This is a genomic window from Enterobacter hormaechei subsp. hoffmannii, from assembly GCF_001729745.1.
Classification (GTDB): Bacteria; Pseudomonadota; Gammaproteobacteria; order Enterobacterales; family Enterobacteriaceae; genus Enterobacter; species Enterobacter intestinihominis.
The window spans coordinates 4,471,717-4,529,387 of record NZ_CP017186.1; the positions used below are offsets into that span (position 1 = coordinate 4,471,717).

Below are 57,671 nucleotides of genomic sequence, written 5' to 3' on the forward strand. Positions count from 1 at the left end.
TTTGGTAAGGGCACGCAGCAGGAGCTGCTGGCGGCCTCGCAGAAGCTGCACGAGAACATCGCCATGCCGTGGGTGATCCTCTCCTCCGGCGTGGACGATAAGTTATTCCCGCGCGCGGTGAGCGTGGCGATGCAGGCGGGGGCATCGGGCTTTTTAGCCGGTCGCGCCGTCTGGTCCTCTGTGATTGGCCTGCCGGACACCGAGTTGATGCTGCGTGATATTTCCGTACCAAAACTTCAGCGTCTGGGTGAGATCGTCGACGAAATGATGGCTCGCCGTTAAGAAAGGATCCGAACATGAAATGGTTTAATACCCTGAGCCATAACCGCTGGCTCGAACAAGAGACCGACCGCATTCTTGATTTCGGTAAAAACGCCGCCGTACCGACCGGCTTTGGCTGGCTGGGCAATAACGGGCAGGTGCGTAGCGATATGGGCACCCATCTGTGGATCACCGCCCGCATGCTGCACGTTTACGCGGTGGCGGCGAACATGGGACGTCCTGGTGCGTACGCCCTGGTTGAGCACGGCATTAATGCCCTGAACGGTCCGCTGCGCGACAAACAGCACGGCGGCTGGTACGCCTGCGTAAACGATGAAGGCGTAATTGATGCCTCCAAGCAGGGCTATCAGCATTTCTTCGTCCTGCTGGGCGCGGCGAGCGCCGTCACCACTGGCCATCCGCAGGCACGCAAGTTGCTGGACGACGCCATCGAGGTGATTGAGCGCTACTTCTGGAGCGAACAGGAGCAGATGTGCCTGGAGTCCTGGGATGAAGCCTTCAGCAAAACGGAAGATTACCGCGGCGGTAACGCCAACATGCACGCCGTGGAAGCCTTCCTGATCGTTTATGACGTGACCCACGACCGTAAATGGCTCGACCGCGCCCTGCGCATCGCCTCGGTGATTATTCACGACGTGGCGCGCAAAGGGGAGTACCGCGTTAACGAGCATTTCGACACCAACTGGAACCCGATCCGCGACTACAACATCGATAACCCCGCCCACCGCTTCCGCGCCTACGGCGGCACGCCGGGTCACTGGATTGAGTGGGGTCGCCTGATGCTGCACCTGCGCGCCGCCCTGGAAGCGCGCTTTGAAACCCCGCCGGAATGGCTGCTGGAAGATGCGAAAGGCCTGTTCCACGCCACCATCCGGGACGCCTGGGCACCCGACGGGGCCGATGGATTTGTCTACTCCGTGGGCTGGGACGGCAAGCCAATCGTCCGCGAACGCGTGCGCTGGCCAATCGTCGAAGCGATGGGTACGGCTTACGCGCTCTACACCGTCACCGGTGAGGCGCAGTACGAAGCCTGGTATCAGAAGTGGTGGGATTACTGCATCAAGTACCTGATGGATTACGAAAACGGTTCATGGTGGCAGGAGCTGGACACCAATAACGAAGTGACCACCAAAGTCTGGGACGGCAAGCAGGATATTTACCATCTGCTGCACTGCCTGGTGATCCCCCGCCTGCCGCTGGCGCCGGGCTTAGCGCCTGCCGTAGCCGCCGGATTACTGGATAGCCTGGCCAAATAATAAAGACGGAGTTTTTATGCGTACCCTACACAATATTGACCTGAAAAATAACGAAAGTGGTTTTACCCTGCGCTGGCAGGACCGTCTGATTTTATCCCACTCTGCGGATGCCCCTTGCCTGTGGATCGGCGCAGGTGAGGCGGATATCGAGATGTTTCGCGGCAACTTCAGCATCAAAGACAAGCTCAACGAAAAGATTGCCCTGACGAACGCGACCGTTACGCAGCAAAGCGCGGGCTGGGCAATCCGCTTTACCCGCGGCGACGCGGTGAGCGCGACACTGCTGGTGGGCGTAGATGCTGAAGGCCGTCTGGAGCTGAAGCTGAAAAATGACGCCGCCAGCCATAACCGCATCTGGCTGCGGCTGGCAGCTCAGCCTGACGATCATATTTACGGCTGCGGCGAGCAGTTCTCGTATTTCGATCTGCGCGGCAAGCCGTTTCCGCTGTGGACCAGCGAGCAGGGCGTGGGCCGCAATAAGCAGACCTATGTCACCTGGCAGGCCGACTGCAAAGAGAACGCGGGCGGCGATTACTACTGGACCTTCTTCCCGCAGCCTACCTTCGTGAGCACCCAGAAGTACTACTGCCACGTGGATAACAGCTGTTATATGAACTTCGACTTCAGCGCGCCGGACTTCCACGAGCTGGCGTTCTGGGAAGATAACGCCACGCTGCGCTTCGAATGCGCAGAAACCTACGTCGATCTGCTGGAAAAACTGACCGGCCTGCTGGGGCGTCAGCCTGAACTGCCGGACTGGGTTTACGACGGCGTGACGCTGGGTATTCAGGGTGGCACCGAGGTGTGTCAGCAGAAGCTCGACGCCATGCGCGAGGGCGGCGTGAAGGTGAACGGCATCTGGGCGCAGGACTGGTCCGGCATCCGGATGACCTCCTTCGGCAAACGCGTGATGTGGAACTGGAAGTGGAACAGCGCGCTCTATCCGCAGCTTGATGAGCGGATTGCGCAGTGGAAACAGGAGAGCGTGCAGTTCCTCTCCTATATCAACCCGTACGTCGCCAGCGATAAAGATCTCTGCGAAGAGGCGGCGAAACGCGGCTATCTGACCAAAGATGCCGATGGCGAGGATTACCACGTTGAGTTCGGCGAATTCTACGCGGGCGTTATCGACCTGACCAACCCGGCAGCCTACGGCTGGTACAAAGAGGTCATCAAAAAGAACCTGATCGAACTGGGCTGCGGCGGCTGGATGGCCGATTTCGGGGAATATCTGCCGACCGATACCTTCCTGCACAACGGCGTTAGCGCGGAGATCATGCATAACGCCTGGCCTGCCCTGTGGGCGAAATGTAACTACGAAGCACTGGAGGAGACCGGCAAGCTCGGGGAGATCCTGTTCTTCATGCGCGCGGGCTACACCGGCAGCCAGAAGCACTCGGTGATGATGTGGGCGGGGGATCAGAACGTCGACTGGAGCCTGGACGACGGTCTGGCGTCCGTCGTACCGGCGGCGCTGTCTCTGGCGATGACCGGGCACGGGCTGCACCACAGCGACATTGGCGGCTATACGACGCTGTTCGAGATGAAGCGCAGCAAAGAGCTGCTGCTGCGCTGGTGCGATTTCAGCGCCTTTACGCCGATGATGCGTACCCACGAGGGCAATCGCCCTGGCGACAACTGGCAGTTCGACGGCGACGCCGAAACCATCGCGCACTTCGCGCGCATGACCACCGTGTTCACCACCCTGAAGCCGTATATCAAAGCTGCGGTTGCGCAGAACGCGAAAAGCGGCCTGCCGGTGATGCGTCCGCTGTTTCTGCACTACGAGGACGACGCACGCGCCTACACGCTGAAATACCAGTACCTGTTTGGCCGCGATCTGCTGGTGGCGCCGGTTCATGAAGAGGGACGCCGCGACTGGTCGCTCTATCTGCCGCAGGACAGCTGGGTCAATGCGTGGACGGGGGAAACCTGCCAGGGCGGTGACGTGACCGTTGATGCCCCGCTCGGCAAACCGCCGGTCTTCTATCGCCAGCAAAGCGAATGGGCAGATCTGTTTAGCACCTTACGTCATATCTGATAAGGCTCGCCCGCGGGGAAACCTGCGGGCAGACGGAGAACAATAATGAGTCAACATACTTCTGACCCGGCAACCCTGCGCCTGCCGTTTAAAGAAAAACTCGCCTACGGGATGGGCGATCTCGGCTCTAACATCCTGCTGGATATCGGCACGCTGTATCTGCTGAAGTTCTACACCGACGTGCTGGGACTGCCCGGTACATACGGGGGGATTATCTTCCTGATTGCGAAGTTTTTTACCGCCTTCACCGATATGGGCACCGGGATCATGCTCGACTCCCGGCGCAAGATTGGCCCGAAAGGGAAATTCCGCCCGTTCGTGCTGTATGCAGCCTTCCCTGTGACGCTGCTGGCGATTGCCAACTTCGTCGGCACACCGTTTGAGATGACCGGCAAAACGGTGATGGCAACGGTGCTGTTCATGCTGTACGGCCTGTTCTTCAGCATGATGAACTGCTCTTACGGCGCGATGGTGCCCGCCATTACCAAAAACCCGGACGAGCGAGCCTCGCTGGCGGCCTGGCGTCAGGGCGGCGCCACGCTCGGCCTGCTGCTCTGTACGGTGGGCTTTGTACCGGTGATGAACCTCATTGAGGGCAATGACCAGCTTGGCTACATCTTTGCCGCCACCCTCTTCTCGCTGTTCGGGTTGTTCTTTATGTGGTGGTGCTATAAGGGCGTAACCGAGCGTTACGTTGAGACGCAACCTGCTAACCCGGCGCAGAAACCGGGGCTGTTGCCGTCGTTTCGCGCCATCGCCGGGAACCGTCCGCTGTTTATCCTGTGCATCGCTAACCTGTGCACGCTGGGTGCCTTTAACGTCAAACTCGCCATTCAGGTCTACTACACGCAGTACGTGCTGAACGACCCGATCCTGCTGTCGTACATGGGCTTCTTCAGCATGGGCTGTATTTTTATCGGCGTCTTTATGATGCCTGGCGCGGTGCGGCGCTTTGGTAAGAAAAAGGTCTATATCAGCGGGCTGGCAATTTGGGTGGCAGGCGATCTGCTTAACTACTTCTTCGGCGGCGGCTCGGTGAGCTTTGTGGCGTTCTCCTGTCTGGCGTTCTTCGGTTCCGCGTTCGTGAACAGCCTGAACTGGGCGCTGGTCTCCGATACCGTGGAGTACGGCGAGTGGCGCACCGGCGTACGCTCCGAGGGGACGGTCTATACCGGCTTTACCTTCTTCCGCAAGGTATCGCAGGCGCTGGCGGGCTTCTTCCCGGGGATCATGCTTACGCAGATTGGCTATGTGCCCAACGTGGTGCAATCCGCCGGCACGGTTGAAGGGCTGCGGCAGCTGATATTTATCTACCCGAGCCTGCTGGCGGTCATCACCATCGTGGCGATGGGCTGCTTCTACAACCTCAACGAGAAGATGTATGTGCGCATCGTGGAAGAAATTGAGCTGCGCAAACGTACGGCATAAATGACGTGATTGAGCGCCCTGCGGGGCGCTTTGAGGATCGACCATGACACACAATACTGATCCGTTAACCCTGAAATTGAGCCTGCGAGAGAAGTGCGCCTACGGGATGGGCGATTTTGGCTCGAACCTGATGCTCTGTATTGGCACGCTGTATCTGCTGAAGTTTTACACGGACGAGCTGGGCATGCCCGCGTTCTACGGCGGCATCATTTTTCTGGTCGCCAAGTTCTTTACCGCGTTTACCGACATGCTGACCGGGGTGCTGCTGGACTCCCGGCGTAATATCGGCGCGCGGGGGAAATTCCGGCCATTCATTCTCTACGCCTCCGTCCCGGTGGCGCTGGTGGCCACGGCGCAGTTTATGGCCAACGACTTTAGCCTGACGGTGAAAACGGCCCTCGCCACCGTGCTCTTCATGATGTTTGGCCTCTGCTACAGCCTGATGAACTGCGCCTACGGTGCAATGGTTCCGGCCATCACCAAAAACCCGAACGAGCGCGCGCAGCTTGCGGCGTGGCGTCAGGGCGGCGCAACGGTAGGACTGTTGCTCTGCACCGTCGGCTTTATGCCGATTCAGGCGCTGTTCGTCAGCCAGCCCTCACTCGGCTATCTGGTGGCCGCGCTGGTGTTCGTCACCGGGGGGCTGTTCTGCATGTGGTGGTGCTACAGCGGGGTGAAAGAGCGCTACGTCGAGCTTACGCCCGATCACCATAAGCCCGGCATTCTGAAATCATTCTGCGCAATTTTCCGCAATCCGCCGCTGCTGGTGCTGTGCATCGCCAACCTCTGTACCCTCGCCGCGTTTAACATCAAGCTGGCGATCCAGGTCTATTACACCCAGTACGTGCTGAACGATCTGCATCTCCTGTCGTGGATGGGCTTTTTCAGTATGGGCTGCATTCTGATTGGCGTGTTTCTGGTGCCCGGTGCGGTAAAGCGCTTTGGCAAGAAACCGGTCTATCTGGGCGGGCTGGCGCTGTGGGCGGTGGGCGACGTGCTGAATTTCTTCTGGGGGACCAGCTCCCTGCTGTTTGTGCTCTTTTCCTGCATGGCCTTCTTCGGCACGGCGTTTGTGAACAGCCTGAACTGGGCGCTGGTGCCGGATACGGTTGATTACGGCGAGTGGAAAACCGGGATTCGCGCCGAAGGGTCGGTGTATACCGGCTATACCTTCTCGCGCAAAATCTCCGCGGCGCTCGCCGGTTTTCTGCCCGGCATCATGCTGACCCAGATTGGCTACGTTCCCCATGCCGTGCAGAGCGCGGGCACGCTGCTGGGTTTGCGTCAGCTGATTTTCCTCTGGCCGTGCGGCCTGGCGATCGTTGCTGCCGTGACCATGGGGCTGTTTTATAAACTCAACGAAGCGCGCTTCGCCTTTATTATCGAGGAGATTGGAAAACGGAAAAAACAGACAGCAAATACCCCTGAGATAACCACCAACAATAAAGCGTCAGCAGTCACTTTATAACTATAAATCCGGCCAATATGTCCTTCCTGTTAATCAGGAGGGAGGCCTTTCTGTACCTGATACATGGACAAATTATGAATAGAATCATCACCGTACTGATCGTGTCGTCTGTGTCCTGCCCGGTTTTTGCCGGGGCCTATGTCGAAACGCGCGAAGCGTACAATACGGCCTCTGAGCTGCACGAGGTGATCCTGCGTGCGGGCTATAACTTCGATATGGGCGCGGGGCTGATGTTCACCAACGCTTATAACGTGGGGAAATGGGACGAACTGAAGCACAGCTATAACGAAATCGAGGGTTGGTATCCGCTCTTCAAACCGACCGACAAACTCACCTTCCAGCCCGGCGGCTTGATCAATGACAGCAGCGCAGGATCGGGTGGAGCACTCTATTTAGATACTAACTATAAATTTACGGACTGGTTCAATCTGACGTTCCGCTATCGCTATAACCATAACAATTACGATACGCCGGACTATAACGGGCAGATGGATAAAAACGACACGCACGAATTCGCCAACTACTGGAATTTCAAAGTGACGGATGCGTTTTTCTACACCTTTGAGCCGCACTTTTTCCAGCGGGTGAATGATTACCACAGCAAAAATGGCAAAGATCATCACTGGGAAATTACCAACAAGTTCAGCTATAAGATCGACAGAAACTGGCTGCCGTATCTTGAGCTACAGTGGCTGGACCGATGGAATGATTACAACCGCGAGCAGTACCGGATTCGGTTAGGGTTACGTTATTCCTTCTAATAAAAAAGCCGCTGATCGCTCAGCGGCTTTTCGTTGCCGGGTGGCGCTTGCGCTTTACCCGGCCTACGGCATAACCGAATTACTCTTCTTTCGCACCGCGCATAGCACGTTTACGATCGTTCTCGGTCAGGTGACGTTTACGGATACGAATTGACTGAGGCGTCACTTCTACCAGTTCGTCATCATCGATGAATTCCAGAGCCTGCTCCAGCGTCATCTTGATCGGTGGAACCAGAACCGTTGCTTCGTCAGTACCGGACGCACGCATGTTGGTCAGTTTCTTACCGGTCAGGCAGTTTACCGTCAGGTCGTTAGAACGGCTGTGAATACCGATGATCTGGCCTTCGTAAACTTCAGCACCGTGACCCAGGAACAGCTTACCGCGATCCTGCAGACCGAACAGCGCAAACGCAACCGCTTTACCCTGACCGTTGGAGATCAGTACGCCGTTGTTACGCTGGCCCACTTCGCCCGGACGGATGTCGTCATAGTGGCTGAAGGTGGAGTACAGCAGACCCGTACCGGAAGTCATGGTCATGAACTCAGAACGGAAGCCGATCAGGCCACGGCTTGGGATCACGTAGTCGAGACGTACGCGGCCTTTGCCATCTGGATTCATGTTTTTCAGGTCGCCTTTACGCTCACCCAGTGCCTGCATGACAGAACCCTGGTGCTGCTCTTCAACGTCCAGCGTTACGTTTTCGAATGGCTCTTGTTTACGGCCATCGATTTCGCGGAAGATAACTTTCGGACGGGATACCGCCATCTCGAAACCTTCACGACGCATGTTCTCAATCAGAACAGACAGGTGCAGCTCACCACGACCGGAAACGCGGAATGCATCAGCGTCTTCGGTTTCTTCAACGCGCAGCGCAACGTTATGCACCAGCTCTTTGTTCAGGCGGTCAAGGATCTGACGAGAGGTAACGAACTTACCTTCTTTACCACAGAACGGAGAGGTGTTGACGTTGAAGAACATGGATACGGTTGGTTCATCAACGGACAGGGCTGGCAGCGCTTCGACGTTCTGCGGATCGCAGATGGTATCGGAGATGTTCAGTTCACCCAGACCGGTAATAGCGATGATGTCGCCCGCTTCAGCGATGTCGCTCTCGATACGCTCAAGACCCAGGTGAGTCAGAACTTTACCGACTTTACCGTTACGGGTTTTGCCTTCGCTATCGATGATAGTGACCTGCTGGTTAGGCTTCACTTTACCGCGCTTGATACGACCAATGCCGATTACGCCAACATAGTTGTTGTAGTCGAGCTGGGAGATCTGCATTTGCAGGGTGCCTTCCAGGTCAACGTTTGGCGCAGGAACGCGGTCAACAATCGTCTGGTACAGCGGAGTCATGTCTTCCGCCATGTCTTCGTGATCCAGACCGGCGATACCGTTCAGCGCAGACGCATAAACGATAGGGAAGTCCAGCTGTTCGTCGGTCGCGTCGAGGTTAACGAACAGGTCGAAGACCTGGTCAACAACCCAGTCAGGACGCGCGCCAGGACGGTCAACCTTGTTGATCACAACGATAGGTTTCAGGCCGTGGGCAAATGCTTTTTTGGTCACGAAGCGCGTTTGCGGCATAGGGCCATCAAATGCGTCAACCACCAGCAGCACGGAATCCACCATGGACATCACGCGCTCAACTTCACCACCGAAGTCGGCGTGCCCTGGGGTATCAACGATGTTGATACGGTAGTCATTCCATTTGATAGCGGTGTTTTTGGCGAGGATGGTAATCCCACGCTCTTTCTCCAAATCGTTGGAGTCCATCACACGCTCTTGAGTTTCGGCACGAGCATCAAACGTACCGGACTGCTGTAGCAGCTTATCAACCAGGGTAGTTTTACCATGGTCGACGTGCGCGATGATGGCGATATTACGCAATTTTTCGATCACAACTTTGCCTCAGGCATTTAGAAATAGCGCGTTATTGTACACGGATTAATCGCACTACAAAACAGGATCACAAACATCCCCCGCAAACAAGTATTGCAGAGATGCTTTGTGATCGCTTTCACGGAGCGGTAAAAGGGCACTTTAACGTAAATTGCACCAATATGGTGCTCAATGTTCACACTGAAGCACTATAATGGTGCAACGAATCCAATGTGGTGCAGCCCTTCTGCACTATGGTGCGCATGATAACGCCTTTTTGGGGTGTTTTAAAAGTTGGCACAGATTTCGCTTTACAGAAATACAGTAAAAATATGGCAGCCCAGCCGATTTGAAGACCTCGTTACCACGACGACAATGACCAATCTGGAGAGTTAAGTATGTCCGCTGAACACGTTTTGACGATGCTGAACGAACATGAAGTGAAGTTTGTTGATCTGCGCTTCACCGATACCAAAGGTAAAGAACAGCACGTCACGATCCCTGCTCATCAGGTGAACGCCGAATTCTTTGAAGAAGGCAAAATGTTTGACGGCTCCTCCATTGGCGGCTGGAAAGGCATTAACGAATCCGACATGGTTCTGATGCCAGATGCAACCACTGCGCTCATTGACCCGTTCTACGAAGAACCTACGCTGATCATCCGCTGCGATATCCTGGAACCTGGCACGCTGCAAGGCTATGACCGTGACCCACGCTCCATCGCAAAACGCGCTGAAGAGTACCTGCGTTCTACCGGTATCGCAGACACCGTTCTGTTCGGGCCAGAGCCAGAGTTCTTCCTGTTCGATGACATCCGTTTTGGTGCTTCCATTTCTGGTTCCCACGTCGCTATCGATGACATCGAAGGCGCATGGAACTCTTCCACCAAATACGAAGGTGGTAACAAAGGTCACCGTCCGGGAGTGAAAGGCGGTTACTTCCCGGTTCCTCCGGTCGATTCTTCACAGGACATCCGTTCTACCATGTGTCTGATCATGGAAGAGATGGGCCTGGTTGTTGAAGCGCACCACCACGAAGTGGCAACGGCTGGCCAGAACGAGATCGCTACCCGCTTCAACACCATGACCAAAAAAGCGGATGAGATTCAGATCTACAAATACGTTGTACACAACGTTGCGCACCGTTTCGGTAAAACCGCGACCTTCATGCCAAAACCCATGTTTGGCGACAACGGTTCCGGCATGCACTGCCACATGTCCCTGTCCAAGAACGGCACCAACCTGTTCTCTGGCGACAAGTACGCGGGTCTGTCCGAGCAGGCGCTGCACTACATCGGTGGTGTTATCAAACACGCTAAAGCGATCAACGCCCTGGCGAACCCAACCACTAACTCCTACAAGCGTCTGGTCCCTGGCTACGAAGCACCAGTAATGCTGGCGTACTCTGCCCGTAACCGTTCTGCTTCTATCCGTATCCCGGTGGTTGCGTCTCCGAAAGCGCGTCGTATCGAAGTGCGCTTCCCGGACCCGGCGGCTAACCCATACCTGTGCTTCGCAGCACTGCTGATGGCCGGTCTGGACGGTATCAAGAACAAGATCCACCCGGGCGAAGCCATGGACAAAAACCTGTACGACCTGCCGCCAGAAGAAGCGAAAGAGATCCCACAGGTTGCCGGCTCTCTGGAAGAAGCCCTCCAGGCGCTGGACGCAGACCGCGAGTTCCTGACCGCTGGCGGCGTGTTCACCGATGAAGCTATCGACGCTTACATCGCGCTGCGTACCGAAGAAAACGACCGCGTTCGCATGACGCCGCACCCGGTTGAGTTCGAACTGTACTACAGCGTTTAATTGATTTGTTTTACCCGGCGCATACGCGTCGGGAGTCGTTGCCGTGGAAACTTTAGCCCATCTTCGGATGGGCTTTTTTCTCCACCAACAACCTGATCTCACGCGCTTTTTACCTCTAAAACGCTATACTGCACTAAAATAGTGCAACGACTCCAGGAGACTGCTGAATGGCAACTGGCACGCTGCCCGATGCTGGGCAGATCCTCAATTCTTTAATTAACAGTATTTTGCTGGTCGACGACGAGCTGGCGGTGCATTACGCCAACCCGGCGGCGCAGCAGCTGCTCGCCCAAAGCGCCCGTAAACTATTTGGCACGCCGCTGCCAGAACTGCTGAGCTATTTCTCGCTGAATATTGGCCTGATGCAGGAGAGTTTACAGGCGGGTCAGGGCTTCACCGATAACGAAGTGACGCTGGTGATTGACGGACGCTCGCATATTTTGTCCCTCACCGCACAGCGTCTGCCAGATGGCATGATTCTGCTGGAAATGGCGCCGATGGATAACCAGCGTCGTCTCAGCCAGGAGCAGCTTCAGCATGCGCAGCAGATTGCGGCGCGCGACCTGGTGCGCGGGCTGGCCCATGAGATCAAAAACCCGCTGGGCGGCTTACGCGGCGCGGCACAGCTTCTGACCAAAGCGCTGCCTGACCCTGCCCTGGCGGAGTATACCAACGTCATTATTGAGCAGGCGGACCGTCTGCGTAATCTGGTCGATCGCCTGCTCGGGCCGCAGCAGCCAGGGATGCACGTTTCAGAAAGCATTCACAAGGTCGCGGAGCGGGTGGTGAAACTCGTCTCGATGGAGCTGCCGGATAACGTCACGCTGGTGCGTGACTATGACCCAAGCCTGCCGGAGCTGGCGCACGATCCGGACCAGATTGAACAGGTGCTGTTGAACATTGTGCGTAACGCGTTGCAGGCGCTGGGCCCGGAGGGTGGCGAAATTATTCTGCGTACCCGCACCGCTTTCCAGCTGACGCTGCACGGCGTACGTTATCGTCTGGCAGCACGTGTTGATGTGGAAGATAACGGACCGGGGATCCCGCCGCATCTCCAGGACACCCTGTTCTACCCGATGGTCAGCGGTCGCGAAGGCGGCACCGGGCTGGGGTTATCCATAGCCCGAAATTTGATTGACCAACACTCCGGCAAAATTGAATTTACCAGTTGGCCGGGACATACCGAGTTTTCGGTTTTCCTGCCGATTAAAAAATAAAGGTGACGTTTATGCAACGAGGGATAGTCTGGGTAGTCGATGACGATAGCTCCATCCGTTGGGTGCTTGAACGCGCGCTCACAGGAGCGGGATTAAGCTGCACGACGTTTGAGAGTGGCAGCGAGGTGCTCGACGCACTCACCACCAAAACGCCGGACGTTCTGCTCTCGGATATTCGCATGCCGGGAATGGACGGACTGGCGCTCTTAAAGCAGATCAAACAGCGCCACCCTATGCTTCCGGTCATCATAATGACCGCCCACTCCGACCTGGATGCTGCCGTCAGCGCGTACCAGCAGGGCGCGTTTGATTACCTGCCAAAACCGTTTGATATCGACGAAGCCGTTGCGCTGGTTGAGCGCGCTATCAGCCACTATCAGGAGCAACAGCAGCCCCGCAATGCCCCCGACTTTGGACCAACGACGGACATCATCGGTGAAGCGCCAGCCATGCAGGACGTGTTTCGCATCATCGGGCGTCTGTCGCGTTCGTCTATCAGCGTCTTGATTAACGGTGAATCAGGGACCGGTAAAGAGTTGGTCGCACACGCCCTGCATCGCCACAGCCCGCGGGCGAAAGCCCCCTTTATCGCCCTGAACATGGCAGCGATCCCTAAGGATTTAATTGAATCTGAGCTGTTCGGCCACGAAAAAGGGGCATTTACCGGAGCCAATACCATTCGTCAGGGACGCTTTGAACAGGCTGACGGCGGCACGCTTTTCCTGGATGAAATCGGCGATATGCCGCTGGATGTACAGACCCGACTGTTGCGCGTGCTGGCAGATGGACAGTTTTACCGCGTGGGCGGGTATGCGCCGGTGAAGGTGGACGTACGCATTATCGCCGCGACGCACCAGAACCTGGAGCTGCGCGTACAAGAGGGGAAATTCCGTGAGGATTTATTCCATCGTCTGAACGTGATCCGCGTCCACCTGCCGCCGCTGCGCGAGCGTCGGGAAGATATCCCGCGTCTGGCGCGCCATTTCCTGCAGGTGGCGGCCCGCGAGCTGGGCGTGGAAGCCAAACAGCTTCATCCGGAAACGGATGCCGCCCTCACCCGTCTGGCGTGGCCGGGCAACGTGCGTCAGCTGGAAAACACCTGTCGCTGGCTGACGGTGATGGCCGCCGGCCAGGAAGTGCTGATTCAGGATTTACCGGCAGAACTGTTTGAAGCCACCGTGCCCGAGAGCACCTCAGGACATACGTTGCCGGACAGCTGGGCAACGCTGCTGGCGCAGTGGGCAGATCGCGCGCTGCGTTCCGGTCATCAAAACTTGCTCTCTGAAGCACAGCCTGAAATGGAGCGCACGCTGTTGACCACCGCGCTTCGTCATACCCAGGGCCACAAACAGGAAGCGGCTCGCCTGTTGGGATGGGGTCGAAACACCCTCACGCGCAAGCTGAAAGAGCTGGGAATGGAGTGATCTTACTCCGCTGTGTAAAGGTTACTAATTGAGCGCAAAGTGCCGTTATTTTGCGCTTTACTGTTCCGATGAGTTTTGTATGATCGTGCCCAGAAACTGGAGGGGTGCATCATGCTGGAATCATTAGTGACCTTGCTTTCGAGCGGTGCAGCAGAAAGCCACACGCCACAAACTGCCGTTGCGGCGGTATTGTGTGCGGCACTGGTTGGGCTGTTTAGCTAACGAGCTGTCGATGAAAAGCCGGGTGGCGGCTTCGCCTTACCCGGCCTACATAAGTGCGAGTTGTAGGCCGGGTAAGCGAAGCGCCTCCCGGCATTGCAACTTAAATCACGCGCGAGAACTGCTGTAAACGCGCTTTCTGGCGCAGATAGGCATCGAAGCACATGCAGATATTACGAATCAACAGACGCCCCTTCGGCGTGACGACCACCGCGCTCTCCGACACATCCACCAGCCCGTCCTTCGCCAGCGGCGCCAGAAGCTTCAGGTCTTCGGCAAAGTAATCGCTGAATTGCAGATCCCATTGCGACTCCACCTCGCGGAATTCGAGACGAAAGTTGCAGATAAGCGCCTTAATCACATCACGACGGATGCAGTCGTCGCGCGTTAACGCAATGCCGCGCCACAGCGCGTTGCCCGTTTCATCAACCTGCTGGTAATACAGCTTCAGCTCTTTTTGGTTCTGGGCGTAGCAGTCGCCAATCATGCTGATAGCGGAGACACCCATTCCGAGCAGATCGGTATCTCCCTGGGTGGTGTATCCCTGGAAGTTACGGTGGAGAACACCTTCGCGCTGGGCAATCGCCAGTTCGTCGTCAGGGCGGGCAAAGTGATCCATCCCGATAAACTGATAGCCGGTTTCGGTCAGCGAGGCGATGGTCTCCTGCAAAATGTCCAGCTTCTGCTGGGCGGAAGGCAGATCCGCATCTTTGATTTTGCGCTGCGCGGCGAACAGCGTCGGCAGGTGCGCATAGTTAAAGACGCTCAGACGGTCCGGGTTGAGCTCAGCCACGCGTTTAAGCGTGTAGGCGAAGCTCTCCGGCGTCTGCTTCGGCAGGCCGTAAATCAGGTCTATATTCGTTGAGGTAAAGCCGATTTCACGCGCATGGTTGAGTAAGGCAAAGATAAACGCTTCATCCTGCTCGCGGTTGACCAGGCGCTGTACTTCTTTGTTGAAGTCCTGTACGCCCATACTCAGGCGGTTGAAGCCTTCGGCGCGTAAATGATCCAGCACATCCAGCTCGATTTCACGCGGATCGACCTCGATCGAAATTTCAGCGTCGTCGTTAAAACTGAAACTGCCGCGCAGAAGCGCCATCAGGCGGCTGATCTGCGCTTTGTTCAGATAAGTTGGCGTACCGCCGCCCCAGTGAAGCTGGCTGACGTGACGGCCTTTAAACAGCGGTGCGCGGTGCAGAATTTCCTGTTCAAGCGCATCGAGGTATTGATCGGCTTTGTGCTGCTGGCGGGTAACGATTTTATTGCAGCCGCAGAAGTAGCAGAGCTTGTGGCAGAACGGAATATGGACGTAGAGCGACAGCGGGCGCTCGGGATAGCGCGCCACAGCATGCTGAAAATCCGCCTCGCCGAAAGCGTCAGAAAACTCCAGCGCGGTGGGGTATGAGGTATAACGCGGCCCGGAATAGTTATATTTCTGGATCAGGGCCAAATCCCAGTCGATAGATGGTACAGACATGCTCACTCCTTCCGTTGGTGTCGCGTTCGTATACGGCGGCCCGTTCTGGTCCCGTTGCGGGCCATCATTCGGGTGCGCAGCCACTTCTGTCGCCGCGACAACCGCCGTAGTTTAACGAATAACCACACCAGATAACATATAACCGGAAGGGTTATAAGCAGGACGAGTGTACCTGCCGGGTGCAAATGTTAGTTTCCACCTTTCAGCAGACGCATCATATCTTCCTGCTTTTCGTCTTCCTCTTCGTCTTCTTCATCATCGTAGGACAGACCCAGCTTCTGCATCAGTTCATCAATGCGATCCAGTTTGGCATCTACCCAGGACTGCTCTTCAGCGGTCAGGGTTTCACCCTCTTCAAGACGTTCCAGCAGCGCATCCAGGCGCTCATCGTTCTCCAGCATATCCAGCTCAGCCTGCGGTGAAAGCATAGGTTTCTCGCTCTTTGGTTTGTGCTGCTTAGTGACCGGCGTGTCTGTCACGCCCAGTGGAATGGGAGTTTTACTGCCGATACGAGGATCCTTCTGCTGTTTGCCTTTTGCAGAAGCGCCTGCGGCACCGCCACCGTTAGCACGGCTACCCGCAGTATGGCCACGATGCTTTTTATCGCGTTTGCGATCGCGCGCTTCCTGATTCAGTTCTTCGCGCGTTTTGCGGCGTGCTTTTGCAGGGCGTTTCGCGCCCGCAGCGGAGGTCGGTTTTTTCATGATGTTTTATCTTTAAGTCGTTTTCTTCAGTATAGAATTGCGGCGAAATCTAGCAGAAAGCAAGCAAAGAAAAAAGGCGACAGAGCAATCTGTCGCCTTTTTTCCTGACTCACAACCCTTAACGGGTCAGACATTCCCTGTTTGCCTTCAACAAACCCTGTTTATCCCTTGGCTACTACCGTCCGTGATACGGTTCCGTTTCCTGTTAAAAACGCCTCCAGGCGCCGGTCGTCCTGACAATCCTGAGTCTTCGCCTCCTGGCGCTCCTGACCCTTATCCTTAAGTCGTTTTCCTGCTGGCATCCTCGCCTTGACGCACACTTTACCTTGTTCTCTTAAACTAACAAGCAACGAAAAGGTACTAAACCGGATTTTCAGATAATTACTCATTAATAACTCTTTGAATTTTAATATTTTGAGTTTTTTAGCGCCTGCGATTTCTCTTAAATTTCTCATACGCTTAAGGGCAGATCTCTTACATTCCGTAGGGCTTTCACTTACACGTCAATGACGAAGGGAAAAGCCTTTTGCCCGCATTCAGGTATAATCCCCCGCAGATTACGATTTTTGGAGACGACCACGTGACTACCTGGAACTACCAACAGACGCATTTTGTCACCAGTGCGCCCGATATTCGCCACCTGCCCTCAGACACAGGGATTGAAGTGGCATTTGCTGGCCGCTCCAATGCGGGAAAATCTAGCGCCCTGAATACGCTGACCAATCAGAAAAACCTGGCGCGTACCTCAAAAACACCTGGCCGTACTCAGCTGATTAACCTGTTTGAAGTGGCTGAAGGCAAACGCCTGGTCGATTTACCGGGCTACGGTTACGCGCAGGTACCGGAAGAGATGAAGATCAAATGGCAGCGTGCTCTGGGTGAATACCTGGAAAAACGCATGTGTCTGAAAGGTCTGGTGGTGCTGATGGATATTCGACACCCGCTAAAAGATCTCGACCAGCAGATGATTGACTGGGCGGTGGCAAGCGATATTGCGGTGCTGGTGCTGCTGACAAAAGCGGATAAGCTGGCGAGCGGCGCGCGCAAGGCGCAGGTGAACAAGGTGCGTGAAGCGGTGCTGGCATTCAACGGTGATGTACAGGTTGAACCGTTCTCCTCGCTGAAAAAGCAGGGTGTGGACAAACTGCGACAGAAGCTAGACAGCTGGTTTAACGATCTGGAACCGGCGACAGAAGCGGAAGCAGAGTAACAACAGGCGCGGCGATGACCGCGTTTTTTTCGCCCGAAACTTTCCTTTCCGCAATAAAAAACGCCCCAGTCATTACTGACTGGGGCGGCTAAAATATTCAGCCAAATCCGATTACGTGAAGTAAAAGGTCTGAAAGATAGAACATCTTACCTCTGTACCCTACGTCGTTAACTCTACTCTTTTTTTGCCTCTTGAAAAAGCACTTTTTGTAGTTTTTTTTCATTCTTTACATAGGGAATTCTAATGATCGTCACAAAACGCGCGTACTTATGTTGCTTACTTACATAAAACGCGCGTTATTCCGATAACGCTTAGTGAGCCTGATCCCAGTTTTCGCCGCTACCCACTTCCACCAGCAACGGAACGTCCAGCTTCATGCTGTTTTCCATCAGTTCATGGATCTTCTGAGAGACCTTTTCCAGGTCGTCTTTATGGACTTCAAATACCAGTTCATCGTGTACCTGCATGATCATTTTCACGCGCGGTTTCTCTTTTTCCAGCCAGGCATCAACGCCGATCATCGCGCGTTTGATGATATCTGCCGCAGTGCCCTGCATCGGGGCATTGATAGCAGCACGTTCAGCGCCAGCACGGCGCGCGGCGTTACTGGATTTGATGTCCGGAAGGTAAAGACGACGGCCATCCAGCGTTTCAACGTAGCCTTTCTCTTTCGCCTGCGCGCGGGTACGCTCCATATATTCCAGCACGCCCGGATAGCGCTCAAAGTAGAGATCCATATACTTCTGCGACTCTTTACGCGGAATGTTGAGCTGGCGTGATAGGCCAAATGCGCTCATGCCGTAAATAAGGCCAAAGTTAATCGCTTTTGCGCTACGACGCTGTTCGTTTGTCACGCTGTCCAGCGGCAGGCCAAACACTTCGGCAGCTGTCGCCCGGTGGATATCCTTCCCTTCGGCAAATGCCGTCAGCAGGCCTTTGTCACGCGACAGGTGCGCCATAATACGCAGTTCGATTTGCGAGTAGTCTGCGGAGACAATCAGATAATCCTCTGGCGCAATGAAAGCCTGGCGTATACGGCGGCCCTCTTCATTACGCACCGGAATGTTTTGCAGGTTAGGATCGGTTGACGAAAGTCGCCCGGTCGCCGCCACAGCCTGGTGATAGGAGGTGTGTACGCGGCCCGTTTTCGGGTTAATCATCAACGGCAGTTTGTCGGTATAGGTCGATTTCAGCTTCGCCAGACCCCGGTACTGCAGGATAACTTTTGGCAGCGGATAGTCCAGCGCCAGCTCTTCCAGCACCTCTTCAGAGGTTGAAGGCGCGCCGCCCGGCGTTTTCTTCAGCGGTTTGATACCCTGCTTTTCAAACAGGATGGTTTGCAGCTGTTTCGGTGACGACAGGTTAAATGCCTCTCCAGCAAGCTCATGCGCTTTCTGTTCAAGCTCGGTCAGGCGCTGCGCCAGCTCGCCAGAGTGATTATGCAGCACCGTTGGGTCGATTTTGACGCCGTTACGCTCAATGCGGGACAGCACAGGCACCAGCGGCATCTCAATGTTCTGGAAAACATTCAGCGGCCCTTCGTGCTTCTGCAATTTCGGCCACATTTTGAGATGCAGCTGTAGCGTGACGTCAGCGTCTTCCGCGGCGTAGCGGCCTGCTTCTTCCAGCGCGATCTGGTTAAAGGTCAGCTGATTTTTGCCCTTACCGGCAATTTCTTCAAAGGTGATGGTTTTGTGTTTCAGCCAACGATCGGATAAGGAATCCATATCATGGCGGCCCGCCACGCTGTCCAGAATGTAAGATTCCAGCATGGTGTCAAAAGCAATACCACGTAGCTCAATGCCGTAGTTTTGCAGAATACCGCGGTCGTACTTCAGGTTTTGCCCGACCTTCAGCGCTTTCTCGTCTTCCAGAATCGGCTTCAGCAGTTCTAAGGCGCGCTCGCGCGAGATCTGCTCCGGCGCATCCAGATAGTCATGCGCTACCGGAACATAGGCTGCCATACCCGGCTCCGTCGCGAATGACAGGCCCACCATATTGGCAGATATGTTATCGAGACTGTCCGTTTCGGTATCGAACGCAAATACCGGTGCTTTTTTCAGCTTTTCAATCCAGGCGACGAGCTGCGACTCTTCAAGGATGGTTTCATAGTTATCGAATGAGAGCGCTGCCGCTTCTTCTTCTGCCTGCTCTTCGGCATCGACAACAATAGTTTCTTTCGGCTTCGCCGCAGCTTTTGCCCCTTTCGCCTGAAGCCATTTCCCGGCTTCGACATCCGTGGTCCAGCGTTTAAATTCGTATTTTCTGAACAGGCCAAGCAGTTCTTCTGCGGCGGGTTCCTGCACTTCAAGCTGGTCGCAGGTAAGCTCCAGCTCGACGTCGGTTTTGATGGTGGCTAACTGATAAGAGAGGTAAGCCACCTCTTTGTTATCGGCGAGCTTTCCGGCCATGGTTTTTGCACCACGGAAGGTAAGTCCGGCAATTTTGTCGGACTCAGCGTACAGCGTATCCAACCCACCTAACCCTTGCAGCAGCGCCTGAGCTGTTTTTTCGCCCACGCCCGGCACGCCAGGGATGTTATCCGAGGAATCCCCCATCAGGGCGAGGAAATCAATAATGAGTTCTGGCGGCACGCCATATTTGGCAACCACTTCTTCCGGGCCAAGAATGGTGTTGGTCATGGTATTAATCAGCGTGATCCCAGGTGTTACCAGCTGCGCCATGTCTTTATCACCGGTACTGATAAGCACCGGGCGGCCAGCCTTTTCAGCTTCGCGCGCCAGGGTGCCAATAACGTCGTCAGCCTCAACGCCCGAGACAGCCAGCAAAGGCAGCCCCATCGCTTTGACCATAGCGTGCAGCGGTTCAATCTGCGCACGCAGATCGTCAGGCATGGGAGGACGGTGAGATTTGTAATGCTCAAATAATTCATCGCGGAAGGTTTTCCCCTTCGCATCAAACACCACGGCCGCATGGGTTGGGTGGTATTGCAGAATCAGGCTGCGTAGCATATTCAGCACGCCGTACATTGCGCCGGTAGGTTCCCCTGCGCTGTTGGTCAGAGGAGGAAACGCATGATACGCCCGATAAAGGTAAGAAGAGCCATCGACGAGTATAAGTGGGTTTTCTGGGATCTGAACCATAATGTCCGTGCCTTTAATTAATTTATGGGTAAAGGATGCCACAGAAGGATGAAAACATCAGGTTTTAGCGCTTTATACAGAAAAAGATTTTGCGATCGTGAAGATCGCTCGCAAAAACAAACTGTGGATAAGTTTGTGCATATTTTTAATACAGGTGAATAACAGTTCTATAAAACTGATACTGAAAAATTATTTATCAAATAAAATCAATAATTTGAAATTAGATCACTTAAGATCCCATCCCACTGATGGTTATTTAGTCTATGTGGATATAAGACGTAAGCACCCTGTCTATATAGAAAATTTCGCTGCATGGCAGGAAAAGCCGCAGCCTCTTCGTGTGAAAGCGCCCTGGTCTGGGCCAATATCTGATAAGATCGGCGCCCAGCACCGGATAGCCGGCTGCTTAATTACAGCTAACTATCTGAAAAAATTCATTATGTCGAAAATACTCGCTGCGATAACCTTATTGCTAAGCGTCATTTTAACTATTCTGGTTACCATCGCCTGTTCTGCGCCAATCATCGTTGCCGGAATAATTAAGCTCCTGCTGCCCGTCCCTCCGGTATGGCGTGCAGTGTCTGCTTTTTGTAATTTTATGATGTACTGCTGGTGTGAAGGGCTGGCGATCCTGTTGTATCTGAACCCCTGGTTAAAGTGGGACGTTCAGGGCCTTGAGAAGCTGAATAAAAAGAACTGGTATCTGCTGATCTGCAATCATCACAGCTGGGCCGACATCGTTGTATTGTGCGTGCTGTTTCGCAAACATATTCCGATGAACAAATACTTTCTGAAACAGCAACTGGCATGGGTGCCTTTCATTGGTCTGGCCTGCTGGGCGCTGGATATGCCGTTTATGAAACGCTATTCACGCAGCTATCTGATTCGTCATCCGGAACGCCGCGGTATGGACGTGGAAACTACGCGCCGTTCTTGCGAGAAGTTTCGCGCGCATCCCACCACCATAGTTAATTTCGTCGAAGGTTCGCGCTTTACCGAAGAGAAGCGCCAGCAGACTCGCTCTCCGTATCAGCACCTGTTGCCGCCAAAGGCAGCGGGTATCGCAATGGCCCTCAACGTGCTGGGTGAGCAGTTTGATAAATTGTTGAACGTAACGCTCTGCTATCCGGAAAACGACAGGACGCCGTTCTACGATATGCTCAGCGGCAAGCTGACGCGTATCGTAGTCCGCGTTGATCTGTTGCCCATCGATACGGAACTGCACGGTGATTACGTTAACGATAAAAACTTCAAACGTCGTTTCCAGCTTTGGCTCAATACACTCTGGAAAGAGAAAGACGAACAGATAGCGGAGTTAAAATCTTCATACAAAAACGCCGGTCAATGACCGGCGTTTTCTTTATGTCTGTTACTTCATCTCAACCAGGTGTTTCACGGTATCAGCGTACTGTTGTACGAAGATATCCATACTGGTGGTGTCCATACCACGCATATTTACCTGGTATTTACCGTTAACATACATCGCCGGCACGCCCTGCAACTGGAAGTCAGCGGCAGCTTTTTCCTGCTGTGCCACGAGAGATTTCACCACAAAACTGTTCCAGGCAGCGTCGTAGTCTTCACCTTTCACACCGGCATCAACAAACACTTTACGGATATCTGCCGTAGTTTGTACGGTCTGGGTTTTCTGTACGGCTTCAAACATAGGCGCGGTGATCTTATCTTCCACACCCAGCGCAATCGCAACCGCCCATGCCTGAGTCAGATCTTTACCCAATGGGCCAAGGAACTCAACGTGGTATTTCGTCATTTTGGTGCCTTCCGGCAGCTTTTTCTTCACGTTGTCAGAAACATGAAGTACCTGCTCAAACTCGTAGCAGTGCGGGCAGTAGAAGGAGAAGAACTCCAGCACCTGAGGCTCGCCAGCTACAGGCTTGTCCAGCGTAATGTACTGCTTGCCGTCGGTAAACTGCGCAGCAGTTGCGCTAAATGCCAGAATCATACCAGCCAGCGCCAGCCAAATTTTTTTCATGATTAACTCTCTCCTGGGTGTGTCCAATTAATACATCGGCGTTAATTGCAGAGGGGGTTCCTGTAGAACCTTAACCTGCTCGGTAAATGTGGATATCTGGTTGCGCCAGTAATCCTCCCCGGTAAGCCAGGGGAAATTTCGGGGAAAAGCCGGGTCTTCCCAACGCCTGATTAACCACGCGAGATAATAAACAAATCGCATCGCACGTAAAGGCTCTATCAGGGCAATTTCGTCTGAATTAAAGGGGCTAAATTCTTCATAAGCTTCAATTATGGTCTCAAGCTGCATGCGCTGCTCGGCTTTATCACCGTTGAGCAGCATCCACAGATCCTGCACCGCAGGTCCCATACGAGCGTCATCAAGATCGACAAATAGCGGGCCGTCGCGCCAGAGAATATTCCCGGCGTGGCAGTCACCGTGCAGGCGTAGAGCGGTAATATCATCCCGCCAGCAGGCTTTTACAGCATCAATAAGCTTATCGGTCGCCGTGAGGAAATTATCCTTAAGCGCCTTTGGGATCAGCGCCGATGTTTCGAATATCTCTCGCGGCTCAATAAGATATTCCTGAACACCAATCGTCGGTCGGGCAACAAACGATTTTTTACGTCCCGTCTGATGAATGCGCCCCAGATAACGGGCAACCCATTCCATCTGATCGATATTATCTGCCTCAAACTGTCTTCCGCCCAGGCTCGGAAATACCGCGTAGTAAAAACCCTGATGGGTCAGCAGCGTTTGGTTATTAAATTTGAGCGGTGCCGCAACGGGAACATCGTCATCCAGCAGATCGTGGGCAAACTGATGCTCTTCCTGAATTTGTTCTGCGGACCAGCGCTGTGGCCGGTAAAACTTTACGACAAAGCGCTGCCGCTCTTCGTCCTGAAATTGGTAGACACGGTTTTCGTAGCTGTTTAAAGGGGTTAACCCGGAATCCACCCGAATACCCTGCTCGAACAGCGCATCCATAATGGTATCCGGGTGTAGTGTCTGGAAAGTAAAAGCCTGGTCGTTCATCCGATCATCCGGAAATTATACGAATGATTCAGGATATCATCTTGTGGCGATTTCGGTGGCTCCGCTTACAAGCTTTTACTCTTTAATTACGCCTCGGGCGCGCAGTAATGCGGTTTTAAAATCCTCTTCATAATCTTTCTGAATACCAGGAATAACAGCATCTTTAGCCGAGTCACGCATTTTGAGGTGGTAGATCAGGATGTCGTCAGAAAGGTCTGCCAGTTCGCCATCAAAACCTGACTCTTTCGCCAGTTTCTGTAAAAATTGCATCAGATTCAGCTCTGGCTCTTTTTGCCAGGCCGGCTGGAGAAGCTCAATGACTTCATTAAGACGTTTACATTTCATGGTAGTGCTCCTTTCATTTAGAGAGACACGTTAGCAGGGTCAATCCCACAATAAAAGAGGCGATATTCGTGAATCAATGCCAGGAAATCATCGGGGTCGTTCTTGCCGGAGGCAGGGCAACACGAATGGGCGGAAAAGATAAAGGTCTTCAGCTCCTGAACAACACCCCCTTATGGCAGCATGTTGCTGATACGCTGGCAAATCAGGTGTCGTCGATGGCGATCAGCGCTAACCGACATGTTGATATTTATCAGCGCAGTGGGTATCCGGTTTATCAGGATAAGCTTGTGGACTACCCCGGCCCGCTGGCGGGAATGCTTTCCGTTATGCAGCAGTCGCACGGAGAGTGGTTTCTCTTTTGTTCATGTGATACGCCCTTCATCCCGTCCTGTCTGGTTGAACGTCTGGTGCAGCGGTGCGAGGGTGCTCCCGTCGTCTGGGTACACGACGGCGAACGCGACCATCCGACGATCGCATTGATTAATCGCTCTTTAATATCTGCGCTGGAAGATTACCTGGCCGCAGGAGAGCGACGCGTCATGGTATTTATGCGCCAGTCAGGAGGGCATTCCGTTGATTTCAGCGACATGAAATCGGCGTTTGTGAATGTAAACACGACGGAAGATTTGCAGATGATGCAGGAGAAGAAATGATACCCGTATTAGCGATCTCTGCCTGGAGCGGCTCCGGGAAGACTACGCTGCTAAAAAAGCTGATACCTGCACTTTGCGCTAAAGGTATTCGTCCCGGATTGATTAAGCACACGCACCATAACATGGATGTCGATAAGCCGGGGAAAGATAGCTATGAGCTGCGTAAGGCTGGCGCTGCACAAACGATGGTGGCGAGTAACCAGCGCTGGGCGTTAATGACAGAAACTCCGGATGAAGCACCGCTGGATCTCGCTTATCTTGTCAGCCGGATGGATCATTCCACGCTGGATCTGGTGCTGGTTGAGGGGTTTAAGCACGAGGCTGTTGCGAAGATCCTGCTGTTCAGAAACGGTGCCGGGCATGATGTAAGTGAGTTAACGCTGGATGAACATGTGATTGCTGTGGCCAGTGACGCTGCGTTGACGCTGGAAGTACCGGTTCTGGATTTGAATAATGTGGAGGGGATTGCAGAGTTTATTTTGGCGTGGTGTGCAGTCTGAAAGCTGCCGGGTGACGGCTTCGCCTGACCCGGCCTATCGTTTTTCGACGTACAAACGCAAAAAGGCCATCCTTGCGGATGGCCTCTTCACTTGTTTGATGCCTGGCAGTTCCCTACTCTCACATGGGGAGACCCCACACTACCATCGGCGCTACGGCGTTTCACTTCTGAGTTCGGCATGGGGTCAGGTGGGACCACCGCGCTAAAGCCGCCAGGCAAATTCTGTTAATCTGTATCAGGCTGAAAATCGTGTCTGTCTCTCTTCGCCAAAACAGCTTCGGCGTTGTAAGGTTAAGCCTCACGGTTCATTAGTATCGGTTAGCTCAACGCATCGCTGCGCTTACACACCCGACCTATCAACGTCGTAGTCTTCAACGTTCCTTCAGGAGACTTAAAGTCTCAGGGAGAACTCATCTCGGGGCAAGTTTCGTGCTTAGATGCTTTCAGCACTTATCTCTTCCGCATTTAGCTACCGGGCAGTGCCATTGGCATGACAACCCGAACACCAGTGATGCGTCCACTCCGGTCCTCTCGTACTAGGAGCAGCCCCCCTCAATTCTCCAGCGCCCACGGCAGATAGGGACCGAACTGTCTCACGACGTTCTAAACCCAGCTCGCGTACCACTTTAAATGGCGAACAGCCATACCCTTGGGACCTACTTCAGCCCCAGGATGTGATGAGCCGACATCGAGGTGCCAAACACCGCCGTCGATATGAACTCTTGGGCGGTATCAGCCTGTTATCCCCGGAGTACCTTTTATCCGTTGAGCGATGGCCCTTCCATTCAGAACCACCGGATCACTATGACCTGCTTTCGCACCTGCTCGCGCCGTCACGCTCGCAGTCAAGCTGGCTTATGCCATTGCACTAACCTCCTGATGTCCGACCAGGATTAGCCAACCTTCGTGCTCCTCCGTTACTCTTTGGGAGGAGACCGCCCCAGTCAAACTACCCACCAGACACTGTCCGCAACCCGGATTACGGGTCTACGTTAGAACACCAGCCATTAAAGGGTGGTATTTCAAGGTTGGCTCCACGCAGACTGGCGTCCACGCTTCAAAGCCTCCCACCTATCCTACACATCAAGGACCAGTGTTCAGTGTCAAGCTATAGTAAAGGTTCACGGGGTCTTTCCGTCTTGCCGCGGGTACACTGCATCTTCACAGCGAGTTCAATTTCACTGAGTCTCGGGTGGAGACAGCCTGGCCATCATTACGCCATTCGTGCAGGTCGGAACTTACCCGACAAGGAATTTCGCTACCTTAGGACCGTTATAGTTACGGCCGCCGTTTACCGGGGCTTCGATCAAGAGCTTCGCGTTGCCGCTAACCCCATCAATTAACCTTCCGGCACCGGGCAGGCGTCACACCGTATACGTCCACTTTCGTGTTTGCACAGTGCTGTGTTTTTAATAAACAGTTGCAGCCAGCTGGTATCTTCGACTGATTTCAGCTCCGCCCGCAGGGGCTTCACCTACATATCAGCGTGCCTTCTCCCGAAGTTACGGCACCATTTTGCCTAGTTCCTTCACCCGAGTTCTCTCAAGCGCCTTGGTATTCTCTACCTGACCACCTGTGTCGGTTTGGGGTACGATTTCGTGTTACCTGATGCTTAGAGGCTTTTCCTGGAAGCAGGGCATTTATCACTTCAGCACCGTAGTGCCTCGTCATCACACCTCAGCGTTAACAAGGTACCGGATTTACCTGGAACCTCCGCCTACATGCTTAAACCGGGACAACCGTCGCCCGGCTGACATAGCCTTCTCCGTCCCCCCTTCGCAGTAACACCAAGTACAGGAATATTAACCTGTTTCCCATCGACTACGCCTTTCGGCCTCGCCTTAGGGGTCGACTCACCCTGCCCCGATTAACGTTGGACAGGAACCCTTGGTCTTCCGGCGAGCGGGCTTTTCACCCGCTTTATCGTTACTTATGTCAGCATTCGCACTTCTGATACCTCCAGCACCCCTCACAGGACACCTTCAACGGCTTACAGAACGCTCCCCTACCCAACAACGCCTAAGCGTCGCTGCCGCAGCTTCGGTGCATGGTTTAGCCCCGTTACATCTTCCGCGCAGGCCGACTCGACCAGTGAGCTATTACGCTTTCTTTAAATGATGGCTGCTTCTAAGCCAACATCCTGGCTGTCTGTGCCTTCCCACATCGTTTCCCACTTAACCATGACTTTGGGACCTTAGCTGGCGGTCTGGGTTGTTTCCCTCTTCACGACGGACGTTAGCACCCGCCGTGTGTCTCCCGTGATAACATTCTTCGGTATTCGTAGTTTGCATCGGGTTGGTAAGCCGGGATGGCCCCCTAGCCGAAACAGTGCTCTACCCCCGAAGATGAATTCACGAGGCGCTACCTAAATAGCTTTCGGGGAGAACCAGCTATCTCCCGGTTTGATTGGCCTTTCACCCCCAGCCACAGGTCATCCGCTAATTTTTCAACATTAGTCGGTTCGGTCCTCCAGTTAGTGTTACCCAACCTTCAACCTGCCCATGGCTAGATCACCGGGTTTCGGGTCTATACCCTGCAACTTAACGCCCAGTTAAGACTCGGTTTCCCTTCGGCTCCCCTATACGGTTAACCTTGCTACAGAATATAAGTCGCTGACCCATTATACAAAAGGTACGCAGTCACCCCATAAAGAGGCTCCCACTGCTTGTACGTACACGGTTTCAGGTTCTTTTTCACTCCCCTCGCCGGGGTTCTTTTCGCCTTTCCCTCACGGTACTGGTTCACTATCGGTCAGTCAGGAGTATTTAGCCTTGGAGGATGGTCCCCCCATATTCAGACAGGATACCACGTGTCCCGCCCTACTCTTCGAGTTCACAGCAAGTGTGCTTTCGTGTACGGGACTATCACCCTGTACCGTCGGACTTTCCAGACCGTTCCACTAACACACAAGCTGATTCAGACTCCGGGCTGCTCCCCGTTCGCTCGCCGCTACTGGGGGAATCTCGGTTGATTTCTTTTCCTCGGGGTACTTAGATGTTTCAGTTCCCCCGGTTCGCCTCGTTAACCTATGTATTCAGTTAACGATAGTGCAACGAATTGCACTGGGTTTCCCCATTCGGACATCGCCGGGTCAAAGGTTCATATCACCTCGCCGGCGCTTTTCGCAGATTAGCACGTCCTTCATCGCCTCTGACTGCCAGGGCATCCACCGTGTACGCTTAGTCGCTTAACCTCACAACCCGAAGATGTTTCACTTCTGATTGCGAAAATTTGAGAGACTCGAACACACATGAGCTGTGTGTCGTTTCAATTTTCAGCTTGATCCAGATTTTTAAAGAGCAAATATCTCAAACATGACTCGCAAGTCAGTTTTGAGATATGACGGCAGGTGACTTTCACTCACGAACCAGCAAGTGGCGTCCCCTAGGGGATTCGAACCCCTGTTACCGCCGTGAAAGGGCGGTGTCCTGGGCCTCTAGACGAAGGGGACGTACAGTCTCAATCGCAAGACGCCTTGCTATTTACTTTTCATCAGACAATCTGTGTGAGCACTGCAAAGGCAGGTTCTTTAAGGTAAGGAGGTGATCCAACCGCAGGTTCCCCTACGGTTACCTTGTTACGACTTCACCCCAGTCATGAATCACAAAGTGGTAAGCGCCCTCCCGAAGGTTAAGCTACCTACTTCTTTTGCAACCCACTCCCATGGTGTGACGGGCGGTGTGTACAAGGCCCGGGAACGTATTCACCGTGGCATTCTGATCCACGATTACTAGCGATTCCGACTTCATGGAGTCGAGTTGCAGACTCCAATCCGGACTACGACGCACTTTATGAGGTCCGCTTGCTCTCGCGAGGTCGCTTCTCTTTGTATGCGCCATTGTAGCACGTGTGTAGCCCTACTCGTAAGGGCCATGATGACTTGACGTCATCCCCACCTTCCTCCAGTTTATCACTGGCAGTCTCCTTTGAGTTCCCGGCCTAACCGCTGGCAACAAAGGATAAGGGTTGCGCTCGTTGCGGGACTTAACCCAACATTTCACAACACGAGCTGACGACAGCCATGCAGCACCTGTCTCAGAGTTCCCGAAGGCACCAAAGCATCTCTGCTAAGTTCTCTGGATGTCAAGAGTAGGTAAGGTTCTTCGCGTTGCATCGAATTAAACCACATGCTCCACCGCTTGTGCGGGCCCCCGTCAATTCATTTGAGTTTTAACCTTGCGGCCGTACTCCCCAGGCGGTCGACTTAACGCGTTAGCTCCGGAAGCCACGCCTCAAGGGCACAACCTCCAAGTCGACATCGTTTACGGCGTGGACTACCAGGGTATCTAATCCTGTTTGCTCCCCACGCTTTCGCACCTGAGCGTCAGTCTTTGTCCAGGGGGCCGCCTTCGCCACCGGTATTCCTCCAGATCTCTACGCATTTCACCGCTACACCTGGAATTCTACCCCCCTCTACAAGACTCTAGCCTGCCAGTTTCGAATGCAGTTCCCAGGTTGAGCCCGGGGATTTCACATCCGACTTGACAGACCGCCTGCGTGCGCTTTACGCCCAGTAATTCCGATTAACGCTTGCACCCTCCGTATTACCGCGGCTGCTGGCACGGAGTTAGCCGGTGCTTCTTCTGCGGGTAACGTCAATCGACAGGGTTATTAACCCTGTCGCCTTCCTCCCCGCTGAAAGTACTTTACAACCCGAAGGCCTTCTTCATACACGCGGCATGGCTGCATCAGGCTTGCGCCCATTGTGCAATATTCCCCACTGCTGCCTCCCGTAGGAGTCTGGACCGTGTCTCAGTTCCAGTGTGGCTGGTCATCCTCTCAGACCAGCTAGGGATCGTCGCCTAGGTGAGCCGTTACCCCACCTACTAGCTAATCCCATCTGGGCACATCCGATGGCAAGAGGCCCGAAGGTCCCCCTCTTTGGTCTTGCGACGTTATGCGGTATTAGCTACCGTTTCCAGTAGTTATCCCCCTCCATCAGGCAGTTTCCCAGACATTACTCACCCGTCCGCCACTCGTCAGCAAAGCAGCAAGCTGCTTCCTGTTACCGTTCGACTTGCATGTGTTAGGCCTGCCGCCAGCGTTCAATCTGAGCCATGATCAAACTCTTCAATTTAAAAGTTTGATGCTCAATGAATTAAACTTCGTAATGAATTACGTGTTCACTCGTTGAGACTTGGTATTCATTTAGTGTCCGAGGACATTAAGAATCCATGTCACTTTGAGTGCCCACACAGATTGTCTGATAAATTGTTAAAGAGCAGTGCCGCTACGTTTTCGCTGCGGCGCGGGGTGTGCATATTACGCTTTCCCGCTTCAGAGTCAAGCGTTTATTTTGCTTTTCTCTGCTGACCCGGCGGCTTGCGTGCCGTTGTTCCGTGTCAGTGGAGGCGCATTATAGGGAGTTCTTCTGAAGTGACAAGAGGTAATTTAAAAAAAGTTTCTGACCGTGTTTTTTTTCACCAAAAGCGATGAGATCAAGCTACAAATTGTTCTAATTGATGTATCTGCAACCACAATCACACCTGAGATGGCATAATTAGCCGCATCAATATTTAAGGAATAAAAGCGATGCCATTAAGCGCACAACAGCTGGCAGCTCAAAAAAACCTGTCCTATGTGCTGGCAGAAAAGCTGGCTCAGCTGATCTTAGCGGGTAAATATGCCCCAGGTAGCATCCTGCCCAGCGAGATGGAGCTGGGGGATCAGTTTGGTGTAAGCCGTACCGCCGTTCGCGAAGCGGTAAAAACATTAACGGCGAAAGGGATGGTGCTTCCACGCCCGCGCATTGGCACCCGCGTTATGCCTCAGGGGAACTGGAACTTTCTCGATCAGGAGTTACTCACCTGGTGGATGACCGAAGATAACTTTAATCAGGTCGTCGATCACTTTCTGGTCATGCGCAGCAGTCTTGAGCCTCAGGCCTGTCTGCTTGCCGCCACGCTCGGCACAGCAGAGCAAAAAGCGCAGCTCAATACTTTTATGGAAGAGATGGTGGATCTGAAAAAGCATTTTAACCGCGAGCGCTGGATAGAGGTCGATATGGCCTGGCATGAACATATCTATAATATGAGCGGAAATCCTTTCCTGACCTCCTTTGCTTCTTTATTCCATTCTGTGTACCACATTTACTTTGCCTCTATCACACAGGATGAGGCGGTGAAGCTGGATCTGCATCAGGCGATAGTCGATGCCATTCAGGAAAGCGACGGGCAGCGAGCCCTGAGTGCGTGCCAGGCGTTGCTGGCCGCGCCAACCCACCAGCAGGTAAATAAATGACAGAGAAAAAAGCACGCAGTATGGCCGGATTGCCGTGGATTGCAGCCATGGCGTTCTTTATGCAGGCACTGGATGCCACTATCCTCAATACCGCCCTTCCCGCAATAGCCCAAAGCCTTAACCGCTCCCCACTGGCGATGCAATCCGCCATTATCAGTTATACCCTGACGGTGGCGATGCTCATTCCGGTCAGCGGCTGGCTGGCCGATCGTTTCGGCACGCGCAAAGTGTTTATGCTGGCGGTGACGCTGTTCACCCTCGGTTCTCTGGCTTGCGCCCTTTCTACCTCTCTGACGGAACTGGTTATCTTCCGCGTTCTACAGGGGATAGGCGGCGCGATGATGATGCCCGTCGCGCGTCTGGCGTTATTGCGCGCCTATCCGCGCAGCGAACTGCTCCCGGTGCTCAACTTTGTGACTATGCCGGGGCTGGTCGGCCCGATACTTGGCCCGGTTCTCGGCGGCGTACTGGTGACCTGGGCAAGCTGGCACTGGATCTTCCTGATTAATATTCCGATTGGTGTGGCAGGGCTAATCTATGCCCGCAAATATATGCCGAACTTCACCACACCACGACGCAGCTTCGATATGGGCGGCTTCTTCCTGTTTGGCCTGAGCCTGGTCCTGTTCTCCAGCGGGATGGAGCTGTTTGGCGAGAAAATCGTAGCGACGTGGCTGGCGCTGGCCATCATTCTTAGCGGTATTCTGCTGTTCCTTCTATATATCCGTCATGCGCGTCGCCATCCGACACCGCTTATCTCTTTATCTCTGTTTAACACCCGAACGTTTTCCGTCGGGATCGCGGGCAATATTGCCTCGCGTCTGGGCACGGGCTGCGTACCGTTCCTGATGCCGCTGATGCTCCAGGTCGGTTTCGGCTATCCGGCCCTGATTGCTGGCTGCATGATGGCCCCCACAGCGATGGGCTCAATTCTGGCAAAATCGACGGTCACGCAGGTGCTGCGCTGGTTTGGCTATCGTAAGACGCTGGTTGGCGTGACGATCTTTATTGGATTGATGATTGCGCAGTTCTCCCTGCAATCTGCGGCATTACCCATCTGGATGCTGATCCTGCCGCTGTTTGTGCTGGGCATGGCCATGTCGACGCAGTTTACGTCGATGAACACCATCACCCTTGGGGACCTCACCGACGAGAATGCCAGCAGCGGCAACAGCGTACTGGCGGTCACTCAACAGCTGTCGATCAGCCTCGGGGTTGCCGTGAGCGCGGCGGTACTGCGGTTTTATGAAGGGTTTGACGGTACAAATACCGTTGAGCAGTTCCACTATACCTTTATCACCATGGGCGCGCTTACCGTGGTATCGGCGGTGGTCTTTATGTTGTTAAAACCAAAAGACGGCCGGAACCTGATTAAAGAGCGTCATAAAGATAAGGCTAAACCGAACCGCGTTCCATCAGAACAGGAGTAAGCTGCAAACGTTGCTGTTGCAGCGTGGGCTGAGCCATGCGGTGGATCAACACATCAATGGCCAGCTCACCCAGTTCATCTTTCGGCTGATGGATGGTAGTTAGCGGCGGCGTCATGTAGCGCGCCAGTTCGATATCATCGTAACCGACGATCGCCATGTCGTCCGGAACACGTAATCCCGCCTGATACAGCGCCTGATAAGCTCCGAATGCCATCGCATCGTTACCGATAAACACCGCCTGCGGACGCGGCTCTTGCGCCAGCAGTTTCTGCATTGCTTCAAATCCACCGTTAAATTCGAAATCGCCGGTGATGCGATAGCCATCAGGAATGGCAAGCCCCGCCCGTTCCATGGCCGAAAGATAGCCTTCCAGACGCAAGCGCGCCGGGGTTTTATCCAGCGGGCCGGTAATACAGGCAATGCGGGTATAACCTTTATCGATCAGATGCTGAGTCGCCATATCGCCGCCCAGCAGCGAGTTATCCTGGATCAGATCGCTGGTGCCGTCGAACGGCGCCCAGTCCATCATGACCGTAGGAATAGAAGGGTAGCGCTGAATGATCTCTTTCGAGGGTTGATGCGTTTCGGTACAGAGCAGCAGCAGCCCGTCGACGCGTTTTTGCATCAGCGTCTCCAGGTTTCGGTTCATGCGCTGCTCATCGCCTTCGGTATTGCACAGCACCAGGCTGTAGCCGCGCTCGAAGCAGCTGCGCTCCACGCCGCGCACCAGTTCAGAATAAAAAGGGTTGGTACTGGCGGTGATCAGCATGCCGATGGTGCGCGTCTGGTTAAGCTTCAGGCTGCGGGCCAGCGCAGACGGCGCATAGTTGAGTTCTTTAATTGCAGCGTCAACTTTCTCCCGAATCGCCTCGCTGACGAAGCGATCCTTATTGATAACGTGGGAGACAGTCGAGGTAGAAACGCCCGCCATACGGGCGACATCTTTCATTGTGGCCAAGCGTTACCCCTGCTGACTTAAGAATTCATCAATCTCTTTACGCCATGGAACAGAAGGCTGAGCGCCTTTACGCGTCACCGCAATCGCGGCGGCGGCATGCGCGAAGCGAATCGCGTCATCCATTGCTTTTCCTTCCAGCAGCGCCGTTACCAGCGCACCGTTGAAGGTGTCACCTGCGGCGATGGTATCAATGGCTTTGACCTTAAAGCCCGGTACGCGACGGCCTTCGCCATTGACGCTAGCCCACACCCCACGGCTGCCGAGGGTGATGATCACGGTGCCGATGCCTTTATCATGCAGCGCAAGCGCGGCACGCGCGGCATCGTCATCATTTTCGACACGGATACCCGTCAGCTTTTCCGCTTCGGTTTCGTTCGGGGTGATGATATCCACCAGCGCCAGCAGCTCGTCTGATAATACACGGGCAGGCGCCGGGTTAAGTACGACAGACGTATGATTTTCATGCGCAATTTTCGCAGCGGCCAGCACGCTTTCAACCGGTGACTCTAGCTGCATCAGCAGAGCTTCCGCTCCGGCGATGATCCCACGCTGCGCTTCGACGCGTTCAGTCGTTAACGCGGCATTAGCCCCCGCATGAATACCGATGACATTCTCACCTTCCGCATTGACGAAAATCAGCGCCACGCCGGTAGATTCCCCTGCAACCACGCTGACGGGTGCGATGTCGATGTTGTCGCTTGCCAGCTGTTTGCGTACGCGCTCGCCGGTATCGTCATCACCCGTACAGGCGATAAACGCGATATTTGCCCCGCTGCGTCCGGCGGCAACTGCCTGGTTTGCGCCCTTACCGCCGAACGCCACCTGATACTGATTACCGGTGACGGTTTCGCCCGGAGTGGGGAACGTTTCAAGGTTAAGAATGTGATCGGCATTGATACTGCCAAGGACGACGAGGTTGCCTGCGGTTTTCATGTATTGAGGTGTCCATCTGAGAGCGCCACCGGTATTACCCGGTGGCGTATGCCACACTTTTCTTTTATTTGGTGTCCCTCAGGCAGCCAGCGACTGCCTGAATCGCCTTTACTGCTTAATGACCAGTTTCAGGTCAACAGGATATTTGGCCTGAACTTTTTCGCCCTTCAGCACTTTATCGGCAGTTTGCACGCCAGTCGCGCCAATCTGCTCAGGCAGCTGAGCGATGGTCGCAGCCAGTTTGCCATCATTTACTGCTTTTTCACCATCCGGCGTGCCGTCAAATCCGACAACCATCACATCTGATTTACCCGCAGTCTGGAGCGCACGCAGCGCACCGAGCGCCATTTCGTCGTTCTGTGCGAATACCGCCTGCACATCAGGATGCGCGGTCAGCAGGTTCTGCATGACGTTCAGACCCTTTGTACGGTCGAAGTCTGCCGGCTGGCTCGCCAGCACGTTAAATTTGTGCGCCGCTACAGCCTGCTGGAAACCTTCACCACGTTCACGGGCCGCGGAAGTCCCGGCGATACCCTGCAACTCGATCACTTTCGCGCCTTCACCTGCTTTCTTCGCGATGTAGTCACCGGCGATTTTACCGCCCAGTACGTTATCAGACGCAATATGGCTAACAACGTCGCCTTTGGTCGCCTGACGGTCCAGGGTGATTACCGGGATCTTCGCCTGGTTTGCCATCTTCACGGCGTTACCGACCGCGTCGGAATCGGTTGGGTTGATCAGCAGGATTTTGGTACCACGAACGGTTAAGTCCTGAACGTTAGCCAGCTCTTTCGCCGGGTTGTTCTGAGAATCCAGCACCACCAGGTTGTAACCCAGTTTGTCTGCTTCTTTCTGCGCGCCATCCTTCAGGGAGACGAAGAACGGGTTGTTCAGGGTAGAGACAACCAGCGCGATGGTGTCCTTCGCCATGGCGTTAGCACTTACGGTTGCGCTCAGCGCGACAGCAGAAACCAGGGTAGCCAGTTTTTTCATGTTCATATCTAAGATGTCCTGTAGTGTCGTCAGTTACTGTTTTTTGTTGTCTACCAGTACCGCCAGCAAAATCACCACTGCCTTAACGATCATCTGGTAATAGGAGGAAACACCTAACAAATTCAAGCCATTATTCAGGAAACCGAGGATCAGTGCGCCGATCAATGTCCCAACAATGCGACCTTTACCGCCCGCAAGGCTCGTACCACCCAGAACCACTGCCGCGATGGCATCCAGCTCATAGCCCGTACCCGCCGTTGGCTGCGCGGAAGAGAGGCGCGCCACTTCGATGATGCCCGCCAGAGATGCCAGCAGACCGCACAGGGAGTAAACGATAATTTTAACTTTGTTGACGCTAATACCGGACAGACGCGTTGCCGATTCGTTACCGCCCAGCGCATAAATATAACGACCCAGACGGGTATGATGCAGCATGTACCACGCCGCCAGGAAGACGATAGCCATGATCCAGACTGGCGTCGGAATACCCAGCGGGCGTCCGATACCAAACCAGCCAAACAGATCGGCGTTTTCGGTAAAGCCGGTATTCACCGGGCTACCGTTGGTGTACACCATGGTGACGCCGCGCAGCAGCAGCATCATCACCAGCGTGGCAATAAACGCCTGTACGCGGCCTTTTGCCACAATCACGCCGGTTACCGCGCCAATTGCCGCACCTGCCGCCAGCGCAGCAGCAACGGCCACCAGCGCGTTGACCTCAATACCGACAATCGACGCGGCAATCGCACCGGTGAGCGCCAGCAGGGAACCGACGGACAGATCGATACCCGAGGTCAAAATCACCAGCGTCATCCCCACCGCCATAATGGCGTTGACGGAGGTCTGCTGAAGAATATTGAACAGGTTATTAACGGTAAAAAAGTTCGGGCTCATGGTCGAGACAATCGCGATCAGCACCAGCAGGGCAATCAGCGATTTTTGTTCCATCAGCCATGCCTTTGTGAAATAGCGGCGACCAGAAACAGCCTGGGTAGTCATCTTCTTACTCCTGATTCACGCGATTAAGCTTGCCCACAGCGGCAGCCATCAGAACTTCCTGGGTGGCCTGCTCGCGAGTGAATTCACCGCCGAGATGCCCTTCATGCATGACGATAATGCGATCGCTCATGCCTAATACTTCTGGCATCTCGGAAGAGACCAGAATGATGCTCAGACCGTCGGCCTTGAATTGGTTAATCAGCTGATAGATCTCTTTTTTCGCGCCCACGTCAACGCCGCGAGTTGGCTCATCGAGGATCAGTACTTTCGGGCGCGTCATCAACCCGCGGGCAATCGCCACTTTCTGCTGATTACCGCCGGACAACAGGCCAATCGCCTGCTCCATCGATGGGGTTTTAACGTTAAAGAGACGGATAAAATCGCTGACCGCCTGCTGCTCATCTTTGTGTTTCAGGCTGCCGCCGCTGCGGCTGAAATAGCGTAGCGCGGTCAGGGACATGTTCTCTTTTACCGACATGCCCAGCACTAAGCCGTCACGCTTACGGTCTTCGGAGATATAGACAATGCCGTTCGCCAGGCCATCCTGCGGCGAGCGGGTCACTACCTCATGGCCGTCAAGGGTAACGTAGCCGCTGGTGCGCGGCAGTGCGCCATAGAGCACTTTCATCAGTTCGGTACGTCCCGCGCCCATCAGGCCCGCGACGCCAAGGATCTCGCCCTTGCGCAGGGTAAAGGAGACGTCATCCACGCCCGGCCCGCAGAGGTTATCCACCTTCAGGCGGATCTCTCCTGGCGCTTTGTCCAGACGCGGATACTGGTCTTCGAGCTTACGTCCCACCATCATTTCAATCAGCGAATCTTCGGTCAGCGTGGCCACTTCACGCTCGGCAATGAACTGCCCGTCGCGGAAGACGGTGACGTCGTCGCAGATCTCGAAAATTTCTTTCATGCGGTGAGAGATATAGACAATGCCGCGCCCCTGGGATTTCAACTCACGGATCACGCGGAACAGGGATTCGGTTTCGGTATCGGTCAGGGCGTCGGTCGGTTCATCCATAATGATGACCTTCGACTCGAAGCTCAGCACCTTCGCGATCTCCACCATCTGCTGATCGCCGATGGAAAGGTCGCCCACCAGTCGGTCGCTCTTAAAGCGCAGATTCAGCTTCGCCAGCAGTTTGTCCGCTTTGGCATACATGGTTTTCCAGTCGATTTTGCCAAACCGGTTCACGAACTCACGGCCGAGGAAGATGTTCTCCGCAATGGTGAGCTGCGGGATCAGGTTCAGCTCCTGGTGGATGATGCCAATGCCCGCTTCCTGAGAGGATTTCGGGCCGTTGAAGGTGGTCTCTTTACCCAGCCACAGCAGCGAACCGGCATCGCGTTGATAGATCCCGGTCAGCACTTTCATCATGGTGGATTTGCCCGCGCCGTTTTCGCCCACCAGCGCCATTACGCGCCCGGAATAGACGTTCAGCGCCGCGCCAGAGAGGGCTTTAACGCCCGGGAACGACTTATCGATCCCTTTGAGTTGCAGTAATGCGTCCATGATGGCCTCAGAAGGTGACGCCAGCACAGAGAATGATATTCGCATACGGGGAACACTCCCCGCTGCGAATCACCGCCTGACTGTCTGCGGTTTGTTGTTTGAACTGCTCGTGAGTTGTGTAACGAATTTCTATGGTGTTTCCCTGGTGCTGTTGCAGTTGCTCAATGTGGCTGAGCAACGTTTCGTGGAGTTGCGGATTATGTTGTTTGATTTCCGCCGCGAGAATGGCCGCCTCAACCTGCATCTCCGCCGTCACGACTTCCAGTACCTGCATGAACGAGGGTACGCCCTGCGTTAACGCCATATCGATACGGGTTGTGCTGCGCGGAACCGGTAAGCCTGCATCGCAAACCACCAGCGTATCGGTATGCCCAAGACGGGAAATCACCGATGATATTTCTGAGTTGAGTACTGTGCCTTTCTTCATTTTTTGCTCCACTAGCGAAACGTTTCGCTAAAAACAGTGTAGCCGCAGAAGTGTTCAGAAAACCATCATGACGTAACGGATTTGTGATCGGCGTCGAAACGTTTCGCTAAGTGAAATGCAAAGGAGGTAAATGCAAAACGGTAACCGTCAGGTTACCGTTTTTTATGTTTGCGCCCTCTCCCTGTGGGCTGAGGGTTCCCCACAAATTAATGCGAGCACTGAGCAATCCCCTCGCCCCTCCGGGGAGAGGGTTAGGGTGAGGGGAACATACGGCGGTGGTGGTCATTCCGTTCACTTTATGTTCCTTGCTACTCTGTGACGACATGACCGGTGAACGTGCCAGGGTGGCTCAGTCACCACCACCCTGGCTACCCGGGCTCCCGGCGGTAAATCGCCGCTTCGCGGTGCCCTCGGCTTATTCCTTCCGGCTTATCGGGTACGGGCGGAGGCAACGTCCCTGTAAAGCCGCCCTCTCGGCGCATCCCTGCGCCTCGCCCCGGCCGGAAGGCAAACGCCTCAGCGATTTACAGCCGGACCAGGGCATCGCTGACAGCCCTCAGTCATTTAGAAAGCAACTTTATTGCTTCTGCATAAAAAATTACTGGGGATCCCTCAGCCCACAGGGAGAGGGGCTGGGTGAGGGCATCAGGCCGCACTGAGAATTAAATCTCGACCTGCGTCCCCAGCTCAATCACGCGATTGGGCGGGATCTCAAACTGGTCAGGCGCACGCAGGGCGTTACGTTGCAGGATGAGATACAGCTTGCCGCGCAGGCGCAGATACCATGGGCGCTTGCCGATGATCAGCGACTCGTGGGACATAAAGAACGATGTCTCCATCATGCGGCAACTCAACCCTTCCAGACCGCAGCGGTGGAATACCTCTTCCACGTTCGGCGTTTCGCGCCAGCCGTAGCTTGCCACCACGCGCCAGAAGGTTGGCGACAGCTGCTCAATCTGTACGCGTCGCACGTTGTGAACATACGGCGCATCTTCGGTACGCAGCGTCAGCAGGATCACGCGCTCGTGCAGCACTTTGTTGTGCTTAAGGTTATGCATCAGCGCAAACGGGATCACGTTCAGCGCACGAGACATATACACCGCCGTACCCGGCACACGCACCGGCGGGGATTTCTCCAGCGAGGCTATCATCGCCTCCAGAGAATTACCGTGCTCATGCATACGACGCAGCAGGCGGAAACGTTCGCTCTTCCACGTCGTCATCACGATGAACATCACCAGACCCAGCGTCAGCGGCAGCCAGCCACCGGAGACAATCTTATCGAGGTTCGCAGAGAACAGCGGTACGTCGATACAGAGGAAGCCAACCAGGATCAGCCCCACCAGGAACTTATTCCAGTGCCAGTTACGGTACGCCACGGTGGTGGAGAGAATAGAGGTCAACACCATCGTTCCGGTTACCGCGATACCGTACGCCGCCGCCAGATTACTGGAGTGCTCGAAGCTGACGATAACAATCACCACCGCGAAATAGAGCAGCCAGTTGACGAACGGAATGTAGATCTGACCTGACTCCATCTCAGAGGTATGGATAATGCGCATCGGCGAGAGATACCCCAGACGCACGGCCTGACGCGTCAGGGAGAATACGCCGGAAATAACAGCCTGAGAGGCAATGACCGTCGCCAGCGTCGCCAGGATCAGCATCGGAACCAGCGCCCAGTCCGGCGCCAGCAGGAAGAACGGGTTTTTAATCGCTTCAGGATGGGCAAGCAGCAGCGCGCCCTGGCCGAAGTAATTCAGCACCAGTGAAGGCAGAACAACGCTAAACCAGGCGACGCGAATTGGGAGTTTCCCGAAGTGGCCCATATCTGCATACAGCGCTTCAACACCGGTAATGGAAAGCACTACCGCGCCCAGCGCCACAAACGACACCACTTTATATTCCAGGAAGAAATGCACCGCCCACATTGGGTTCAGCGCATGCAGGACATCCGGGTTGGCGATAATACTGCGTAAGCCCAGCGCCGCCAGGATCAGGAACCAGGCCAGCATAATAGGCGCGAACAGCTTACCCACCAGCCCGGTACCGTGTTTTTGTATAGCAAACAGCAACGTCAGCACGATAATAGCGAGTGGCACCACCCACGTATCAAGCTGAGGCGCGACAATCTCCAGCCCCTCTATGGCCGACATCACCGAAATCGCTGGCGTAATCACGACTTCCCCATAGAAGAAGCTGCCGCCAATCAGGCCAATGATGACCAGCACGGAGGTCATTCTTGCAGACGTATTGCGCCCAGCAAGGGACATCAGGGTCAGAATACCGCCCTCGCCCGCGTTATCAGCCCGCATAACGAAAGAGAGATACTTAAGGGAGACCACCAGGATCAGCAGCCAGAAGATGAGCGAGAGGAAACCAAATACGGCGTCACGCTCTACACCAAAACCAAACTGACCGGACAAACATTCACGAAGCGTATAAAGCGGGCTGGTGCCGATATCACCGTAGACAACCCCGATCGCTGCAAGCGTTACTGCGGGTAATGATTGCTTATTATCAGTGCTCATAGACTAGTCTTTTCGTTTGAATAACAAATGTGTGCTTAGTCCCTTGGCCCACAAAAAGCGCACAGTATGCACGATTCAATGCAAAATCGTACCCCTAAATGCAGCCGCATTAATGTAGCGCAAAGAAAATAGCGCCGCACTTCAGCCTATTACCAGGCCAGACCGAAACGTCTATACTCGCTTCAATTAGCCGCCACGACGGCGAAAGGATGCAAAACTATTATGGCTCACTCACATTTATTAGCAGAAAGAATTTCCCGCCTCAGCAGTGCGCTGGAGAAAGGCCTATACGAGCGTAGCCACGCCATTCGCCTCTGTTTACTTGCGGCGCTGAGCGGGGAAAGCGTGTTTCTGCTGGGTCCGCCGGGCATTGCCAAAAGTCTGATCGCACGCCGCCTCAAATTCGCTTTCCAGAACGCTCGCGCATTCGAGTATTTGATGACGCGCTTCTCCACGCCGGAAGAAGTTTTCGGCCCGCTCTCCATTCAGGCGTTAAAAGATGAGGGACGCTATGAACGTCTGACGGCGGGCTATCTCCCGGAAGCGGAAATCGTCTTTCTTGATGAGATCTGGAAAGCCGGCCCGGCCATTCTGAATACCCTGCTGACGGCAATCAACGAACGCCGCTTCCGCAACGGCGCGAGCGAAGAGAAGATCCCCATGCGGTTGCTGGTGGCCGCGTCTAACGAACTTCCCGAAGCCGACAGCAGCCTGGAAGCGCTGTATGACCGCATGCTGATCCGCCTGTGGCTGGATAAAGTCCAGGACAAATCGAACTTCCGCTCAATGCTGGTAAGCCAGCAGGACGAAAACGAAAATCCGGTGGCACCATCATTACAGGTCACGGACGAAGAGTATGACCAGTGGCAGGAAGAGATAGGCAAAATTAAGCTGCCCGATGCCGTCTTTGAGCTGATCTTCATGCTGCGCCAGCAGCTTGATTTATTGCCCTCCGCGCCGTACGTCTCCGACCGTCGCTGGAAAAAAGCCATTCGTCTGCTTCAGGCAAGCGCCCTGTTCAGCGGCCGCGATGCTGTCGCCCCCATCGATCTGATCCTGCTGAAAGACTGTCTGTGGCACGACGCAGAAGGGATGAATCTGATGCAGCAGCAGCTGGACGTTTTGATGACCGGGCACGCGTGGGGTCAGCAATCCATGCTTAATCAACTGGGGGCGATTGCCCAACGTCGTCTTCAGCTTCAGCAGCAGCAAAGTGACAAAACCGCGCTGAAGGTGAACCGTCTTGGCGGGATGTTTGCCCGTAAACCGCACTATGAACTGCCAGCCGAGCTGACTGACGCCTCGCTCACGCTTCTTCTTCAGCAGCCGCTAAAGCTTCATGATATGCAGGTGGTGCACGTGACGATCGAACGCGTTGCGCTGGTTCAGTGGCTGGATAAGGGCGGCGAGATCCGCGGTAAACTCAACGGTATCGGCTTTGCACAGCCGCTGTCGATGGAAGTCGACAGCAGCCAGCACCTTGTGATCCGCGACGTCAGCCTTCAGGGATCGCGCCTGGCGCTGCCGGGCACGGCCTCTGACAGTCTTCCGGAGGAGATCAAACAGCAGCTCGAAGCGCTGGATAACGAATGGCATCAGCAGCACACGCGCTTCAGCGAGCAGCAGAAATGCCTCTTTATCCATAGCGACTGGTTAGGTCGCATTGAAGCCAGCTTGCAGGATGTCAGCGCGCAGATTAAACAGGCGCGTCAATGCTAACGCTGGACACGCTTAACGTCATGCTGGCGGTTAGCGAGGAAGGGTTGATCGAAGAGGTCGTCATTACCCTGCTCGCTTCACCGCAGCTGGCGGCCTTCTTTGAAAAATTTCCGAAGCTCAGAAAAGCAATGACGGACGATCTTCCCCGCTGGCGCGATAACCTGCGCCAGCGGTTTAAGGAGACGGAAGTCCCGCCGGAACTGACAGAGGAAGTGGCTGGTTACCAGCAGTGCCAGCGGCTTTCAACGCCGCAGTTTATTGCCCAGCTACAGCAAACCCTGACGCTGCTAGATAACGTTCACTCCCCGTTTGCCAGCCAGGCCAGAGCGCTGGTCACGGACAACCCCAGCTTTACTCCCGCCCTGCATACGCTGTTTTTACAGCGCTGGCGGCTCAGTCTTGTCGTTCAGGCCACCTCTCTCAACCAGCAGTTGCTGGACGAAGAGCGCGAACAGCTGTTAAGCGAAGTTCAGGAGCGGATGACGTTAAGCGGCCAGCTAGAACAGGTGCTGGTGGAGAATGAAAACGCCGCCGGTCGACTCTGGGATATGAGTGCCGGTCAGTTAAAACGTGGCGATTATCAGTTGATCGTGAAGTACGGCGACTTTCTGGCACAACAGCCGGAGCTGATGAAGCTTGCAGAACAGCTTGGTCGTTCCCGGGAGGCCAGGTCAATTCCAAAGAAAGATGCGCCGATGGAAACCTTCCGTACGCTGGTACGCGAGCCCTCCACCGTACCGGAGCAGGTGGACGGCTTACAGCAAAGCGATGATATCCTGCGCCTGTTGCCTACGGAACTCAGCACGCTGGGAATGACCGAACTGGAGTATGAGTTTTATCGTCGGCTGGTGGAAAAACAGCTTCTTACCTATCGGTTGCATGGCGAAGCCTGGCGCGAAAAAATCAGCCAGCGCCCGGTGGTGCATCAGGACTTTGATGAGCAACCGCGCGGTCCATTCATTGTTTGCGTAGATACGTCCGGATCGATGGGGGGATTTAACGAGCAGTGTGCAAAAGCGTTCTGCCTGGCTCTGATGCGCGTGGCGCTCGCCGATCGTCGTCGCTGCTACATCATGTTATTTTCCAGCGAAGTGGTGGGGTATGAACTGACCAGCCCACAGGGGCTGGAGCAGGCGATCCGCTTTTTAAGCCAGCGCTTTCGCGGCGGCACCGATCTGGCCAGCTGTTTTCGCAGCATCATTGAGCGCATGCAGGGCGGAGACTGGTACGACGCGGATGCGGTGGTGATTTCCGATTTTATTGCCCAGCGGCTGCCGGACGACGTCGTGAATAAAGTGAAGGAGATGCAGCGCGTGCACCAGCACCGTTTCCATGCCGTGGCGATGTCTGCACATGGAAAACCCGGCATCATGCGCATCTTCGATCACATCTGGCGCTTTGATACCGGGTTGCGTAGCCGCCTGCTCAGACGCTGGCGACGTTAATTAAAGAAGAGAACCGACGCTCTCACGTACCTGCTGCGGCCAGACCCCACACTGTACCTGACCGATATGGGACAGTTGCAACAGCAGCATGGTCAGACGAGACTGGCCAATACCACCGCCGATGGTCTGCGGCATTTCACCGCGCAGCAGCGCCTGGTGCCATTCCAGTTGCAGACGATCTTCATCACCGGTCACGGCCAGCTGACGCTTCAGTGCTTCAGCATCCACGCGGATCCCCATCGAAGAGAGTTCAAACGCATCTTCCAGAACCGGGTTCCAGACCAGAATATCGCCGTTCAGACCGGCATATTCGCTCTCGCCCACGGTGCTCCAGTCATCGTAATCCGGCGCACGGACGTCGTGACGTTTACCATCAGACAATTTCCCGCCAATGCCGATCAGGAATACCGCGCCCAGCTCTTTGGCGATCGCGCGTTCACGGCCTTTGGCATCCAGATCCGGGAAACGGCTCAGCAACTCCTGACTGTGAACAAAGTGGATCGTTTCCGGCAGGAACGGTGCCAGACCAAACTCTTTGCTCACGGCCGCTTCGGTCGCTTTGATCCCGGCGTAGATCGCCTCAACGGTAGATTTCAGCGTACCGACGTGACGCTCGCCGTCACCCATTACGCGCTCCCAGTCCCACTGGTCAACGTAGACAGAGTGAATGGGGGACAGGCGGTCTTCATCGGGGCGAAGGGCTTTCATATGCGTGTAAAGCCCTTCGCCCGCGCTGAAGTCGTGTTGTCCCAGGGTTTGACGCTTCCACTTCGCCAGGGAGTGAACCACTTCGAACTGGGCGTCTGGCAGTGTTTTCACTTTTACCTGTACCGCTTTTTCGCAACCAGACAAGTTATCCTGCGTCCCGTCACCCACGCGGCTCAGAATCGGCGCCTGCACTTCAATAAGGCCAAGCTTCTCTTCCAGCTGGCGAGAAAAATGGGATTTAACGAAACTGATCTGGCGTTGTTTTGCGATGTAAGCGGTTTTCATTATTTATACTCCTGCGTCCTGTTGATACTGATTAAGCAACAGAACAGGCGCTTAATTCAATAACCCATCAACAAAAAGCCACCTTCACTTTTGATTCGTTAAAATAAGACGCTAGAATAGAAGGAATCATTAATCTTCATAAGAAAAACCTATGGAAAATTATCAGATCGACAATCTGGACCGCGGCATTCTGGAAGCGCTCATGGCCAACGCACGCACCGCGTATGCCGAACTGGCGAAACAATTTAGCGTCAGCCCGGGGACCATTCACGTTCGCGTAGAGAAAATGAAGCAGGCCGGGATCATCACCGGCGCACGCATTGATGTCAGCCCGAAGCAACTCGGCTACGACGTCTGCTGCTTCATTGGCATTATTCTGAAAAGCGCCAAAGATTACCCCTCCGCGCTGGAGAAGCTGAACGCGCTGGATGAAGTCACTGAGGCGTACTACACCACCGGGCACTACAGCATCTTTATAAAGGTCATGTGCCGATCCATCGACGCCCTCCAGCAGGTACTTATCAACAAGATCCAAACAATCGATGAAATTCAGTCCACCGAAACCCTGATCTCCCTGCAAAACCCGATCATGCGTACTATCCGCCCGTGATCGGGCAATTTCATTCCCACATTTTCCACAGGTAGATCCCAGCTCGTTCACAGCGTACAATGGCCGCCTCTTTATCTGAGCGAGCGATCAATGGCGGACATTACTCTTATCAGCGGCAGCACCCTGGGCGGTGCGGAATATGTAGCGGAACATCTGGCTGAGAAGCTGGAAGACGCGGGCTTTTCTACACAAACGCTGCACGGACCGCTGCTGGAAGATCTCCCGACTGACGGGGTCTGGCTGCTGATCACCTCCACGCACGGCGCGGGCGATCTGCCGGATAACCTGCAACCTTTATATGACGAACTGCTGGAACAACAGCCCGATCTGTCAAACGTCCGGTTTGGCGCTGTAGGGATCGGTAGCCGTGAATATGACACTTTCTGTGGCGCAATAGAGAAAGTAGAAGCTGCGGTGACCGCCTGCGGAGCAAAACAGCTGGGTGAAACGCTGAAGATCAACATCCTCGATCATGATATTCCCGAAGATCCAGCCGAGATCTGGCTCGCGGAATGGAAAAATTTACTCAAAAACGATTAAAGATCGTGCGATCGGATGTGGATAACTCTGGTTAAAAGCTCGTATTAACCCGTAGTTATCCAAAGAACAACGTTAGTTTAGTTTTTGACCTGTGTATAAAGTGGCGATCTGATCCCAGCTTATACGGTCCAGGATCACCGATCATTCACAGCAAACGATCCTTCCTAACTGCATGATCTTATTTATGGGATCGGACTTATCCACAAAGGTCTGCGATCCTAATAAGAGATCACAATAGAACAGATCTCTAAATAAAAAGATCTTCTTTTTAATAGCCCAGGATCCCAATGCTTTCTCGAAAGACTAAAGTTGAGTAGAATCCACGGCCCGGGCTTCAATCCATTTTCATACCGCTTTACGCGAGGCAGACCACCATGTTTTATCAGGATCCTTTTGACGTCATCATCATTGGCGGGGGTCACGCAGGCACTGAGGCCGCAATGGCCGCAGCGCGAATGGGTCAGCAGACCCTGCTTTTGACACACAATATCGACACGCTGGGACAAATGTCCTGTAATCCGGCGATTGGCGGCATTGGGAAAGGACACCTGGTAAAAGAAGTGGATGCACTTGGCGGCCTGATGGCGAAAGCGATCGATCATGCGGGCATTCAGTTTAGGATACTAAACGCGAGTAAAGGTCCGGCTGTTCGCGCCACCCGTGCACAGGCAGACCGCGTGCTTTACCGTCAGGCTGTGCGCACCGCGCTGGAAAACCAACCGAACCTGATGATCTTCCAGCAGGCTGTAGAAGATCTTATCGTGGAAAACGATCGTGTTGTTGGCGCCGTGACCCAGATGGGTCTCAAGTTCCGCGCAAAAGCGGTGGTGCTGACGGTCGGGACATTCCTGGACGGTAAAATCCATATTGGTCTGGACAACTACAGCGGTGGCCGTGCGGGCGATCCGCCGTCGATTCCGCTGTCTCGTCGTCTGCGTGAGCTGCCGCTGCGCGTAAGCCGCCTGAAAACCGGTACGCCGCCGCGAATTGATGCGCGTACCATTGATTTCAGCGTACTGGCACAGCAGCACGGTGATAACCCGATGCCGGTGTTCTCGTTCATGGGCAATGCGGCGCAACATCCGCAGCAGGTACCGTGCTACATCACGCACACCAATGAAAAAACCCATGACGTGATCCGCAATAACCTCGATCGCAGCCCAATGTACGCCGGCGTGATCGAAGGGATCGGCCCACGTTATTGCCCGTCGATCGAAGATAAAGTGATGCGCTTTGCCGATCGTAACCAGCATCAGATCTTCCTCGAACCTGAAGGGCTGACCTCGAACGAAATTTACCCGAACGGCATCTCCACCAGCCTGCCGTTCGACGTGCAGATGCAGATTGTGCGTTCAATGCAGGGGATGGAAAACGCGAAGATCGTTCGTCCTGGCTACGCTATTGAGTACGATTTCTTCGATCCGCGTGACCTGAAGCCGACGCTGGAAAGCAAATTCATCCAGGGTCTGTTCTTCGCAGGCCAGATTAACGGCACCACCGGGTACGAAGAAGCTGCCGCACAAGGGCTGCTGGCCGGTCTGAACGCCGCTCGCTTCTCTGCCGAGAAAGAGGGCTGGGCACCGGCGCGTTCTCAGGCTTACCTGGGCGTTCTGGTCGACGATCTCTGCACGCTGGGGACCAAAGAACCGTACCGCATGTTTACTTCTCGTGCGGAATATCGCCTGATGCTGCGCGAAGACAATGCCGATCTGCGTCTGACCGAGGTGGGCCGCGAATTGGGTCTGGTGGATGACGAACGCTGGGCGCGCTTCAACGAGAAGCTGGAGCGTATCGAACAGGAACGTCAGCGCCTGAAAACCACCTGGGTGAATCCGCAGGCGGAAACTGCTGCTGAAGTGAACGCTCACTTAACTGCGCCGCTTTCGCGCGAAGCCAGTGGTGAAGATCTGCTGCGCCGTCCTGAAGTCACCTACGAGAATCTGGTCAAACTGACCGCGTTCGCACCGGGCCTTGAAGACGCTGAAGCGGCTGAACAGGTCGAGATTCAGGTGAAATACGAAGGTTACATCGCGCGTCAGCAGGATGAGATCGAAAAACAGCAGCGCAACGAAAATACGCTGCTGCCGGAAATGCTGGACTATCGTCAGGTGACGGGGCTTTCCAACGAAGTGATCGCTAAGCTGAACGATCACAAACCTGTGTCGATTGGCCAGGCCTCACGTATCTCCGGTGTCACACCTGCCGCGATTTCGATTCTGCTGGTGTGGCTGAAAAAGCAGGGTATGCTGCGCCGCAGCGCGTAATTAACATTGCTTTTGGCGGGTGGCGCTTCGCTTACCCGCCCTACTTAATCGTAGGCCCGGTAAGCGGCAGCGCCACCGGGCGAAAAATCTCTCAACAGGTATCCACCGTGCTCAATAAACTCTCTCGTCTGCTGGAACAGGCAGGTATTTCGCTCACCGATCACCAGAAAAATCAGCTGGTGGCCTATGTCGATATGCTGAACAAATGGAATAAAGCGTACAACCTCACCTCCGTACGCGATCCCAACGAGATGCTGATTCGCCATATTCTCGATAGCATCGTTGTGGCGCCGTATCTTACCGGTGAACGTTTTATCGACGTGGGCACCGGTCCGGGCTTGCCGGGCGTTCCGTTGTCTATTGTTCGACCGGAGAGTCATTTCACGCTGCTGGACAGTCTGGGCAAGCGCGTACGCTTTTTACGACAGGTTCAGCATGAGCTGAAGCTGGAAAACATCACACCCGTGCAGAGCAGGGTAGAGGAGTTCCCGGCAGAGCCACCGTTTGACGGCGTTATCAGCCGCGCGTTTGCCTCACTCAATGACATGGTGAGCTGGTGCAAACACCTGCCGGCGGATAAGGGCCGTTTTTATGCGCTGAAAGGGCAACTTCCGGGGGACGAAATAGAGCAGCTTCCGGACGGTTTTGCAGTGGAATCCATTGAAAAACTCCAGATCCCTCAGCTCGAAGGTGAGCGTCATCTGGTGATAATTAAGCCAAACACATTTTAAAAAATTAATAAAAAATGTGGAATTTGTGCTGTTCTGATGGTGTTAAAAAGCAGCACATCCAGTCTGATTTGGCCGTAGTTAATTTAACCTTGTTTTCACCATGGATTTTCTTACGGTTAACCTGAAGTGATTCGTTCACCCTGAAGATAGTCAACCATGAAAATATCAGCCTGCTAAAAGTGGGTAAAGGCAACAAGAATGAAATGTTAAATATTTATTAAGAATGTCAATAAAAGGTTTTTGTTGTATACGGCTCTGTTTTAAAAATAGTTGCGATTTTTTTGCTTTAATTTCAATCGGATGAAATAAATCGTTTTACGTCTTTGATAAATACCACTTTATCGCAAATGTGTATTTTGTGATCTCGTGCACGCTTTATCACCAACGTTTCCGCGCTGTTTGCAGTTTTGCCTGAAGGTTGGCACTGAGTTCAAAAGTTGAAAAATAGGACTGGGGAAAAATATTTAAACATTTATTCACCTTTTCGCTACTTAATGTTTGAAATCACGGGTACGCACCGTATAATTTGACCGCTTTTTGATGCTTGACTCTGAGCCTTAAAGGACGTTTTATACGACACGCGGCATACCTCGAAGGGAGCAGGAGTAAAAACGTGATGTCTGTGTCGCTCTTGAGTAGAAACGTTGCTCGTAAGCTTCTGTTCATTCAGTTTCTGGCTGTGATAGCAAGTGGACTGCTGTTTAGCCTCAAAGACCCCTTCTGGGGCATCTCCGCCGCGTGCGGAGGTTTGGCGGTGGTTCTGCCAAACGTGTTGTTTATGATTTTTGCCTGGCGTCATCAGGCGCATACACCCGCCAAAGGCCGCGTGGCCTGGTCCTTCGCTCTCGGCGAAGTGTGTAAGGTGTTGCTGACCTTTGCTCTACTGGTGATGGCGCTGGCGGTTTTGAAAGTGGTATTCATGCCGCTGATAGCAACGTGGGTTTTGGTGCTGGTGGTACAAGTTCTGGCTCCAGCTGTAATCAATAACAAAGGGTAAAAGGCATCATGGCTTCAGAAAATATGACGCCGCAGGATTACATAGGTCACCATCTGAATAACCTTCAGCTGGACCTGCGTACATTCTCGCTGGTGGATCCACATAACCCCCCGGCCACCTTCTGGACGATCAACATCGACTCCATGTTCTTCTCGGTGGTTTTGGGTCTTCTGTTCCTGGCCATGTTCCGCGGTGTTGCTAAACGAGCGACCAGCGGTGTTCCAGGGAAATTCCAGACGTTCATCGAGATGATCATCGGCTTCGTCCATGGCAGCGTCAAAGACATGTACCATGGTAAGAGCAAGCTGATTGCTCCGCTGGCCCTGACCGTGTTCGTTTGGGTCTTCCTGATGAACCTGATGGACCTTCTGCCTATCGATTTCCTGCCGTGGATCGGCGAGCATGTCTTCGGTCTGCCTGCACTGCGCGTGGTTCCGTCTGCCGACGTGAACATCACCCTGTCGATGGCGCTGGGCGTATTTATCCTGATTCTTTTCTACAGCATCAAAATGAAAGGCGTAAGCGGCTTTGTGAAAGAGCTTACCTTGCAGCCGTTCAACCACTGGGCGTTTATTCCGGTCAACCTGATCCTGGAAGGCGTTAGCCTGCTGTCCAAACCTGTTTCACTGGGTCTGCGACTGTTCGGCAACATGTATGCGGGTGAGCTGATTTTCATTCTGATCGCGGGTCTTCTGCCGTGGTGGTCACAGTGGATTCTGAATGTGCCATGGGCCATTTTCCACATCCTGATCATTACGCTGCAAGCCTTTATCTTCATGGTTCTGACGATCGTCTATCTGTCGATGGCGTCTGAAGAGCACTGATTTTTTACCAACACTACTACGTTTTAATTGAAACAAACTGGAGACTGTCATGGAAAACCTGAATATGGATCTGCTGTACATGGCTGCCGCTGTGATGATGGGTCTGGCGGCTATCGGTGCTGCGATCGGTATCGGCATCCTCGGGGGCAAATTCCTGGAAGGCGCAGCGCGTCAACCTGATCTGATTCCTCTGCTGCGTACTCAGTTCTTTATCGTTATGGGTCTGGTGGATGCAATCCCAATGATCGCTGTAGGTCTGGGTCTGTACGTGATGTTTGCTGTCGCGTAGTAGTTGTTTTAAAACCCCAAGCCACAGAAATTTAAGAGGTATTGTGCTGTGAACATGAACGCAACAATCCTCGGCCAGGCCATCGCGTTTATTCTCTTTGTCTGGTTCTGCATGAAGTATGTATGGCCGCCTTTAATGGCTGCCATCGAAAAACGTCAGAAAGAAATTGCTGACGGTCTGGCTTCCGCAGAACGCGCTAAGAAAGATTTGGACCTTGCACAGGCCAACGCGACAGACCAGCTGAAAAAAGCGAAAGCTGAAGCTCAGGTAATCATTGAACAGGCTAACAAACGCCGTTCTCAGATCCTGGACGAAGCCAAAGCTGAAGCAGAACAGGAACGTACTAAGATCGTGACACAGGCTCAGGCTGAAATTGAAGCTGAGCGTAAACGTGCTCGTGAAGAACTGCGTAAGCAGGTTGCGATTCTGGCTGTTGCTGGCGCCGAGAAGATCATCGAACGTTCCGTGGATGAAGCTGCTAACAGCGACATCGTGGACAAACTTGTCGCTGAACTGTAAGGAGGGAGGGGCTGATGTCTGAATTTGTTACGGTAGCTCGCCCCTACGCCAAAGCAGCTTTTGACTTTGCTGTCGAACACCAAAATGTCGATCGCTGGCAGAATATGCTGGCGTTTGCCGCTGAGGTGACGAAAAACGAACAAATGGCCGAGTTGCTTTCTGGTGCGTTAGCGCCTGAAACCCTCGCCGCGTCGTTTATCGCCGTGTGCGGAGAGCAACTGGATGCCAACGGCCAGAACCTGATTAAGGTGATGGCGGAAAATGGTCGTCTCCGTGTGCTCCCGGATGTTCTCGAGCAGTTTGAGCACTTACGTGCCCTTAGTGAAGCTACCGCTGAAGTTGAAGTAACTTCCGCGACTGAACTGAGTGATGAACAGCTTGCGAAAATCACCGCCGCGATGGAAAAACGTCTGTCACGCAAAGTTAAGCTGAATTGCAAAATCGATAAGTCTGTAATGGCAGGCGTAATCATCCGTTCGGGTGATATGGTCATTGATGGCAGCGTACGCGGCCGTCTTGAGCGCCTTGCAGACGTCTTGCAGTCTTAAGGGGACTGGAGCATGCAACTGAATTCCACCGAAATCAGCGAACTGATCAAGCAGCGCATTGCTCAGTTCAGTGTTGTGAGTGAAGCTCACAACGAAGGTACTATTGTTTCTGTAAGTGACGGTGTTATCCGCATCCACGGCCTGGCCGATTGTATGCAGGGTGAGATGATTTCCCTGCCGGGTAACCGTTACGCTATCGCACTGAACCTGGAGCGCGACTCCGTAGGTGCCGTTGTGATGGGTCCATACGCTGACCTTGCCGAAGGCATGAAGGTTAAGTGTACTGGCCGTATTCTGGAAGTGCCGGTTGGCCGTGGCCTGCTGGGTCGCGTTGTTAACACCCTGGGTGCGCCAATCGACGGTAAAGGTCCGGTTGAGCACGATGGCTTCTCTCCAATCGAAGTTATCGCACCAGGCGTTATCGACCGTCAGTCCGTTGATCAGCCAGTGCAGACGGGTTATAAGTCCGTTGATGCCATGATCCCAATCGGTCGTGGTCAGCGTGAACTGATCATCGGTGACCGTCAGACCGGTAAAACCGCGATGGCAATCGACGCCATCATCAACCAGCGTGATTCCGGCATCAAATGTGTGTACGTGGCTATCGGCCAGAAAGCGTCCACCATTTCCAACGTGGTTCGTAAACTGGAAGAGCACGGCGCACTGTCTAACACCATCGTTGTGGTAGCAACTGCGTCTGAATCTGCTGCACTGCAATACCTGGCACCATACGCTGGTTGCGCAATGGGCGAATACTTCCGTGACCGCGGTGAAGATGCGCTGATCGTATACGATGACCTGTCTAAACAGGCTGTTGCTTATCGTCAGGTTTCCCTGCTGCTCCGTCGTCCACCAGGACGTGAAGCATTCCCGGGCGACGTATTCTACCTCCACTCTCGTCTGCTGGAGCGTGCTTCCCGCGTTAATGCGGAATACGTCGAGAACTTCACCAAAGGTGAAGTGAAGGGTAAAACAGGTTCTCTGACCGCTCTGCCGATCATTGAAACCCAGGCGGGTGACGTTTCTGCGTTCGTTCCGACCAACGTAATCTCCATTACCGATGGTCAGATCTTCCTGGAAACCAACCTGTTTAACTCCGGTATTCGTCCGGCGGTTAACCCGGGTATCTCCGTATCCCGTGTGGGTGGTGCTGCTCAGACCAAGATCATCAAGAAACTGTCCGGTGGTATCCGTACCGCGCTGGCACAGTATCGTGAACTGGCTGCGTTCTCTCAGTTCGCATCCGATCTGGACGAAGCAACCCGTAAACAGCTGAGCCACGGTCAGAAAGTGACCGAGCTGCTGAAGCAGAAACAGTACGCGCCAATGTCTGTTGCTCAGCAGGGCCTGGTACTGTTCGCGGCTGAACGCGGTTACCTCGAAGATGTGGAACTGGCGAAAATCGGTAGCTTCGAAGCCGCTCTGCTGGCTTACGTCGACCGTGATCACGCTCCGCTGATGCAAGAGATCAACCAGACCGGTGGCTATAACGACGAAATCGAAGGCAAGCTGAAAGCTATCCTCGATTCCTTCAAAGCAACCCAATCCTGGTAATCGTCCGGCGGCTTGTCTCAGGACAAGCCGTCTGGCATTGAGGAGAAGCTCATGGCCGGCGCAAAAGAGATACGTAGTAAGATCGCAAGCGTCCAGAACACGCAAAAGATCACTAAAGCGATGGAGATGGTCGCCGCTTCCAAAATGCGTAAATCGCAGGATCGCATGGCGGCCAGCCGTCCTTATGCAGAGACCATGCGCAAAGTGATTGGTCACCTTGCAAACGGTAATCTGGAATATAAGCACCCTTACCTGGAAGAACGCGACGTTAAGCGCGTGGGCTACCTGGTGGTGTCGACTGACCGTGGTCTGTGTGGCGGCTTGAACATTAACCTGTTCAAAAAACTGCTGGCGGATATGAAAGGCTGGTCCGATAAAGGCGTTCAGTGCGATCTGGCACTGATTGGCTCTAAAGGCGTCTCTTTCTTTAACTCCGTTGGTGGCAACATTGTCGCTCAGGTGACCGGTATGGGTGATAACCCGTCCCTGTCCGAACTGATCGGCCCGGTTAAAGTGATGTTGCAGGCCTACGATGAAGGCCGTCTGGACAGACTGTACGTTGTCAGCAACAAATTTATTAACACCATGTCTCAGGTGCCTACGCTCACTCAGATGCTGCCGTTACCGGCATCAGAAGATGACGAGCTGAAACAGAAAGCCTGGGATTACCTGTATGAACCCGATCCGAAACCGCTGCTGGATACCCTGCTGCGTCGTTACGTTGAATCTCAGGTTTATCAGGGCGTTGTAGAAAACCTGGCCAGCGAGCAGGCCGCACGAATGGTGGCGATGAAAGCCGCGACCGATAATGGCGGCAGCCTGATTAAAGAGCTGCAGTTGGTTTACAACAAAGCTCGTCAGGCCAGCATTACTCAGGAACTCACCGAGATCGTCTCGGGGGCCGCCGCGGTTTAACCAGGTTTACGAATTACGTAGAGGATTCAAGATGGCTACTGGAAAGATTGTCCAGGTAATCGGCGCCGTGGTGGACGTCGAGTTCCCTCAGGACGCCGTACCACGCGTGTACGACGCGCTTGAGGTACAAAATGGTAACGAGAGCCTGGTGCTGGAAGTTCAGCAGCAGCTCGGCGGCGGTATCGTGCGTACCATCGCCATGGGTTCTTCCGACGGTCTGCGTCGTGGTCTGGAAGTGAAAGACCTTGAGCACCCGATCGAAGTCCCGGTAGGTAAAGCAACACTGGGTCGTATCATGAACGTATTGGGTCAACCAATCGACATGAAAGGCGACATCGGTGAAGAAGAGCGTTGGGCTATCCACCGCGCGGCACCTTCCTACGAAGAGCTGTCCAGCTCTCAGGAACTGCTGGAAACCGGCATCAAAGTTATCGACCTGATGTGCCCGTTCGCGAAGGGTGGTAAAGTTGGTCTGTTCGGCGGTGCGGGTGTAGGTAAAACCGTAAACATGATGGAGCTGATCCGTAACATCGCGATCGAGCACTCCGGTTACTCCGTGTTTGCGGGTGTTGGTGAACGTACTCGTGAGGGTAACGACTTCTACCACGAAATGACCGACTCCAACGTTCTGGATAAAGTATCACTGGTTTACGGCCAGATGAACGAGCCACCAGGAAACCGTCTGCGCGTTGCGCTGACTGGCCTGACGATGGCTGAGAAGTTCCGTGACGAAGGCCGTGACGTTCTGCTGTTCGTTGATAACATCTACCGTTACACCCTGGCCGGTACTGAAGTATCTGCACTGCTGGGTCGTATGCCTTCAGCGGTAGGTTATCAGCCTACGCTTGCGGAAGAGATGGGTGTTCTTCAGGAACGTATCACCTCTACCAAAACTGGTTCTATCACCTCCGTTCAGGCGGTATACGTACCTGCGGATGACTTGACTGACCCATCTCCAGCCACCACCTTTGCTCACTTAGATGCAACCGTGGTACTGAGCCGTCAGATCGCGTCTCTGGGTATCTACCCGGCCGTTGACCCGCTGGACTCTACCAGCCGTCAGCTGGATCCACTGGTTGTTGGCCAGGAACACTACGACACCGCGCGTGGCGTACAGTCCCTGCTGCAACGTTACCAGGAACTGAAAGACATCATCGCCATCCTGGGTATGGATGAACTGTCTGAAGAAGACAAACTGGTGGTAGCACGTGCGCGTAAGATCCAGCGCTTCCTGTCCCAGCCGTTCTTCGTTGCGGAAGTATTCACCGGTTCTCCAGGTAAATACGTTTCCCTGAAAGACACCATCCGTGGCTTTAAAGGCATCATGGAAGGCGAATACGATCACCTGCCAGAGCAGGCGTTCTACATGGTTGGTTCCATCGAAGAAGCCGTGGAAAAAGCCAAAAAACTTTAACGCCTTAATCGGAGGGTGATATGGCAATGACTTACCACCTGGACGTCGTCAGCGCAGAGCAACAAATGTTCTCTGGTCTGGTCGAGAAAATCCAGGTAACGGGTAGTGAAGGTGAACTGGGTATTTTCCCGGGTCACGCACCGCTGCTCACCGCCATTAAGCCTGGTATGATCCGCATCGTTAAACAGTTCGGTCATGAAGAGTTTATCTATCTGTCCGGCGGCATTCTTGAAGTGCAGCCAGGCAGTGTGACCGTTCTGGCCGATACCGCTATTCGTGGCCAGGATCTCGACGAAGCGCGAGCCCTGGAATCGAAGCGTAAGGCTGAAGAGCACATTAGCAGCTCTCATGGTGACGTGGATTACGCTCAGGCGTCTGCGGAGCTGGCCAAAGCGATCGCGAAACTGCGCGTTATCGAGTTGACCAAAAAAGCGATGTAACACCGGCTTGAAAAGCACAAAAGCCAGTCTGGATCCCAGGCTGGCTTTTTTTTTCGGCCTTAATTCATGATGAAAAAGATGTAGAATTTTAAGCATCAAACGTTTTTACTTCTCACACAAACTACCGTCAGGATGCGTATGTTAAACAGTGCGATGAGCGTGGTGATCCTTGCTGCAGGCAAAGGTACCCGCATGTATTCCGATCTGCCTAAAGTGCTCCACACACTGGCAGGAAAGCCAATGGTGCAGCATGTTATTGATGCAGCTAATGAATTAGGCGCCAGCCAGGTGCATCTGGTTTATGGACATGGCGGCGATCTGCTGAAAAAAACGCTGCGTGACGACAATCTCAACTGGGTGCTACAGGCAGAACAGCTGGGTACGGGTCATGCAATGCAGCAGGCTGCACCCTTCTTCGCTGATGATGAAGACATCCTGATGCTCTACGGCGACGTCCCGCTGATCTCCGTTGAAACCCTCACTCGCCTGCGTGAAGCCAAACCGCAGGGTGGCATTGGGTTGTTAACCGTCGTGCTGGACGATCCAACCGGCTATGGCCGCATTACGCGTGAAAACGGCAAGGTAACCGGGATTGTTGAGCATAAAGATGCCACTGACGAACAGCGTCAGATTCAGGAGATCAACACCGGCATCCTGATTGCGAACGGTGCAGATATGAAGCGCTGGCTGTCCAAACTCAATAATAACAACGCGCAGGGTGAATACTACATCACCGACATCATTGCGATGGCGTACCAGGAAGGGCGTGAGATTGCCGCCGTTCATCCGGCGCGTATCAGCGAAACGGACGGGGTAAACAACCGTCTACAGCTGTCACGCCTGGAGCGTATTTACCAGTCCGAGCAGGCAGAAAAACTGTTGCTGGCGGGCGTTATGCTGCGCGATCCGGCGCGTTTCGATCTGCGTGGCACGCTGACCCACGGGCGCGACGTTGAAATAGATACTAACGTTATCCTGGAAGGTAACGTCACGCTGGGCAACCGCGTCAAAATCGGCACCGGCTGTGTGATTAAAAACAGCGTGATCGGTGACGACTGCGAAA

48 protein-coding genes, 1 tRNA gene and 3 rRNA genes (2 of these 52 only partly in view) are annotated in these 57,671 nt (G+C 54.1%); 32 read left to right on the forward strand and 20 right to left on the reverse strand.

Going from position 1 to position 57,671, the window contains the following annotated elements; genetic code table 11:
* The 6 genes from yihT to ompL form a co-directional block, all read left to right on the forward strand.
* Positions 1–282 carry the end of a sulfofructosephosphate aldolase gene (yihT, locus tag BFV65_RS21130; protein ID WP_058677378.1) on the forward strand. It extends 594 nt beyond the left edge of the window, so the window shows 282 of its 876 coding nt (coding positions 595–876); its start codon lies off the left edge, out of view; it ends in the stop codon at positions 280–282.
* 14 nt (positions 283–296) lie between these two features.
* Complete coding sequence (gene yihS, locus BFV65_RS21135) at positions 297–1,538, forward strand: sulfoquinovose isomerase (RefSeq protein ID WP_022649846.1); 1,242 nt, start codon at positions 297–299, stop codon at positions 1,536–1,538.
* A 16-nt stretch (positions 1,539–1,554) separates the two neighbouring features.
* Complete coding sequence (locus tag BFV65_RS21140; protein WP_069597069.1) at positions 1,555–3,579, forward strand: alpha-glucosidase; 2,025 nt, start codon at positions 1,555–1,557, stop codon at positions 3,577–3,579.
* A gap of 45 nt (positions 3,580–3,624) precedes the next feature.
* On the forward strand, positions 3,625–5,007 hold the full coding sequence (locus BFV65_RS21145) for an MFS transporter (protein WP_069597070.1): 1,383 nt from the start codon (positions 3,625–3,627) through the stop codon (positions 5,005–5,007).
* A gap of 43 nt (positions 5,008–5,050) precedes the next feature.
* Complete coding sequence (locus BFV65_RS21150) at positions 5,051–6,475, forward strand: MFS transporter (protein WP_022649849.1); 1,425 nt, start codon at positions 5,051–5,053, stop codon at positions 6,473–6,475.
* A gap of 74 nt (positions 6,476–6,549) precedes the next feature.
* A complete protein-coding gene (gene ompL, locus BFV65_RS21155) occupies positions 6,550–7,236 on the forward strand; it encodes a porin OmpL (RefSeq protein WP_032626918.1) in 687 nt (228 codons plus the stop codon).
* Between the two features lie 79 nt (positions 7,237–7,315).
* Here ompL and typA read toward each other — a convergent pair whose 3' ends face one another.
* Complete coding sequence (gene typA, locus BFV65_RS21160; RefSeq protein WP_022649851.1) at positions 7,316–9,139, reverse strand: ribosome-dependent GTPase TypA; 1,824 nt, start codon at positions 9,137–9,139, stop codon at positions 7,316–7,318.
* Positions 9,140–9,516: 377 nt separating this feature from the next.
* Here typA and glnA point away from each other — a divergent pair, with 377 nt between their 5' ends.
* The 4 genes from glnA to BFV65_RS23235 all read left to right on the forward strand — a co-directional run bounded on the left by glnA (position 9,517) and on the right by BFV65_RS23235 (position 13,789).
* Complete coding sequence (gene glnA, locus BFV65_RS21165) at positions 9,517–10,926, forward strand: glutamate--ammonia ligase (protein ID WP_003861925.1); 1,410 nt, start codon at positions 9,517–9,519, stop codon at positions 10,924–10,926.
* A 167-nt stretch (positions 10,927–11,093) separates the two neighbouring features.
* Complete coding sequence (gene glnL / locus BFV65_RS21170) at positions 11,094–12,143, forward strand: nitrogen regulation protein NR(II) (protein WP_058677723.1); 1,050 nt, start codon at positions 11,094–11,096, stop codon at positions 12,141–12,143.
* A gap of 11 nt (positions 12,144–12,154) precedes the next feature.
* Entirely contained in the window at positions 12,155–13,567 is a 1,413-nt protein-coding gene (gene glnG / locus BFV65_RS21175; RefSeq protein ID WP_038416956.1) for a nitrogen regulation protein NR(I), read from the forward strand.
* A 111-nt stretch (positions 13,568–13,678) separates the two neighbouring features.
* A complete protein-coding gene (locus BFV65_RS23235) occupies positions 13,679–13,789 on the forward strand; it encodes a YshB family small membrane protein (protein WP_017382667.1) in 111 nt (36 codons plus the stop codon).
* Between the two features lie 100 nt (positions 13,790–13,889).
* Here BFV65_RS23235 and hemN read toward each other — a convergent pair whose 3' ends face one another.
* A complete protein-coding gene (gene hemN / locus BFV65_RS21185) occupies positions 13,890–15,263 on the reverse strand; it encodes an oxygen-independent coproporphyrinogen III oxidase (protein ID WP_069597071.1) in 1,374 nt (457 codons plus the stop codon).
* A 188-nt stretch (positions 15,264–15,451) separates the two neighbouring features.
* Complete coding sequence (gene yihI, locus BFV65_RS21190) at positions 15,452–15,967, reverse strand: Der GTPase-activating protein YihI (protein WP_022649854.1); 516 nt, start codon at positions 15,965–15,967, stop codon at positions 15,452–15,454.
* A 580-nt stretch (positions 15,968–16,547) separates the two neighbouring features.
* On the opposite strand from yihI, the gene yihA reads away from it, so the two are divergent.
* Positions 16,548–17,177, forward strand: coding sequence for a ribosome biogenesis GTP-binding protein YihA/YsxC (gene yihA, locus BFV65_RS21200; RefSeq protein ID WP_003861913.1), 630 nt, complete (start codon positions 16,548–16,550; stop codon positions 17,175–17,177).
* Between the two features lie 97 nt (positions 17,178–17,274).
* On the opposite strand, the gene spfP is transcribed toward yihA, so the two are convergent.
* Positions 17,275–17,322: a small protein SpfP gene (gene spfP, locus BFV65_RS23615; RefSeq protein ID WP_071892919.1), complete on the reverse strand. Its 48-nt coding sequence runs from the start codon at positions 17,320–17,322 to the stop codon at positions 17,275–17,277.
* Between the two features lie 166 nt (positions 17,323–17,488).
* Positions 17,489–20,281 carry a DNA polymerase I gene (polA, locus tag BFV65_RS21205; protein ID WP_069597072.1) on the reverse strand — a complete coding sequence of 931 codons (2,793 nt, stop codon included), beginning with the start codon at positions 20,279–20,281 and terminating at the stop codon, positions 17,489–17,491.
* Between the two features lie 439 nt (positions 20,282–20,720).
* On the opposite strand from polA, the gene BFV65_RS21210 reads away from it, so the two are divergent.
* Positions 20,721–21,629, forward strand: a complete 909-nt coding sequence (locus BFV65_RS21210) for a 1-acylglycerol-3-phosphate O-acyltransferase, YihG family (RefSeq protein ID WP_069597121.1) — start codon at positions 20,721–20,723, stop codon at positions 21,627–21,629.
* A gap of 21 nt (positions 21,630–21,650) precedes the next feature.
* Here BFV65_RS21210 and dsbA read toward each other — a convergent pair whose 3' ends face one another.
* The 3 genes from dsbA to BFV65_RS21225 form a co-directional block, all read right to left on the reverse strand.
* Positions 21,651–22,274 (reverse strand): thiol:disulfide interchange protein DsbA, encoded by a 624-nt coding sequence (dsbA, locus tag BFV65_RS21215; protein ID WP_022649858.1) that lies wholly within the window; start codon positions 22,272–22,274, stop codon positions 21,651–21,653.
* A gap of 27 nt (positions 22,275–22,301) precedes the next feature.
* Entirely contained in the window at positions 22,302–23,288 is a 987-nt protein-coding gene (locus BFV65_RS21220) for a serine/threonine protein kinase (protein WP_069597073.1), read from the reverse strand.
* Between the two features lie 75 nt (positions 23,289–23,363).
* Positions 23,364–23,633, reverse strand: a complete 270-nt coding sequence (locus BFV65_RS21225; RefSeq protein ID WP_003861904.1) for a YihD family protein — start codon at positions 23,631–23,633, stop codon at positions 23,364–23,366.
* A gap of 68 nt (positions 23,634–23,701) precedes the next feature.
* Here BFV65_RS21225 and mobA point away from each other — a divergent pair, with 68 nt between their 5' ends.
* Together mobA and mobB are read left to right on the forward strand one after the other, a co-directional pair.
* Positions 23,702–24,286, forward strand: coding sequence for a molybdenum cofactor guanylyltransferase MobA (mobA, locus tag BFV65_RS21230; protein ID WP_022649860.1), 585 nt, complete (start codon positions 23,702–23,704; stop codon positions 24,284–24,286).
* Positions 24,283–24,786: a molybdopterin-guanine dinucleotide biosynthesis protein MobB gene (mobB, locus tag BFV65_RS21235; protein ID WP_046621280.1), complete on the forward strand. Its 504-nt coding sequence runs from the start codon at positions 24,283–24,285 to the stop codon at positions 24,784–24,786. The genes mobA and mobB overlap by 4 nt, the downstream gene beginning before the upstream one ends.
* 99 nt (positions 24,787–24,885) lie before the next feature.
* Here the strand turns inward: mobB and rrf are convergent.
* From rrf to BFV65_RS21255, 4 genes are all read right to left on the reverse strand, one after another.
* Positions 24,886–25,001: ribosomal RNA gene (rrf, locus tag BFV65_RS21240) — 5S ribosomal RNA — on the reverse strand.
* Positions 25,002–25,072: 71 nt separating this feature from the next.
* A 23S ribosomal RNA gene (locus BFV65_RS21245) occupies positions 25,073–27,978 on the reverse strand.
* A gap of 182 nt (positions 27,979–28,160) precedes the next feature.
* A tRNA-Glu gene (locus BFV65_RS21250) sits at positions 28,161–28,236 on the reverse strand.
* An 84-nt stretch (positions 28,237–28,320) separates the two neighbouring features.
* A 16S ribosomal RNA gene (locus BFV65_RS21255) occupies positions 28,321–29,862 on the reverse strand.
* Together the 16S, 23S and 5S rRNA genes with 1 tRNA gene alongside form the textbook arrangement of a ribosomal RNA operon.
* Positions 29,863–30,317: 455 nt before the next feature.
* Here BFV65_RS21255 and BFV65_RS21260 point away from each other — a divergent pair.
* Both BFV65_RS21260 and mdtD read left to right on the forward strand, forming a co-directional pair.
* The gene (locus BFV65_RS21260) at positions 30,318–31,025 is read left to right on the forward strand and encodes a FadR/GntR family transcriptional regulator (protein WP_069597074.1); all 708 of its coding nucleotides are present in this window, start codon (positions 30,318–30,320) and stop codon (positions 31,023–31,025) included.
* A complete protein-coding gene (gene mdtD, locus BFV65_RS21265) occupies positions 31,022–32,455 on the forward strand; it encodes a multidrug transporter subunit MdtD (protein ID WP_022649863.1) in 1,434 nt (477 codons plus the stop codon). Before BFV65_RS21260 ends, mdtD begins: the two co-directional genes overlap by 4 nt.
* On the opposite strand, the gene rbsR is transcribed toward mdtD, so the two are convergent.
* The 7 genes from rbsR to kup all read right to left on the reverse strand — a co-directional run bounded on the left by rbsR (position 32,421) and on the right by kup (position 40,806).
* Positions 32,421–33,413, reverse strand: a complete 993-nt coding sequence (gene rbsR / locus BFV65_RS21270) for a ribose operon transcriptional repressor RbsR (protein ID WP_074174425.1) — start codon at positions 33,411–33,413, stop codon at positions 32,421–32,423. The two genes, mdtD and rbsR, sit on opposite strands and share 35 nt — an antisense overlap.
* A 3-nt stretch (positions 33,414–33,416) precedes the next feature.
* Complete coding sequence (gene rbsK, locus BFV65_RS21275) at positions 33,417–34,346, reverse strand: ribokinase (RefSeq protein ID WP_003862399.1); 930 nt, start codon at positions 34,344–34,346, stop codon at positions 33,417–33,419.
* A gap of 108 nt (positions 34,347–34,454) precedes the next feature.
* On the reverse strand, positions 34,455–35,345 hold the full coding sequence (rbsB, locus tag BFV65_RS21280) for a ribose ABC transporter substrate-binding protein RbsB (RefSeq protein ID WP_003862397.1): 891 nt from the start codon (positions 35,343–35,345) through the stop codon (positions 34,455–34,457).
* Positions 35,346–35,372: 27 nt separating this feature from the next.
* The gene (gene rbsC, locus BFV65_RS21285) at positions 35,373–36,338 is read right to left on the reverse strand and encodes a ribose ABC transporter permease (protein ID WP_022649866.1); all 966 of its coding nucleotides are present in this window, start codon (positions 36,336–36,338) and stop codon (positions 35,373–35,375) included.
* Between the two features lie 4 nt (positions 36,339–36,342).
* Positions 36,343–37,848 carry a ribose ABC transporter ATP-binding protein RbsA gene (gene rbsA, locus BFV65_RS21290; protein WP_069597075.1) on the reverse strand — a complete coding sequence of 502 codons (1,506 nt, stop codon included), beginning with the start codon at positions 37,846–37,848 and terminating at the stop codon, positions 36,343–36,345.
* 7 nt (positions 37,849–37,855) lie between these two features.
* Positions 37,856–38,275 (reverse strand): D-ribose pyranase, encoded by a 420-nt coding sequence (gene rbsD / locus BFV65_RS21295; protein WP_003862392.1) that lies wholly within the window; start codon positions 38,273–38,275, stop codon positions 37,856–37,858.
* Between the two features lie 662 nt (positions 38,276–38,937).
* Positions 38,938–40,806 (reverse strand): low affinity potassium transporter Kup, encoded by a 1,869-nt coding sequence (gene kup, locus BFV65_RS21300; protein ID WP_006808744.1) that lies wholly within the window; start codon positions 40,804–40,806, stop codon positions 38,938–38,940.
* A gap of 222 nt (positions 40,807–41,028) precedes the next feature.
* Between kup and ravA the strand changes: the two genes are divergently transcribed.
* Both ravA and viaA read left to right on the forward strand, forming a co-directional pair.
* Entirely contained in the window at positions 41,029–42,525 is a 1,497-nt protein-coding gene (gene ravA / locus BFV65_RS21305) for an ATPase RavA (RefSeq protein WP_022649869.1), read from the forward strand.
* Entirely contained in the window at positions 42,519–43,970 is a 1,452-nt protein-coding gene (gene viaA, locus BFV65_RS21310; protein WP_022649870.1) for an ATPase RavA stimulator ViaA, read from the forward strand. Before ravA ends, viaA begins: the two co-directional genes overlap by 7 nt.
* Here the strand turns inward: viaA and asnA are convergent, their stop codons facing one another.
* Positions 43,971–44,963, reverse strand: coding sequence for an aspartate--ammonia ligase (asnA, locus tag BFV65_RS21315; protein WP_003862385.1), 993 nt, complete (start codon positions 44,961–44,963; stop codon positions 43,971–43,973).
* 151 nt (positions 44,964–45,114) lie between these two features.
* Here asnA and asnC point away from each other — a divergent pair, with 151 nt between their 5' ends.
* The 14 genes from asnC to glmU form a co-directional block, all read left to right on the forward strand.
* Positions 45,115–45,573 (forward strand): transcriptional regulator AsnC, encoded by a 459-nt coding sequence (asnC, locus tag BFV65_RS21320; RefSeq protein ID WP_023298941.1) that lies wholly within the window; start codon positions 45,115–45,117, stop codon positions 45,571–45,573.
* A 90-nt stretch (positions 45,574–45,663) separates the two neighbouring features.
* On the forward strand, positions 45,664–46,113 hold the full coding sequence (gene mioC / locus BFV65_RS21325) for an FMN-binding protein MioC (RefSeq protein WP_003862381.1): 450 nt from the start codon (positions 45,664–45,666) through the stop codon (positions 46,111–46,113).
* 374 nt (positions 46,114–46,487) lie between these two features.
* Positions 46,488–48,377 carry a tRNA uridine-5-carboxymethylaminomethyl(34) synthesis enzyme MnmG gene (gene mnmG, locus BFV65_RS21330; protein ID WP_003862379.1) on the forward strand — a complete coding sequence of 630 codons (1,890 nt, stop codon included), beginning with the start codon at positions 46,488–46,490 and terminating at the stop codon, positions 48,375–48,377.
* 107 nt (positions 48,378–48,484) lie between these two features.
* Positions 48,485–49,108: a 16S rRNA (guanine(527)-N(7))-methyltransferase RsmG gene (gene rsmG, locus BFV65_RS21335; protein WP_022649872.1), complete on the forward strand. Its 624-nt coding sequence runs from the start codon at positions 48,485–48,487 to the stop codon at positions 49,106–49,108.
* A gap of 616 nt (positions 49,109–49,724) precedes the next feature.
* Entirely contained in the window at positions 49,725–50,105 is a 381-nt protein-coding gene (atpI, locus tag BFV65_RS21340) for a F0F1 ATP synthase subunit I (RefSeq protein WP_003862375.1), read from the forward strand.
* A gap of 8 nt (positions 50,106–50,113) precedes the next feature.
* Positions 50,114–50,929, forward strand: a complete 816-nt coding sequence (atpB, locus tag BFV65_RS21345; RefSeq protein WP_022649873.1) for a F0F1 ATP synthase subunit A — start codon at positions 50,114–50,116, stop codon at positions 50,927–50,929.
* A gap of 49 nt (positions 50,930–50,978) precedes the next feature.
* Entirely contained in the window at positions 50,979–51,218 is a 240-nt protein-coding gene (gene atpE, locus BFV65_RS21350; RefSeq protein ID WP_000429386.1) for a F0F1 ATP synthase subunit C, read from the forward strand.
* Positions 51,219–51,266: 48 nt separating this feature from the next.
* On the forward strand, positions 51,267–51,737 hold the full coding sequence (gene atpF, locus BFV65_RS21355; RefSeq protein ID WP_003862370.1) for a F0F1 ATP synthase subunit B: 471 nt from the start codon (positions 51,267–51,269) through the stop codon (positions 51,735–51,737).
* A 14-nt stretch (positions 51,738–51,751) separates the two neighbouring features.
* Positions 51,752–52,285 (forward strand): F0F1 ATP synthase subunit delta, encoded by a 534-nt coding sequence (gene atpH / locus BFV65_RS21360; protein WP_003862369.1) that lies wholly within the window; start codon positions 51,752–51,754, stop codon positions 52,283–52,285.
* Between the two features lie 12 nt (positions 52,286–52,297).
* Complete coding sequence (atpA, locus tag BFV65_RS21365) at positions 52,298–53,839, forward strand: F0F1 ATP synthase subunit alpha (RefSeq protein WP_006808751.1); 1,542 nt, start codon at positions 52,298–52,300, stop codon at positions 53,837–53,839.
* A gap of 51 nt (positions 53,840–53,890) precedes the next feature.
* Positions 53,891–54,754 carry a F0F1 ATP synthase subunit gamma gene (atpG, locus tag BFV65_RS21370; RefSeq protein WP_003862364.1) on the forward strand — a complete coding sequence of 288 codons (864 nt, stop codon included), beginning with the start codon at positions 53,891–53,893 and terminating at the stop codon, positions 54,752–54,754.
* Between the two features lie 31 nt (positions 54,755–54,785).
* Positions 54,786–56,168: a F0F1 ATP synthase subunit beta gene (gene atpD, locus BFV65_RS21375; protein WP_003862362.1), complete on the forward strand. Its 1,383-nt coding sequence runs from the start codon at positions 54,786–54,788 to the stop codon at positions 56,166–56,168.
* Between the two features lie 20 nt (positions 56,169–56,188).
* A complete protein-coding gene (locus tag BFV65_RS21380) occupies positions 56,189–56,608 on the forward strand; it encodes a F0F1 ATP synthase subunit epsilon (protein ID WP_006177560.1) in 420 nt (139 codons plus the stop codon).
* 138 nt (positions 56,609–56,746) lie between these two features.
* Positions 56,747–57,671, forward strand: partial view of a bifunctional UDP-N-acetylglucosamine diphosphorylase/glucosamine-1-phosphate N-acetyltransferase GlmU gene (gene glmU / locus BFV65_RS21385; RefSeq protein ID WP_023305126.1) — the 5' portion only. 446 nt of this gene lie beyond the right edge of the window; 925 of the gene's 1,371 nt are visible here — the first part of the coding sequence; the start codon lies at positions 56,747–56,749; its stop codon lies beyond the right edge, outside the window.

Bases quoted from the DNA above. Each gene is read 5' to 3' on its own strand.
- yihS (WP_022649846.1), top strand. From the start codon at position 297: ATGAAATGGTTTAATACCCTGAGCCATAACCGCTGGCTCGAACAAGAG.
- BFV65_RS21140 (WP_069597069.1), top strand. From the start codon at position 1,555: ATGCGTACCCTACACAATATTGACCTGAAAAATAACGAAAGTGGTTTT.
- BFV65_RS21145 (WP_069597070.1), top strand. From the start codon at position 3,625: ATGAGTCAACATACTTCTGACCCGGCAACCCTGCGCCTGCCGTTTAAA.
- BFV65_RS21150 (WP_022649849.1), top strand. From the start codon at position 5,051: ATGACACACAATACTGATCCGTTAACCCTGAAATTGAGCCTGCGAGAG.
- ompL (WP_032626918.1), top strand. From the start codon at position 6,550: ATGAATAGAATCATCACCGTACTGATCGTGTCGTCTGTGTCCTGCCCG.
- glnA (WP_003861925.1), top strand. From the start codon at position 9,517: ATGTCCGCTGAACACGTTTTGACGATGCTGAACGAACATGAAGTGAAG.
- glnL (WP_058677723.1), top strand. From the start codon at position 11,094: ATGGCAACTGGCACGCTGCCCGATGCTGGGCAGATCCTCAATTCTTTA.
- glnG (WP_038416956.1), top strand. From the start codon at position 12,155: ATGCAACGAGGGATAGTCTGGGTAGTCGATGACGATAGCTCCATCCGT.
- BFV65_RS23235 (WP_017382667.1), top strand. From the start codon at position 13,679: ATGCTGGAATCATTAGTGACCTTGCTTTCGAGCGGTGCAGCAGAAAGC.
- hemN (WP_069597071.1), bottom strand. From the start codon at position 15,263: ATGTCTGTACCATCTATCGACTGGGATTTGGCCCTGATCCAGAAATAT.
- yihI (WP_022649854.1), bottom strand. From the start codon at position 15,967: ATGAAAAAACCGACCTCCGCTGCGGGCGCGAAACGCCCTGCAAAAGCA.
- polA (WP_069597072.1), bottom strand. From the start codon at position 20,281: ATGGTTCAGATCCCAGAAAACCCACTTATACTCGTCGATGGCTCTTCT.
- BFV65_RS21210 (WP_069597121.1), top strand. From the start codon at position 20,721: ATGTCGAAAATACTCGCTGCGATAACCTTATTGCTAAGCGTCATTTTA.
- dsbA (WP_022649858.1), bottom strand. From the start codon at position 22,274: ATGAAAAAAATTTGGCTGGCGCTGGCTGGTATGATTCTGGCATTTAGC.
- BFV65_RS21220 (WP_069597073.1), bottom strand. From the start codon at position 23,288: ATGAACGACCAGGCTTTTACTTTCCAGACACTACACCCGGATACCATT.
- BFV65_RS21225 (WP_003861904.1), bottom strand. From the start codon at position 23,633: ATGAAATGTAAACGTCTTAATGAAGTCATTGAGCTTCTCCAGCCGGCC.
- mobB (WP_046621280.1), top strand. From the start codon at position 24,283: ATGATACCCGTATTAGCGATCTCTGCCTGGAGCGGCTCCGGGAAGACT.
- BFV65_RS21260 (WP_069597074.1), top strand. From the start codon at position 30,318: ATGCCATTAAGCGCACAACAGCTGGCAGCTCAAAAAAACCTGTCCTAT.
- mdtD (WP_022649863.1), top strand. From the start codon at position 31,022: ATGACAGAGAAAAAAGCACGCAGTATGGCCGGATTGCCGTGGATTGCA.
- rbsK (WP_003862399.1), bottom strand. From the start codon at position 34,346: ATGAAAACCGCAGGCAACCTCGTCGTCCTTGGCAGTATCAATGCCGAT.
- rbsB (WP_003862397.1), bottom strand. From the start codon at position 35,345: ATGAACATGAAAAAACTGGCTACCCTGGTTTCTGCTGTCGCGCTGAGC.
- rbsC (WP_022649866.1), bottom strand. From the start codon at position 36,338: ATGACTACCCAGGCTGTTTCTGGTCGCCGCTATTTCACAAAGGCATGG.
- rbsA (WP_069597075.1), bottom strand. From the start codon at position 37,848: ATGGACGCATTACTGCAACTCAAAGGGATCGATAAGTCGTTCCCGGGC.
- rbsD (WP_003862392.1), bottom strand. From the start codon at position 38,275: ATGAAGAAAGGCACAGTACTCAACTCAGAAATATCATCGGTGATTTCC.
- kup (WP_006808744.1), bottom strand. From the start codon at position 40,806: ATGAGCACTGATAATAAGCAATCATTACCCGCAGTAACGCTTGCAGCG.
- ravA (WP_022649869.1), top strand. From the start codon at position 41,029: ATGGCTCACTCACATTTATTAGCAGAAAGAATTTCCCGCCTCAGCAGT.
- viaA (WP_022649870.1), top strand. From the start codon at position 42,519: ATGCTAACGCTGGACACGCTTAACGTCATGCTGGCGGTTAGCGAGGAA.
- asnA (WP_003862385.1), bottom strand. From the start codon at position 44,963: ATGAAAACCGCTTACATCGCAAAACAACGCCAGATCAGTTTCGTTAAA.
- asnC (WP_023298941.1), top strand. From the start codon at position 45,115: ATGGAAAATTATCAGATCGACAATCTGGACCGCGGCATTCTGGAAGCG.
- mioC (WP_003862381.1), top strand. From the start codon at position 45,664: ATGGCGGACATTACTCTTATCAGCGGCAGCACCCTGGGCGGTGCGGAA.
- mnmG (WP_003862379.1), top strand. From the start codon at position 46,488: ATGTTTTATCAGGATCCTTTTGACGTCATCATCATTGGCGGGGGTCAC.
- atpI (WP_003862375.1), top strand. From the start codon at position 49,725: ATGTCTGTGTCGCTCTTGAGTAGAAACGTTGCTCGTAAGCTTCTGTTC.
- atpB (WP_022649873.1), top strand. From the start codon at position 50,114: ATGGCTTCAGAAAATATGACGCCGCAGGATTACATAGGTCACCATCTG.
- atpE (WP_000429386.1), top strand. From the start codon at position 50,979: ATGGAAAACCTGAATATGGATCTGCTGTACATGGCTGCCGCTGTGATG.
- atpH (WP_003862369.1), top strand. From the start codon at position 51,752: ATGTCTGAATTTGTTACGGTAGCTCGCCCCTACGCCAAAGCAGCTTTT.
- atpA (WP_006808751.1), top strand. From the start codon at position 52,298: ATGCAACTGAATTCCACCGAAATCAGCGAACTGATCAAGCAGCGCATT.
- atpG (WP_003862364.1), top strand. From the start codon at position 53,891: ATGGCCGGCGCAAAAGAGATACGTAGTAAGATCGCAAGCGTCCAGAAC.
- atpD (WP_003862362.1), top strand. From the start codon at position 54,786: ATGGCTACTGGAAAGATTGTCCAGGTAATCGGCGCCGTGGTGGACGTC.
- BFV65_RS21380 (WP_006177560.1), top strand. From the start codon at position 56,189: ATGGCAATGACTTACCACCTGGACGTCGTCAGCGCAGAGCAACAAATG.